Consider the following 56,574-nt stretch of genomic DNA (forward strand, 5'->3'; position numbering starts at 1 on the left):
CCCACAGGAGATTGATTTGCAGCATAGATCCTGTGTGGGAGCGAGCCTGCTCGCGAAGGGCGCAACTCGATTGCCCGCCAAGCTGCTAAACTCCCGCGCCCACATTCTCACCAGCAAGGCGCACGCATGTCTTCCTTGAATCAGGCGCTGCGCGCCGCCCTCGACCAACGCCAGGATCTGCTCGCTGAGCTGCACAGCCAGGGCACCGATTGCTATCGGCTGTTCCACGGCAGCCAGGAAGGCGCCGGTGGCCTGACGGTGGACCGCTATGGTCCGCAACTGCTGGTGCAGAGCTTTCACCAGACGCTGGAGCGTGACGACCTGCTGCAACTGCACGCCATGGTCAACCAGACCCTGGGGTTTGACACCCTGCTGGTCTACAACGACCGCTCTCGCGGCAACTCGCGGATCGACCGCGAAGACAATGTCTACAAAGCCGATGACGCCGCGCTGGCGGATCTGGTCGGTCACGAATGGGGCCTGAACTACCGCGTGCGCGGGCGGCATGCCGGCCAGGATCCGCTGCTGTTCCTCGACCTGCGCAACACTCGCGGCTGGGTCAAGGATCACGCCAAGGGTAAAAGCGTGCTCAACCTCTTTGCCTACACCTGTGGCGTCGGCCTGAGTGCCGCTGCCGGTGGTGCGCGTGAGGTGTGCAATCTGGATTTCGCCGAAGGCAATCTGGCGGTCGGCCGTGAGAACGGCCTGCTCAACCCGCAATTGCCCGAGATGCAATTTATCCAATCCGATTATTTCCCGGCGATCCGTCAGCTCGCCGGGCTGCCGATCAGCCAGCGGCGCGGGCAGAAACTGCCGAGCTATCAGCGCCTCGAACAGCGCCAATACGATCTGGTGCTGCTCGATCCTCCGGCCTGGGCCAAGAGCGCGTTCGGCACCGTCGACCTGCTGCGCGACTATCAAAGCCTGCTCAAACCGGCGCTGCTGACCACCGCCGACAACGGCGTGCTGATCTGCTGCAACAACCTGGCGAAAGTCAGCATGGACGACTGGCGTGAACAGGTGCTGCGTTGTGCCGAGAAGGCCGGGCGACCGGTCCGCGACTGGAGCGTGATGACCCCGGGCGCCGACTTCCCGTCGCTGGATCAACAGCCACCGCTGAAGACCCTGATCCTGCAGCTGTAACCCCCCTGCGGGACTGGCAACCATCCAATGTGGGAGCGAGCTTGCTCGCGAAGGCGGCGCGTCAGTCAGCATATTTCTCGACTGATCCGCAGCCTTCGCGAGCAAGCTCGCTCCCACAGTGTCTTGGTCCTACAGAACAATCTGAACAATCCTGCCCCCCACGATGTACTTCGGAACCAGAATCGCGTGCCATACTCCAAGGCACTCCGATTCAGACAGATGAAGCCGCACATGCCCAAAGGATTGATTCGCGCGATTGGCGCCTTGTTGACTGCTCTGGCCCTCTACAGCCTGCTGGGGTTTCTGATTTTGCCGGGCATTGCCCTGCGCATTGCCAACCAGCAACTGGCGAACTACGCCACGGTGCCTGCGCACATCCAGCGCATCGAGCTCAATCCGTTCAGCCTTGAAGTCACCCTGTGGGGCCTGGTCGTCGGTGAGCCGGGCAAGGAGCAGGTCGGCTTCGAGCGGCTGTACGCCAACCTGCAACTCGACAGCCTGTGGACCAAAGCACTGCACCTGGCCGATATCGAGCTGGACAAGCCCAAGACCGAAATCCTCTTCGCCAAGGACGGCCAGCTCAATCTGCTGGGCCTGTTCAAAATTCCCGCCAGCGAGCCGACCCCGGCCGATCCGAATGCCAAGCCGTTCCCGCTGCGCATCGACCGCATTCAGTTGGCCGGCGGCAACGTGCATTTCGAGGACGCGCGGCCGAGCGAGCCCATCGAGTTCCTTTACGACAAACTCGACTTCGAACTGAAAAACCTCAGCACCCTGCCCGAAGACAATGCCGACATGACCTTGGTGGCTGCCGGCCCGGCCGGTGGGCAGATCGACTGGAAAGGCAACTTCAGCCTGATCCCATTCACCTCTGAAGGCACCTTGAAAGTCACCGACGGCAAGATGAAATCCTTCTGGCCCTATGTGCGTGACGCGCTGCCGCTGGTGCTCGAAGACGGTGTGATCAACCTCAGCACCGAGTACAAACTGAATCTGTCGAAACAAACCGAACTGCTGCTGAACAACGTCGCGGTGAATATTGCGCCGTTCGCAATCAAGGCGCCGGACGGACGTCCGCTGGCCAGACTCGAACGCCTCGATGTCAGCGAAACCTCGCTGGACCTGGCCAAACAGCAAGTGGTGGTCGGCAAGATCCGCAGCAACAAACTGGAAACCTGGGCCGCGCTCGAGGCCGACGGCCAGCTCGACTGGCAGAAACTGTTCGCCAGTCAGCCGTCAAAACCTGCCGCCAAGGCCGCCGCCGAACCCAAGACCACTCCGGCCGCCGCCGACTCGCCGAAAGAGCCGGCGGCGCCGAGCAAGCCCTGGCAGGTGCTGCTCAAGGATGTGCAGTTGCGCAACTACACCGTGCATCTCGCCGACCGTTCGGCCAACCCGCCGGTGGCGCTGGATGTGACGCCGCTGAATATCGACCTGCAGGATTTTGACAGCCTCAACGGTTCGCCTTTCAAGGTCAGGCTCGACAGCGGTCTGGGCAAACAAGGCAAGATCAACGCCGACGGCGTGGTCAACCTCGCACCGGTTACCGCCCAGCTCAACGTGAAGACCCAGGACATCGACCTGCGTGTCGCGCAGTCCTACATCAATCCGTTCATTCGCCTGGAACTGCGCAGCGGCATGCTCGGCAGTGACCTCAAGGTCAACCTCAAGAGTACCGAGCCACTGGCACTCAGCGTTACCGGGCGCGCGCAGATCGATCAACTGCACACCCTCGACACCCTGAAAACCCGCGACTTCCTCAAATGGCAGCAAGTGGTGGTTGAAGGCATCAACTATCAACACGGTGACAGTGTGTCGATCGACAAGGTCAACCTGTTCCAGCCGTACGTGCGGTTCATGATCAACGATGACCGCACCACCAACATTGATGATTTGCTGATCCCGCAACCTGCCGATTCCGGGGCGAAAACGGCAGCGGCCAAACCCGCCAATCACTCGAAACCGCTGGGCATTCACATTGGCGGTATCGCGATCAATGACGGCTCGGCCAACTTCGCCGACTTCAGCCTGACCCCGAACTTCGCCACGGCAATCCAGCAACTCAACGGCCAGATCGGCACCATCGACAGCCGTCAGGCGAAACCGGCCAGCGTCGACGTCAAGGGCAAGGTCGACCGCTATGCGCCGGTGACCATCAAAGGTGCGGTCAATCCGTTCGACCCGATGGCCAGCCTCGATATCGCTACCAGTTTCAAACGCGTCGAACTGACCACGCTCACCCCGTATTCCGGCAAATTCGCCGGCTATCGCATCCGCAAGGGTCGGCTCAATCTCGACCTGCACTACCTGATCACCAAGGGCCAGTTGAAGGCTGAAAACAAAGTGGTGGTCGAGCAGCTGCAACTCGGCGAGAAAGTCGACAGCCCGGATGCCGTGAGCCTGCCGTTGAAACTGGCGATTGCCCTGCTCAAGGACGTCGATGGCAAGATTTCCATCGAACTGCCGGTCACTGGCGACCTCAACAACCCGCAATTCAGCGTAATGCCGATTGTCTGGCAGACCCTGCGCAATCTGATCGTCAAAGCCGCTGCCGCGCCGTTCAAGCTGATTGGCGGACTGGTCAGCGGTGGCGGTTCTGAAGACCTCGGCACCGTGTCCTTTGCACCCGGGTCGAGCGACCTGAGCAAAGACGCCGAATCAGCGCTGGACAAACTGTCCCAGGCGCTCAAGGAACGTCCGGCCCTGCGCCTGGAGATCGAAGGCACCGCCGCGCAAAGCAGCGACGGGCCGCTGCTGGCCGAACAGCGTCTGGAACGCGAATACCAGTACAACTACTACAAGATGCTCCAGCGCCGTGGCGACAAGGTGCCGGCCCAGGCTTCCCTGCTGCAAGTGCCGGAGAACGAGAAAGGCCCGTTGCTCGAAGGCATCTACCGCACGCGTCTGAAAACCCAGCCGCCGGCCGAATGGAAGGATCTGGGCAAGGAAGAACGCACGGCGAAAAATGCGTGACGGCGTGATCAAGTTCTGGAGTTCCAGCGATGTCCTGCTGCGCCAGTTGGGACAGGAACGCGCCAGCAGCATCAAGGACTATCTCGTCGACAAAGGCCAATTGGCGGACGACCGGGTGTACTTCATCGATGCCAATCTGGGCGAGGCTGAGAGCGATGGCCGGGTCGTGACGCAAATGCATCTGGACGCCGAATGATGAACCGCAAATGGCGGGTGGCTTTGACGCTGCTGCTCGCCGCCAGCCCTGCGCTGGCCTCCGACACGCTACGTTGTGGCAGCCAACTGGTCAGTCTCGGCGACCGTGCCAGCGAAGTGCTGCAGAAGTGCGGCGAACCGGTCAGCCGCGATGTCCTCGGCTACAAGCGCAGCGCCAACCGCCGCGAAGAATTTCAGGTCGAGGAATGGACCTACGGCCCGAGCAACGGCATGTATCAATACCTGCGCTTTGAAGGCAATCGCCTGCGGCAGATCAACAGCAAGCGCGGTAACTGAAAGATCAAAAGATCGCAGCCTCCGGCAGCTTCTACAGTGAAATGCATTCCCTGTAGGCGCTGCCGGAGGCTGCGATCTTTTGCTTCTAGCAAATAGAACAGGCCCCGACACAAGTGTCGGGGCCCGTAATGGTCACATCCGTGTGACCGTTCGCATGAACTCTAAAGTTGCGGCAGACGTATTGCTCGGCCCGTCTGTCGCGTCTTCTCCCGGTCCAGGCGAGAAGTCATGCCTTACTCGGCTTTCAGGCCGTCAGCGGAGACCGCTTTGACGCCTTTGATTTTCTTGGTGATGTTCACAGCGGTGGTTTTCTGAGCTTCGGTGACAGCGACGTCAGAAGACAGGGAAACCACACCTTTGTTGGTTTCGACTTTGATGTCGGTACCAGGAATGCCTTTTTCGGTTACCAGGTCGCTTTTGACTTTGGTAGTGATCCAGGTATCGGAAGTGGCTTCTTTAGCCTTGGTCATTTCACCAGCAGCCAGAGTCATTGGAGCCTGAGTAGCCTGGGTGGATTGTGCAAAGGCACCGGAAGCCATGGTCAGGGTCAGCGCGGTAGCAGCAGCGGCAGTGATAGCGAACTTCTTCATACGAGTAACTCCTGTTTTTCTGGAAAGTCTGCTGGTTGTCTTGTCAGCAGGGTTACTGGGTATATTGCGAACGCTGTGCCAACTTTTCGAAAGACAATAAATCGTTATAAATCAATAAGTTATGAATTAGATAAATTTTCGAAATCATGCAATTTGCATGACGCGTGGATTCTCGACATGCAAGTTGCGGTTTTTTGGAAAGTTCCTAAATGGCTGAAATTATTGAAGCTTTTTTACTGCTCTGGAAATGAAAATGCCCCGAAGATCGGGGCATTTGCCATTCAGGCCCTAGCATCAAGTGCCGCTGGCAGTGCAACCTTTTGGCGAGTAGTCAGGGTTGACGGTGGTTGCGCAGGTCCACACGCCAGAGGTGCTGCCCGTTGCAGCGCCGGAACGGGTGAGCGTGATTGTCTTGCCCAATACCGGACCCGGTGCGTTCACCAGTGTGCAAGTGATGGTGCCGGCACCGGTCGAGGCCGTCCCGGAGGCCGCCAGTGTGCAGTTCGACGTGGTCGCGGAAGCGCCGCCCGCCACCAGTGTCAGCGTCGGATCCGTACCTTGATTGATGGTGTCTTCAAACGGCACTTTGAGCGCGCTGATTTCTGCCAGACCTGCTGTCACTTTCGAACGGGCCTGGTATTTAGAGTATTGCGGCAGGGCGATGGTCGCCAGAATACCGATGATCGCCACCACGATCAGCAGCTCGATCAGAGTGAAACCTTTTTGGTTGTTCATAGACAGGCTCTCCATGCATGAGTCGGAATCTCATGATCTGCAAAGAGCTCAGCACAGGCCATGCCAACCGCCTGCAGACCCCGTGCGCTGGGCATAAACGCGCGATATCGCGCTTTCCTACAACCTGTAACCGCACTATCTGACACTTTTTGTCACCTGCACCGGGGGTGTTTGGCGCTGTCACTTGACTAGGCTATAAGTCATGAACTGTCAGCTTCCGGAATTCCCATGAATGACATCGCTCTGAGCGGTCTGGCCAAGCAGTTGGTACAGGCCGAACTGCTCACGGAAAAAAGCGCCCAGCAGGCCTGGCAACAGGCGCAGCGCAATCGGTTGTCGCTGGTCAGCTACCTGGTGCAGAACAAACTGGTGAAGAGCTCACAGGTGGCCGAGATCGCTTCCGAGCATTTCGGCATGGCCTTCATGGACCTCAATTGCCTGGACAAGGAAACCCAGCCCAAAGGCCTGGTCAGTGAAAAACTGGTGAGGCAGCACCACGCCCTGCCCTTGTGGCGCCGTGGCAACAAGCTGTTCGTGGGCATTTCCGACCCGAGCAATCATCAGGCGATCAATGACATCCAGTTCAGCACCGGGCTGAGCACCGAAGCCATTCTGGTGGAGGACGACAAGCTCACCGAGGCCATCGAGAAATTCTTCGACACCCACGCCAGCGGCCTCGAAGACATGGCCGACGTCGATCTCGACGGCGTAGACGTCGAGTCCGTCGACGACAGCCGCCAGGACGCCATCGGCGGGCTCGACGCCGATGACGCGCCGGTCGTGCGCTTCGTGCACAAGATGCTGCTCGACGCAATCAAGAGTGGCTCCTCCGACCTGCACTTCGAACCCTACGAGAAAAATTTCCGGGTGCGTGTGCGCACCGACGGCATCCTGCGCGAGGTGGCCAAACCGCCGATCCAGTTGGCCGGGCGGATCGCCGCACGCCTGAAGGTCATGGCCAGCCTGGATATCTCGGAACGCCGCAAACCGCAGGACGGGCGGATCAAAATGCGCCTGTCGAAGACCAAGTCGATCGACTTTCGGGTCAACACCCTGCCGACGCTGTGGGGCGAAAAAGTGGTGATCCGGATCCTCGATCCGTCCAGCGCACAGATCGGCATCGATGCATTGGGTTACGAGCCGGCGCAGAAAGACCTGTACATGGCGGCGCTCAAGCAGCCGCAGGGCATGATTCTGGTGACCGGGCCGACCGGTTCGGGGAAAACCGTGTCGCTGTATACCGGCCTGAATATTCTCAATACCGTCGACATCAACATTTCCACCGCCGAAGACCCGGTGGAAATCAACATGGAAGGCATTAACCAGGTCAACGTCAATCCGAAACAGGGTCTGGATTTTGCCCAGGCCCTGCGTTCGTTTCTGCGGCAGGACCCGGACGTGATCATGGTCGGCGAAATCCGCGACCTGGAAACTGCCGAGATCGCGATCAAGGCCGCCCAGACCGGCCACCTGGTGCTGTCCACGCTGCACACCAACAGTGCCGCCGAAACCCTGACCCGCCTGCACAACATGGGCATTCCCGGGTTCAACATCGCCACCTCGGTAAGCCTGATCATCGCTCAGCGCCTGGCGCGCAAGCTGTGCAACCACTGCAAGAAACCGATCGAAATCCCCCGCGAAACGCTGATCAAGGAAGGTTTCCCTCCGGAACAGATCGGCAATTTCACGATCTACGAGCCGGTCGGTTGCGATCACTGCAACGGCGGCTACAAGGGACGCGTGGGGATTTATGAAGTGGTGAAAAACACCTCCGAGCTGCAGCGGCTGATCATGGCCGAAGGCAACTCGCTGGAAATCGACAGCCAGATGCGTCGCGACGGCTTCGACGACCTGCGCACCTCGGGCCTGCACAAGGCCATGCAAAGCATCACCAGCCTGGAAGAAATCAACCGGGTCACCAAGGACTGAACATGGCGGTCAAGGCAGCGAAAATCAGCATCTACGCCTGGGAAGGCACGGATCGCAAAGGCAGCAAGGTCACGGGCGAGTTGAGCGGGCAGAACCCTGCGCTGATCAAGGCCCAGCTGCGCAAACAAGGCATCAACCCGGGCAAGGTGCGCAAGAAATCCACCTCCTTGCTCAGCCTCGGCAAACGCATCAAGGCCCAGGACATCGCCCTGTTCACCCGGCAGATGGCAACCATGATGAAGGCTGGCGTGCCGTTGTTGCAGTCGTTCGACATCATTGGCGAAGGCTTCGACAACCCGGCGATGCGCAAACTGGTGGACGAAGTGAAGCAAGAGGTGGCAGCCGGCAACAGCTTCGCCGCCGCCCTGCGCAAGAAGCCGCAGTATTTCGATGAGCTGTATTGCAACCTGGTGGATGCCGGCGAGCAATCCGGTGCACTCGATACGTTGCTCGAACGAGTCGCAACCTATAAGGAAAAAAGCGAAGCGCTCAAGGCCAAGATCAAGAAAGCCATGACTTACCCCACAGCCGTGGTGCTGGTGGCGATGGTGGTCACGGGGATTTTGCTGGTGAAAGTGGTGCCGCAGTTTCAGGCAGTATTTTCCGGTTTTGGCGCTGAACTGCCGGCCTTCACGCTGATGGTGATCAGCATCTCCGAGTTCATGCAGCAATGGTGGTGGGCGGTGCTCGGCGCCCTGATTGCAGCAGTGTTCGGCATCCGTCATGCGCTGAAGACATCCCAGGCATTGCGCGACCGCAAGGACACCTGGCTGCTGAAGCTGCCGCTGGTGGGCACGCTGATGTACAAATCGGCGGTGGCGCGATTTGCCCGCACCTTGTCGACCACCTTCGCCGCTGGCGTACCGCTGGTGGAGGCACTGGATTCGGTAGCCGGCGCTACCGGCAACGTGGTGTTCAAACGTGCAGTGCTGCGTATCCGCCAGGACGTCGCCACCGGCATGCAGCTGAATTTTTCCATGCGCAGCACCGGGGTGTTCCCGAACATGGCGGTACAGATGACCGCGATCGGTGAGGAGTCGGGCGCGCTGGATGACATGCTCGACAAGGTCGCCGGTTTTTATGAGGACGAAGTGGATAACATGGTCGACAACCTCACCAGCCTGATGGAGCCGTTCATCATGGTGGTGCTCGGGGTCATCGTCGGCGGGCTGGTCGTGGCCATGTACCTGCCGATTTTCCAGCTCGGCTCAGCGATCTGACATGCCTATCGACCAACTCTTCAGTCTGTATCCGCTGGCCTTTGTGTGCACCGCCCTGCTGCTGGGCCTGGTGGTGGGCAGTTTCCTCAACGTGCTGGTCTGGCGTCTGCCGAAAATGCTCGAGCGCGATTGGCGCCAGCAGGCGCAGGACGTCCTCGGCCTGCCGAGCGAAACGCCACTGCCGACCTACAACCTGATGCTGCCGCACTCCCAGTGTCCGCACTGCGGCCACCGGATTCGGCCGTGGGAAAACATTCCGCTGCTCAGCTACCTGCTGCTGCGTGGACGCTGTTCGGCGTGTGCCGCCCCGATCAGCAAACGTTATCCCCTGACCGAACTGGCTTGCGGCCTGCTCTCGGCATTCGTCGCCTGGCATCTGGGGTTCGGCTGGCCGGCCGCCTTGTTGATCGTCCTCACCTGGGGCCTTCTGGCGATGAGCCTGATCGACACCGAACATCAATTGCTGCCCGATGTGCTGGTGTTGCCGTTGTTGTGGCTGGGGTTGATCGTCAACAGCTTCGGGCTGTTCGTCTCGTTACACGCCGCGCTGTGGGGCGCGGTGGCCGGCTACATGGCGCTGTGGTCGGTGTTCTGGCTGTTCAAGCTGCTGACCGGCAAGGATGGCATCGGCCACGGCGATTTCAAGCTGCTGGCGCTGCTCGGGGCCTGGGGCGGCTGGCAGATTTTGCCGCTGACGATTCTGCTGTCGTCGCTGGTGGGGGCGATTGTCGGGGTGATTCTGCTGCGGCTGCGTGAGCAGAAAACCTCGACGCCGATGCCCTTCGGCCCGTATCTGGCAATTGCCGGCTGGATTGCCTTGCTCTGGGGTGGTCAAATAACCGACTTCTATTGGCAGTTTGTCGGTTTGAAATGAATACCCCTGTGGAAAAACCCTGGATTCTCGGCCTGACCGGCGGCATCGGCAGCGGTAAAAGCGCCGCGGCCCAGCACTTCATCGATCTCGGAATCCATGTGGTCGACGCCGATCATGCGGCGCGCTGGGTGGTCGAGCCGGGGCGTCCGGCACTGGCGAAGATTGCCGAACACTTTGGCCCCGGCGTCCTGCAGGCCGATGGCACGCTGGACCGTGCGGCCCTGCGCAAGTTGATCTTTGAAGTGCCGGAAGAACGCCGCTGGCTCGAAGCCCTGCTGCATCCGTTGATCGCCGAGGAAATCGCTCACCATCTGGCGCTGGCAAAATCGCCTTATGCGATTCTGGTGTCACCGCTGCTGATCGAATCCGGGCAATACGCGATGACCCAGCGCATCCTGGTGATCGACGCCCCGCAACAACTGCAGATCAAACGCACCTTGCAGCGCGACCAGACCAGCGAACAGCAGGTCCAGGCGATCCTCAAGGCCCAGTCGAGCCGCGAAGACCGCTTGAGCCGTGCCGATGATGTGGTGGTCAACGACCGCGACCTCGCCTGGCTGCACAGCGAAGTCGAGCGCCTGCATCACTTTTACCTGACTTTATCCGGAGGCCAAGCATGAGCCCGATCCCAACCGTTGACTGCCCAACCTGCGGCGCCCCCGTGGAATTCACCCCAGAGAACAAATTCCGCCCGTTCTGCTCCGATCGCTGCAAGCTGATCGACCTCGGCGCCTGGGCGTCCGAAGAGCACAAGATTCCGGTCGCTCCGGATGCCGAAGACGAAATGTTCTCCGGCGATTTCGACCCGCGTCACTGATCGCGATCAAGGCCGCATGAAGCCGTAGTCCTGATCGTCGTCGAGGTTTTCCGCGAGAAAGCGCAATTCATCGGCCAGGTCTTCGGCGTTGCGCACCGTCTTGCTCTGTTGCACCACCGCGCTGAGCAAGGCGCGCAAACTCAGGCCCGGATCGAAGCCGACCTCCAGCGCCATCTCCAGACTCTGCCGCGTTTCCTGCCTCGCCCACTCGTAAACACTCATGCCGCTGCTCCTGAAGGGATTTGATTGAGCATGAAATGCCGCGCGCGGAGCGGATTTGATGTGGATCAAGACTTGGGATCGTCGTCCTTCCACGGCGCCGAAAGGTAGCGGGTGCGGTTGAAGGTTTCCAGCCACTCGGGGCTGAACACCACGAGCGCGCTGATCACCATCCCGTTGATGAACGCTTCGGGGAAAATCAGCAGCCACAGGTAGCCGATGAAGTCTTCCAGCCATTCCGGCATGGCAAACAGGCCGTCGTACCACAGCAGGCCCAGGCTCAACGTCAGGCACAACAAGGCCGACAACGCCGCAGCAAAGAATCCGGAACAGAAGATATACACGAACGGATTTCGCGGCTGGGCACGCTCGACGATGATCGCCACGCACTCAGTGATCAACACCGGCAACAGGATCAGCAACGTACCGTTGACCCCGACCGCCAGCAGATCCTGACGCCCGAGCAACACCAACCCCATCTGCGCCACCAGCCCGCCGACAATCGCCAGCGGCCAGTCCAGCAAAAGTGTCACGGCGGTCATGCCGATGAAGTGATAAGAAACCCCGGTGTCGAAATCCCTGCGCACCATCCACAGCAAAAACACGGCGAACACGGTGCCGAACAGCAGGTGCTGACGGCGACTGTCGCTGAACAACTCGACCCACGGCGCACGACAGATCGCCCAGATAAGCACCGGCAGATAGATCAGCCAGCCGACCGTCAGGCTTTGCGATGACAGCAACTCGGCGCCGATCATGGGCGGGCCTTCTCCAGTGCCTCGTGCAGTTGGGCCGCGTCGGTGTACTCATGTTGCTCGAGCAGTCGGCCGTCCTTGAGTTGCAGCCACAGCACCGAGCCTTCGGCGCCGGGATAACGCGACGCCACCCTGCCTTCACGATCAAGCATGACCCGATAGCTGTAGTCACGCATCGCCGGAACCGCGAACATCTTCGCGATCAGCGCCGGCATGCGCTGGATGTCAGCGACGAACACGGCGTGGCGCGCCTCCAGATAGCCTTCTGGCTGGTCTTTCAACGCCTGCTTGATCAGCTTGGCGCCGTCCATGTCGCGCGCCACCAGCAGCGTCGTGGTGCGGTTATCGAGGGTGAACGGCTGATCGTATTGATCCAGCAACGTCCAGGGCGCCAGCCGCTCACCGATTTCAAGCGCCTGGGCCCACAGCGGAATCACAGCCAACACCAGCAGCCAGCGAAATTTCACGTTCATCCCCTCGATTTGGCATTAATGGACGGTTTTCCTCAGTCTACACCGCCCATTGCAACCGCCCACTGACACACATTGCCGCGTGGTGCTTTCAGCTTGTCGCAATTGAACGCTAAGCTTGGGCTTATGGATGACTCAGATTATTTACGCCTGCTCACCATCGCGGCCGAGCAAGCCAACGCGTTCCTGTCCAATGCCCGCAAATGGGAGCGTGAGCGTTGGGTCTGCCAGCGCCTGCTGCAAGGCTTGAACATTCCTTACCGCGCCGATGAGTTTGCCCCTGCTGGCGAGCCGCCGGACGTGCTGTTTCGCGATGCCAATTTCGAAGTGTTTTTTCGTGCTCGACGAAGGCCGCCGACTCAACGACGAATGGCGCGACGAACTGCAACGCCGCCGCAGTGCATTTTCCCTCAGCCAACTGGTGCGCCGTGAAGCCAAGCCACGGCGGATCCCGGCCAATGAATTCTTGCTGCGGCTGGCGCCGACCTTGCGCAAAAAAGCGCACAACTACAAGGAACGCGGCATGGATCTGGGCGAACTGGACATCATCGCCTTCGCCAGCCTCAAGCGCGAAGTGCTGGACCTCAACAGCCACTTTCCACCGCCGACCGAATACCTGCGTCAGGGCTGGCGCTCGCTGTCGCTGGTCGGGCCGACCTTCGCCCGGGTGCTGTTCGCGCATCCTGATGCACCGGATTTCCTGCGCAGCAACCTCGGTCGCAGCATCGTCTTCGATGTCGGAATCAGCCTGTGACGCCGCTGCAGCAGTTGATTGCCGACGTCCCGCAGACCGGACGCGTGCGCTGGATCGGCGTGCGCCCCGAGTCTCGCGGGCCAATGATCGAACTCGACGCGGTGGAAGCACGACTGGAGGCCGGACTGACTGGCGATCACGCCCGCCCGGGGGTGCGCAACGCGCGGCAGGTGACGTTGATCCAGTTCGAACACCTGGCCGTGATCAGCGCGTTGATGGGCCGGTCAGAGGATCATCCGGTCAAGCCTGAAGACCTGCGGCGCAATCTGGTCATCAGCGGTATCAATCTGTTTAGTCTCAAGGGTCGGCGCTTTCGCATCGGTCAGGCAATATTCGAGACCACTGGCTGGTGTCAGCCCTGCGCGCGCCTGCAAAACAACCTCGGCCCCGGCACCTTTCAAGCGGTGCGCGGGCATGGCGGAATTACCGCTCGGGTGTTACAAAGCGGGATCATCCGCCTCGACGACGGTGTTTCGGTCGAACCGGTTCCGGCCAGTGGCTATGCTGCGTTCAACCCGGGATAAAAACCGCTGTAGCGTCTCCACCTTCAGCAACGTCTACCTGACGAGGCCTTTATGACCAGCCGCCTGAACCCCGAAGACCAGAAGCATGTCGAAGAGTACCTGCAGTTGTCCCAACACCGTGTCGAGCGCCGGCCTTTCCGGCCGTGGATGCTCCTGGTGCTGGTGCTGGCAGTGACCATTGGTCTGGGCTTGCTGAGCCGACTTATCAGTTACCTGACGCTATGAGCTGCCTGGCGCTCGCTCGGGTAACCGCACCGATTTCCTTTAAAAACCTTGCGAGTTATCCCTATGTCCCATCGTATTGTCATTGTCGGCGGCGGCGCCGGCGGTCTGGAGCTGGCTACCCGTCTGGGTAAGACTCTGGGCAAGCGCGGCACGGCCAGCGTGATGCTGGTCGACGCGAACCTGACGCACATCTGGAAACCCCTGCTGCACGAAGTGGCCGCCGGATCGCTGAACTCTTCCGAAGACGAACTCAACTATGTTGCCCAGGCGAAATGGAACCACTTCGAGTTCCAGCTGGGGCGCATGAGCGGGCTTGATCGGGCGCAGAAGAAAATCCAGCTGGCCGCCACCTACGACGAGAACGGCGTGGAACTGGTACCGGCGCGTGAAGTGCCTTACGACTCGCTGGTGATCAGCGTCGGCAGCACCACCAACGATTTCGGCACCCAGGGCGCGGCGCAGCACTGCCTGTTCCTCGACACCCGCAAACAGGCCGAGCGTTTCCACCAGCAGTTGCTCAATCACTATCTGCGCGCGCACGCCGGACAGACCGATGTGGTCGAGCAGATCAGCGTGGCCATCGTCGGTGCCGGCGCCACGGGTGTCGAGCTGGCGGCAGAACTGCACAACGCGGCGCATGAACTGGCGGCTTATGGTCTGGACCGGATCAAACCGGAGAACATGCACATCACCCTGATCGAAGCCGGCCCGCGAGTGCTGCCAGCCCTGCCGGAACGCATCAGCGGCCCGGTGCACAAGACCCTGGAGAAACTCGGGGTCAATGTGATGACCAATGCGGCGGTCAGCGAAGTGACCGCCGACAGCCTGATCACCGCCGATGGCAATGTGATCAAGGCCAGCTTGAAAGTCTGGGCCGCCGGGATCCGCGCACCGGGTTTCCTCAAAGACATCGACGGTCTGGAAACCAACCGCATCAATCAGCTGCAAGTGCTGCCGACGTTGCAGACCACCCGCGACGAAAACATTTTCGCCTTCGGTGACTGTGCCGCGTGCCCGCAACCGGGTTCGGATCGCAACGTGCCGCCGCGTGCACAAGCCGCACACCAACAGGCATCGTTGCTGGCCAAGTCGCTGAAGCTGCGTATCGAGGGCAAAACCCTGCCGGAGTACAAATACACCGACTACGGCTCGCTGATCTCGCTGTCGCGTTTTTCCGCTGTGGGTAACTTGATGGGCAACCTGACCGGCAGCGTGATGCTCGAAGGCTGGCTGGCGCGGATGTTCTACGTGTCGCTGTACCGCATGCACCAGATGGCGCTGTACGGACCGTTCCGCACGGCGATGCTGATGCTGGGCAGCAAGATCGGTCGCGGTACCGAGCCACGCCTGAAGCTGCATTGATCTAAAACTGTGGGAGCGAGCCTGCTCGCGAAGAGGTCGTGTCATTCAACATTCATGTCGACTGATACACCGCTTTCGCGAGCAAGCCCGCTCCCACATTGTTTTGCGCAGCTCAAAAATCGAGCTCATTCCTGCAATCGATCACCGCTCATCAGAGCTGGAAGCGGCGCACCATGCCTTGCAGCGCGTTGGCCAGTTGCGACAGTTCGTGGCTCGACGCACGGGTCTGATCGGCACCCGTCGCCGAACGGACCGACAGGTCGCGAATGTTCACCAGATTACGATCCACTTCCCGCGCGACTTGCGCCTGCTCTTCGGCGGCACTGGCGATCACCAGATTACGCTCATGGATCTCATGCACCGAAGCGGTGATGGTTTCCAGCGCCTCCCCCGGCGCGCTCGGCCAACGCCAGTGTGGTCGTGGCCCGTGCAGCACTGGCCTGCATCGAATCCAGCGCCAGGCTTGAACCACTGCGCATGCCCTGCACCATCTGCTCGATCTCCTGCGTCGATTGCTGGGTGCGATAGGCCAGCGCCCGCACTTCGTCGGCGACCACCGCAAAACCTCGCCCACTTTCCCCTGCGCGGGCCGCCTCGATGGCGGCGTTGAGCGCAAGCAGGTTGGTCTGCTCGGCAATGGCACGGATCACATCCAGCACTTTGCCGATGTCCTGTGACTGGTTGGCCAGCGATTGCACCAACTCGCCGGTGTGCTGCACGTCGCTGGCCAGCGCATGGATGGCCGATGCGGTATCCCTGACCCGCGCCTGCCCCAATTGCGCCGACTCACTGGATTGGCGGGTGGCATCGGATGTCGACACGGCATTGCGAGCGACTTCTTCAACGGCTGTGGTCATTTCATTGACCGCCGTCGCTGCCTGTTCGATTTCGTTGTTCTGCTGCTGCAAGCCGTGTGTGCTGTCGAGCGTCACCGCGTTGAGTTCATCAGCAGCGCTCGCCAGTTGCGTGGCCGAACCGCTGATGCCTTGCAGCGTTTCCCGCAGGTTTTGCTGCATGGTCGCGAGCGCCTTGAGCAATCGGCTGACTTCATCGTTACCGTGGGTTTCGATCGGCCGGGTCAGGTTGCCCCGGGCCACGCTTTCGGCAGCGCTGACGGCGCTGCTCAGCGGACGGACGATGCTGCGGGTGAGCAACATCGCCAGCGCCACCGTGGCCAGCGCCGCCAGCGCTATGAACAGGCTGACGATGGTGCGCGAGGTCTGGTAGTGGTCAGCGGATTTCTGGCTCTCCGCAGCAACCTGTTTGGCGAACAGATCCGCCAGGTCATTGAGCTGCTTGCCGGAGCCGTCGACCACGGTTTTCATATCAACCAGCAACAATTTGGTCAGTTCGTCACGCTGGCCTTGATCGGCCAGGGTGAAGGATTGCGCGATGCCGGCGCGATACGCGGCGAAGGTTTTTTTGAACTGGTCATAGAGCTGCTGGCCTTCCGCCGTGGTGACCAGTTTGTCGTAGGCGGCGATCTTCTCGCTCAGCTCCTTGTCGCGGGTATCCATCTGGCTGCGGTAAGTCGCGATGTTCTGCGGATCCTGATCAAGTGCCATGCGTAGGGAAATCGTACGGATGCGCAACATCAGCTCGCGAATTTCGTCACCGCCGCGAATGCTCGGCAGCCACTGGCTCTCCACCGCGACCTCACTGTCACGAATGCTCGACATCTGCCCCAAGGCAAATACGCCGAGCAACGCCACCAGGACCGCAATCAGGGCAAAACCCAACGCGGCACGAGGAGCAATATTCAACTGACGAAGCAACATGACGAACGCCCTTATTCTTGTATTGGCCAGATTGAAGGGGCGAACAGTGGCAGCCCCTCTCGTTAGCGGGCTATCGGCAAGTTGTACGATGACTTGAAAGGAATTGTCTGGCGCGAGGACAAAAAAAATCCCCGTATCTTTCGATACGAGGATTTTTAATATGGTCGGGGTAAGGGGATTCGAACTCCTGACATCCTGCTCCCAAAGCAGGCGCGCTACCGGACTGCGCTATACCCCGGTAAAAAAAAGGCGACCTTTCAAAGATCGCCTTCTTCGATCAGCGCTTTTGGCCTCTGACCTTAAGATTCGATCCCAGTGTTACCTGGTTTCAAAAATGGTGGGTCGTGTGGGATTCGAACCTACGACCAATTGGTTAAAAGCCAACTGCTCTACCAACTGAGCTAACGACCCAAAAATGGTCGGGGTAAGGGGATTCGAACTCCTGACATCCTGCTCCCAAAGCAGGCGCGCTACCGGACTGCGCTATACCCCGGTTTGAAATTGGCTCCGTGACCAGGACTCGAACCTGGGACCCAATGATTAACAGTCATTTGCTCTACCGACTGAGCTATCACGGAACTACATATTTCAATTTACAACGGTGAAACTTACAGCTCTTAGACGCCGTTCGCATCGCTGCGTTCGTGTGTCTGAGGCGCGCTATTCTACAACCTAGAACACCTCTGTCAACCCCCTAAATCGCTTTCAAGTTAATGATTTGCAACTTATTTCAGATTTCAGCTCAGTGAGCTGAGATGCTGCGGGTGACTGACTGCGGGGCGCACTTTACAAGCCTTTTCCTTAGAGTTCAACAGCCTAACGAAAAAAAGGCCTCGCAAAGCGAGGCCTTCCTTATTTCATTGGCTTTACCGCTCAGTCGAAAACGATTTCGTCGCTCACGACCTTGCCGGTTGCCGTGTCGCCCGGCAGGAAATGCCCCGACAGGATCAACTGCGCCAACGGGTTTTCGATCCAGCGCTGGATTGCACGTTTGAGCGGACGTGCGCCATACACCGGGTCGTAACCGACGGCAATCAGCTTGTCCATCGCTTCCGGGCTCAGTTCCAGCTTCAGCTCGCGCTCGGCCAGACGACTGCGCAGACGGCCCAACTGGATCTCGGTAATGCCCGCGATCTGATCCCGCGCCAATGGCTCGAAGATCACCACTTCGTCGACCCGGTTGATGAACTCGGGACGGAAGTGACTGGTCAGCGCGTCCATCACCGCTGCACGCTGCGCCTCACGGTCACCGACCAGTTCCTGGATCTGCGACGAGCCGAGGTTCGAGGTCATGACAATCACGGTATTACGGAAATCCACCGTACGTCCGTGGCTGTCGGTCAGGCGTCCATCCTCCAGCACTTGCAGCAGGATGTTGAACACATCCGGGTGCGCCTTCTCGACCTCATCCAGCAGGATCACCGAGTAAGGTTTGCGGCGTACCGCTTCGGTCAGGTAACCGCCCTCCTCATAGCCAACATAGCCCGGTGGCGCACCGATCAGCCGCGCCACGGAATGTTTCTCCATGAACTCGGACATGTCGATCCGCACCATCGCCTCTTCCGTATCGAAGAGGAATTCGGCCAGCGCCTTGCACAGCTCGGTTTTACCGACCCCGGTCGGGCCGAGGAACATGAACGAACCGCTCGGACGATTCGGATCCGCCAGCCCGGCACGCGAGCGCCGTACGGCGTTGGCCACCGCGACCACCGCTTCGTCCTGACCGATCACGCGCTGGTGCAACAGGCTTTCCATCTTCATCAGCTTGTCGCGCTCGCCTTCGAGCATTTTCGACACCGGAATGCCGGTCCACTTCGAAACGACTTCGGCGATTTCCTCTTCGGTCACCTTGCTGCGCAGCAACTGGTTTTCGCTCTTGCCGTGTTGGTCGACCATTTGCAGGCTGCGTTCCAGATCCGGGATCACCCCGTACTGCAATTCGGCCATGCGGTTAAGGTCGCCTTTACGGCGCGCGGCTTCCAGTTCCTGACGCGATTGCTCGATCTTTTGCTGAATCTGCGCCGAACCCTGTACCTCGGCTTTTTCCGAGTTCCAGATTTCTTCCAGATCCGAGTACTCACGTTCGAGGCGGACAATTTCTTCCTGGAGTTTTTCCAGGCGTTTCATCGCCGCTTCATCGCTTTCTTTCTTCAGTGCCTGGGATTCAACCTTGAGCTGAATCAACCGACGCTCCAGACGATCGAGCACTTCCGGCTTGGAGTCGATCTCCATGCGGATGCGGCTGGCGGCCTCGTCGATCAGGTCGATGGCCTTGTCCGGCAACTGCCGATCAGTGATGTAGCGATGGCTGAGCTTGGCGGCCGCGATGATCGCACCGTCAGTGATCGCCACCTTATGGTGAACCTCATAACGCTCCTTGAGGCCACGCAGGATCGCGATGGTGTCTTCTTCGCTCGGCTCGTCCACCAGCACTTTCTGGAAACGCCGCTCAAGCGCCGCATCCTTCTCTATGTATTGGCGGTACTCGTTGAGCGTAGTTGCGCCGACGCAGTGCAGCTCACCGCGCGCCAGTGCCGGCTTGAGCATGTTGCCGGCATCCATCGAGCCTTCGCCCTTACCGGCGCCGACCATGGTGTGCAGCTCGTCGATGAACAGAATGATCTGCCCTTCCTGCTTCGACAGTTCGTTGAGCAGCGCTTTGAGGCGTTCTTCGAACTCACCGCGATACTTGGCACCGGCAATCAGCGCGCCCATGTCCAGCGACAACAGGCGCTTGCCCTTGAGGCCGTCCGGCACTTCGCCGTTGATGATGCGCTGGGCCAGACCTTCGGCAATCGCGGTCTTACCCACACCAGGCTCACCGATCAGCACCGGGTTGTTCTTGGTGCGACGTTGCAGCACCTGAATGGTCCGGCGGATTTCGTCGTCACGGCCGATCACCGGATCGAGCTTGCCGTCTTCGGCGCGCTTGGTCAGGTCGACGGTGTACTTGTCCAGTGCCTGACGCGACTCTTCATGGTTGGCGTCATTCACCGCCTCACCACCGCGCAGGTTGTTGATCGCGTTTTCCAGGGCTTTCTTGCTCACGCCCTGGCCGAGCAGCAGTTTGCCCAGTTTGCTGTTCTCGTCCATCGCGGCGAGCAGCACCAGTTCGCTGGAAATGAACTGGTCGCCCTTCTGCTGGGCCAGACGATCAGCCTGATTGAGCAGACGCGCCAGATCCTGCGACATGTTGACGTCGCCGGTCGGGTTCTGGATTTTCGGTAATTGATCGAGCTCTTTGGTCAGCTCTTTGCGCAGGCTGTTGACGTCGAAGCCCACTTGCATGAGCAGAGGTTTGATCGAACCACCCTGCTGTTCAAGCATGGCTTGCATCAAGTGCGCCGGCTCGATGGCCGGATGATCGTGGCCAACGGCCAGGGATTGGGCGTCGGACAACGCCAACTGTAATTTGCTGGTTAAACGGTCTATACGCATGGGGTCACCTTCCTTTTGAGCAGGTCGGACCTAAAAACCATCCTGAATAAAGAAACCTGCCAGATACCACTGTAGATGCGGTCGATTCTGGGAGATTCAAGCGTCGGGAGATTGATGTAGATCAGACAAGCTTAGCGGGTGAGCCAGACAAGGGAGGCAAAGCGCCCCGTGCGCGACGCACGGCGGTAAGAAAAGAAGCGCGGATCGGTCACCGTGCAGAAACCGCCACCATAAACCGCCGTGACACCTTTGGCCGCCAGACGCAGACGCGCCAGCAGATAGATGTCAGCCATGAACTTGCCAGCATTGTGGCTGGGCACGAAGGCGGCTGCCGCTTCCGGCAGTTGCTTGACGAAGACTTCGCGTACTTCCGGGCCGACTTCAAAGGCTTTCGGGCCGATGGCCGGGCCGAGCCAGACCAGCACGTCCGCCGCAGCGGTGTCGAGATGATCGAGGGTGGCTTCCAGTACGCCCGCCGCCAACCCGCGCCAACCGGCATGGGCCGCCGCGACGCGAGTACCGGCCCGGTTGCAGAACAATGCCGGCAGGCAATCGGCAGTCATCGCCGTGCAGGCAATCCCGGGAGTTGCCGTCCAACTGGCATCGGCGGTGGCCACCACGCCCGGATCAGCATGGGCCACGACAATGCCGTGCACTTGCTGCAACCAGGCAGGCTTTATAGAGAAATGTTCGGTCAGACGCCGACGATTCTCGGCGACTGCGTCCGGGCGATCATCGACATGATCGCCCAGATTGAGGCTGTCGAACGGCGCCTCGCTGACACCTCCCTCGCGGCTGGTGACACAGGCCCTGACGCTGGCCGGCGCAGGCCAGTCCGGCGTCAGCCAGTTCATCCGACGAAGGCCTCGCGATCCTGCTTGAGCAAGGTCAGCAGCCAGACGAAATCTTCCGGCAGCGGCGATTCCCAGCTCATGCGCTCACCGGTGGTCGGATGATCCAGCTCAAGGAAGCGCGCGTGCAGCGCCTGACGCGGGAAGTGCTTGAGCGACTCGACCATGGTCGGGTTCGCAGCAGGCGGAATGCGGAAACGACCACCGTACGCCGGGTCGCCGACCAACGGGAAGTTGATGTGCGCCATGTGCACACGGATCTGGTGGGTCCGGCCGGTTTCCAGCTTGACCCGCACGTGGGTGTGGGACCGGAAACGCTCCAGCACACGGTAGTGACTGACGGCCGGCTTGCCGCCTTCCATCACGGCCATGCGCTGGCGCTGCTGACCATGGCGACCGATCGGCGCGTTGATCTTGCCCCCGGCGGTCACCACACCGATCACGATGCACTCGTAGATCCGGCTAACACTGCGGCTTTGCAGCTGGGCAACAAGCTTGGTCTGCGCCTGGATGGTCTTGGCCACCACCATCAGACCGGTGGTGTCCTTGTCCAGGCGATGCACGATACCGGCGCGCGGGACATTGATGATGTCCGGCACGTGGTGCAGCAAGGCATTGAGCAAGGTGCCATCGGCGTGGCCGGCAGCCGGGTGCACCACCAGGCCCGCAGGCTTGTTGATCACCAGGATGTCGTCGTCTTCATAGACGATGTCGAGTTCGATGTCCTGGGCGATCCACTCGCCCTGGGCTTCCTGCTCGGCAGTCAGCTCAAGGACGGCACCGCCATGCACGATGTCGCGCGGGCGGATGACCGCCCCGTCCACAGTCAGGCGACCTTCTTTGATCCAGGCGGAAAGGCGCGAGCGTGAGTGCTCAGCGAAGAGTTGGGCGGCGACTTGATCGAGGCGTTGGCCGCCCAAATCGGACGGCACCTCTGCGCGAAGTTCAATTTTATCGGACATGCTCTGACTGGGCGTCGGCACAGCCTTTGGTTTCGGCTGCGCGCTTGTGGTTAAATACGGCGTCTTTTGCCCCGAGGCTTTTCAACGGGGCGCTCATCATAACAGGACGGCCCCGCCCAAGACAGCGGCCGTCATAGGGACGCAAGCCGCCATGCAAGTGAAACACCTGCTGCTGATCGCCATCCTCGCATTGACCGCTGCTTGCTCATCGAAGGAAGTCGTCGACGAAAACCTGAGCGAAGCCGAGCTGTACCAGCAGGCTCAGACCGACCTGGACAACAACAGCTACACCAGCGCCACGGCCAAGCTGAAGGCTCTGGAGTCGCGTTATCCGTTCGGTCGCTACGCGGATCAGGCACAGCTTGAACTGATTTATGCCAACTATAAAAACGCCGAGCCGGAAGCTGCCAAGTCCGCCGCCGAACGTTTTATCCGTTTGCACCCACAGCACCCGAACGTGGACTATGCCTATTACCTCAAGGGGCTGACCTCGTTCGACCAGGACGTCGGCCTGCTGGCGCGCTTCCTGCCGCTGGACATGACCAAGCGTGACCCGGGCGCTGCCCGCGACTCGTACAACGAGTTCGCCCAACTGACCAGCCGCTACCCGAACAGCCGCTACGCGCCGGACGCCAAGCAGCGCATGATCTACCTGCGCAACCTGCTGGCCGCCTACGAAATCCACGTAGCCGACTACTACCTGACCCGTCAGGCCTACGTCGCCGCCGCCAACCGTGGCCGTTATGTAGTGGAAAACTTCCAGGAAACCCCATCGGTCGGCGACGGCCTGGCGGTGATGACCGAGGCTTACCAGCGTCTGCACCTGGACGAACTGGCCGCTACCAGTCTGGAAACCCTGAAACTCAACTACCCGAATCACCCAAGCCTGCAGGACGGTCAGTTCGTGCCTTCGGTTGCCGAAGCCGACAACCGTTCGTGGCTGAGCAAGGCCACTCTTGGCCTGATCGAGTCGCGTCCACCGCTGCCGCCGGGAGAAACCCGCGCCAACCAGGACGTGCAGAAGCAGTTCCAGGACGCGAAAGACGCGATCCCGAACGAGCTCAAGCCTAAAGACGAAAACGGCGACGTGATCGAGGAAGAGCGTCATGAAGCCGAAGGCAACAACGAAGATCGTTCGTGGTTCAGCTACATGACCTTCGGCGTGTTCGACTGATCACATCGGGTACATAAAAAGGGAGATCTGCGGATCTCCCTTTTTTGTGGCGGCGCGTTAATAGTCTGTGCGCCTGCCGGCTCCTTGGCTAAACTGCCGAATCATTAGCCGAAAAGCCGCCCATCATGCTTCGTTTACTGTTCTGGATTGTCCTGATTTTCGCCGCGGTATGGCTGTGGCGCAAATTCAAGGCGCCCGCCTCGTCTGCTCAATCGCCCCGCGAGCAAGACGCCGCACCGATGGTGCGCTGCGCCCACTGCGGCGTGCATCTGCCCCGCGACCGTGCACTGAACCTTCAGCAACAATGGTATTGCAGCCAGGCTCATCTTGAGCAAGGCCCGGGCGCCAGTGATCGCTGAGGCCGCCAACGCCGACCGTAAACAGGCGCAGCGCCTGCTGCGCCTTTATCATCTTTACCGTTTGAGCGTCGGCATCACGCTGGTGCTGCTGATCTCCAGCAATATGGACAATCGCCTGCTGACGTCGGCCGACGACGATCTGCTGCGCAGTGGCAGCTGGTTGTATCTGGTGCTGAACATCCTGCTGGTGGTGTTTCTGGAAAATACCCGGCGGCCCTCGCAGCTGTTCAGTCTGGCGCTGGTGGATGTGCTGCTGCTGTGCGGTTTGTTCTACGCGGCGGGCGGGGTGGCCAGCGCGATCGGCAACCTGCTGATTGTCTCGGTGGCGATCAGCAACACCTTGCTGCGCCGGCGCATTGGCCTGCTGATTGCCGCCATCGGCGCACTTGGCATTGTCGGCTCAAGCTTCCTGCTGAGCCTGAGCCATCCCCTGAGCGCCAATGACTATCTGCAAGCCGGAACCTTGGGCGCCTTGTGTTTTGCCGCATCGCTGCTGGTCCAGGGCCTGATCCGGCGCCTGGAAGTCAGCGAAAATCTCGCCGAACAGCGCGCCAGCGAAGTCACCAGCCTTGAAGCCCTCAACGCTCTGATTCTGCAACGCATGCGCACCGGCATCCTGGTGCTCGACGAGCAGCGTCGGGTACAGCTGGCCAACCACAGTGCGAAGACCCTGCTGGCCCAGTCGCATCTTGAAGGCCATTTGATCAGCGACTATTCGCCGGCATTGGTCGAGCGCCTGCAACTGTGGCTGAGCAACCCGACCCTGCGCCCGCAGAGCCTGAAGATTCCCGGCAACGGCCTGGAACTGCAACCGAACTTCATCGCCCTCGATCAGAGCCCCAACCAGCAAACCCTGGTGTTCCTCGAAGATCTGGCGCAAGTTGCGCAGCAGGCCCAGCAACTCAAGCTCGCCGCGCTCGGGCGTCTGACCGCCGGCATCTCCCATGAAATCCGCAATCCACTGGGCGCCATCAGTCACGCCGCGCAGCTGCTGGGCGAGTCCGAGGAACTCGATGGTGCGGATCGGCGTCTGACGCAGATCATTCAAGACCACTCCCAGCGCATGAACCGAGTCATCGAAAACGTCCTGCAACTGTCGCGCCGCCAGCAGAGCGCCCCTCAGCGCCTGGATCTCAAGCCATGGCTGGAGCACTTCGTTGCCGAGAGCCGCGAACAGGCGAGCGAGCGGCAGTCGATTCATTTGCGGATCAATTCCGGGGACTTCATCACGTTGATGGATCCGGATCAGCTCACGCAGATTCTCGACAATCTGTTACGTAACGGCTGGCGCCACAGCGCCCTGCTACACGAGCAGGCCGAGGTCTGGCTGGCGCTGTTCATCGACCCCGAGAGCCAGCTGGCGGTGCTTGAAGTCCAGGACAATGGCCCCGGTGTGCCGCTGGATCAACAACCGCATCTGTTCGAACCCTTCTTCACCACCAGCAGCCAGGGCACCGGTCTTGGGCTTTATCTGTCCCGTGAGCTGTGCGAAAGCAATCAGGCGCGCCTAGACTTCAAACCACGCCAAGGCGGCGGCTGCTTTCGCATCACCTTTGCTCACGGACGGAAACAAAGTTGAACACGAGCCCACGGCAAAAAATCCTCATCGTCGACGACGAGCCGGATATCCGCGAACTCCTGGAAATCACCCTGGGACGGATGAAACTCGACACCTTCAGCGCACGCAACCTCGGCGAAGCCCAGGCGCTGTTGCAACGCAATGCGTTCGACCTGTGCCTGACCGACATGCGCCTGCCCGACGGCAGTGGGCTGGACCTGGTGCAGCACATTCAGCAACGTCATCCACAACTGCCAGTGGCGATGATCACCGCCTATGGCAGTCTGGAAACCGCGATCAACGCGTTGAAGGCTGGCGCCTTCGACTTCCTCACCAAGCCAGTTGATCTGACGCGCTTGCGTGAACTGGTCAGTACCGCGTTGCGCATGCCGGCGGTGGGCGGCGCCGGCACGTCGATAGACCGACGCCTGCTCGGCGACTCGCTGCCCATGCGCGATCTGCGCAAACAGATCGACAAGCTGGCGCGCAGTCAGGCGCCGGTCTACATCAGCGGAGAATCGGGCAGCGGCAAAGAACTGGTCGCACGGCTGATCCACGAACAGGGACCGCGCGCCAGCAAGCAGTTTGTGCCGGTCAATTGCGGGGCGATTCCGTCCGAGCTGATGGAAAGCGAGTTTTTCGGCCATCGCAAGGGCAGCTTTACCGGCGCGGTCGAGGACAAGCCCGGGCTGTTCCAGGCCGCGCACGGCGGCACCCTGTTTCTCGACGAGGTGGCGGACCTGCCGCTGGCGATGCAGGTCAAACTGCTGCGGGCAATTCAAGAGAAAGCCGTGCGCAGTGTCGGCGGCCAGCAGGAAGCGGTGGTCGATGTGCGCATTCTCTGTGCTACCCACAAGGATCTCGAGGCCGAGGTCGCCGCCGGGCGCTTTCGCCAGGACCTGTATTACCGCTTGAACGTGATCGAACTGCGCGTGCCGTCCCTGCGCGAACGGCGCGATGACATCCAGGTATTGGCTGCGCACATGCTCCAGCGCCTGGCGGCAGGCAGCGGTCGAGCGGCGGCCCGCCTGCATCCACAGGCGCTTGAGGCGCTGAAGAGCTACCGCTTCCCGGGGAATGTGCGAGAGCTGGAAAACGTCCTCGAACGGGCGCACACGCTGTGTGAAAACCAGTTGATCGAGGCGGCGGACTTACGGCTCAGCGAAGGTAATTGTGCGGTTGAGGGCGGCATCGCCGATCTTACCCGGATCGACAACCTTGAGGATTATCTGGAGAACGTCGAGCGCAAGCTGATCCTGCAGGCGCTGGAGGAAACCCGCTGGAATCGCACGGCAGCAGCGCAGCGCTTGAGTCTGTCATTTCGCTCGATGCGCTATCGGCTGAAGAAACTCGGGCTGGATTGATTCGTTAAAAGATCGCAGCCTGCGGCAGCTCCTACAGGAAATGCATTCCAATGCAGGAGCTGCAGCAGGCTGCGATCTTTTGCTTTTGCCTTAAATACGACCTTCAGGCGCATACGGCGCCGGATCGATAATCGGCGTACGCCCGAGCATCACATCGGCAAACAACTGACAAGACGCCGGCGCCAGCACCAGGCCGTTGCGGTAATGCCCACAGTTCAGCCACAAACCCTCAAACCCCGGTACCCGGCCGATATACGGAATCCCCTCCGGCGAACCCGGTCGCAAACCGGCCCAATGCCCCACCACTTCGGCCTCCGCCAGCGCCGGCAGCAATTCGACTGCCGAAGCCTTGAGGCTCTCCAGCGCGACCTTGGTCGGGGTCTTGTCGAAGCCTTCGTGCTCCAGCGTACTGCCGATCAGAATGTGCCCGTCGCGACGTGGAATCGCATAACGTCCCTTGGCCAGCACCATGCTCGGCAGGAAATCCGCTGCACACTTGTAGAGAATCATCTGGCCCTTGACCGGCTCCACCGGCAGCGTCAGATCCAATGTCTTGAGCAGATCACCGCTCCATGCCCCGGCCGTCAGCACGATCTGCTCGCCGCGGATCAGGCCCTTGGACGTCTCGACGCCAATCACTCGCTCGCCTTCGCGAACAAACCCGCTGACTTCGCATTGTTCGTGAATCGTCACGTTCGGCAGCCCCAGCAACGCCGCTTTCAGCGACTTCACCAGCCGTGGGTTTCTGACGTTGGCCACATCGGCCATGTAGATCGCCCGGGCGAATCCGCCACCCAGCACCGGCACCGCGTCGTGCACCGCCGAGATATCCACAGCCCGCAGCGGACGGTTTTCCCGCTCGGCCCAGGCCAGTGCTTCGGTTTCATCTTCCAGATCCAGCCAGTACAGGCCGGTGGTGTGCACTTCGGGATCAACCCCGGTATCGGCAAACAGCCGCTCGCCCAGCTGTGGATAAAAATCCTGCGACCAATGCGCCAGCGCAGTGACGGCCGGGCTGTAGCGCCACGGGTACAGCGGGGAAACGATGCCGCCACCGGCCCAAGACGATTCCTGGCCGACGTTCGAGCGATCCAGCAGCACCACGCTGCGCACTTCGGAGGCGAGGTTGTAGGCGGTCAGCAGGCCAATCACCCCGCCACCGACAATCACCACTTGCTGTTGCCTGGTCATGTTTGATCCAACCGTAATGAAGACAGCGGGCGCAAAGAGGCGCCCGTAAGAAGTTACCTCAGCGGCCCCAGCAATCCTTGGTGGTCAGCCCGGTGGTAGCGTTGTTCATGCTTCTGACGCCGGTGTTGGTCAGGGTGAAATCCCCGCACTTGTCGGTCGCCATGGTCGTACCGGCCTTGCGGGTGGCGGTCAGCAGGAAAGTCTGGTCGGCGATCGTCGGGGTGATGGTGTAAAAATCATTGCCCGTGCTCAGACCGGTGATACCGGTGTAGACGTTGTTTTTGGTGTAGAAGCGCTCGAGGATCTGCGCCTGTTCCGAAAGCAGCGACACCACTTCGGCGCGCCGGCCCTTTTTCAGGTACTCGGTGTAGCTCGGTGCGGCGATGGTGATGATGATCCCGATGATCGCAATCACGATCATGATTTCGATCAGGGTGAAGCCCCGGTTGAATCTGCGCATGCCTCAAACTCTCACTTACTGTATTTGTCGCCACATGATACGACGGCTGCCGCCACCGGATTTTTCCACCAGCGTGGTCACGGTGCCACTGGAATCGTTGACGAGCTTGCGAGTCCCGCCGTTGACGATGGCGTTCAGGGTCGGAATCCCGCCGGTGAAAACCACGCCACTGGAAATCGTGTCGTTGCTGTCGACCACGCCATCGGAATTGGTGTCGAGCACCGCGTAGTTGAGCATCTTACCGCTGAACGCATCGAGTTCGACCAGTTTGCCGGTACCGAAACTGGCACAAGGGTCCGTGGTGTCGACACTGGCGGTGGTAAACACGATGCGTCCGAGCACCAGACTGGCCTGATTGATCACCCGCTCGCCGGTCAGCACATTGTTGTACACCAAAGGCAGATACCAGCCCTTCTCCCCCGGATAGGTCGTGTCGTTCTGGCTGGTGGTGATGAACTGTCCGGTGCTGCCGGAGAACACGCCGGTCACCGCCTGCGCCTGCAGGCTGCTGACCGTCAACTGTCCGGAACCGCCGTCGGCATCCCACACTGAGTAGAACGCCTGCAAATCCTTGTTGGTCTTGTCGGCGGTCTCGTTGAATTTGCCGGTGCCGACGAAGATCTGTTTGCCCCCCAGCGAATTGTCCGCCAGCAGCGGCTGCGCGGTGATCGGCTGAGTCGCCCCGCCCGCCGTGGTGAACAGTGGTTTGCCGGAAAACGCCACGCCCCAGCTGTCGGTCGACGTCGCGCTCAGATCGAATTTCCACAGGCGCCCTTTCAAATCACCGCCGTAGGCGGCCTGCACCACGTTCGAAGAATTGACCTTGAGCTTGACCGACGACAGACCATTGGTGGTCTCGGTGCTGTCGATGACGATCTTCTTGATCAACGAACCGTCACGCACATCCAGCACATACAAAGCCGCCACTCCGGAGTTGCTGCCATAACCATTGGCAATGAACGCCGCCCAGCGACCATCGGCCAAGCGTGCCACTTCCGGGCGCGCGTAGGCATAACCCAGATCATTAAATGCGTTGGCTGTGTTCGCTGTGGCGGGTGCGCTGACTTCCCACAAGGCATTGAGCACATTGCCCGCAGACGCGTCAAACAGTTGCAGCGCGTAGAAAGTCTTGCCGCCAGCACCGGTGCCGCCGATGGCCAGGGTTTTCCAGGCGCTGTTGATTTGCGCGTCATACACACCGACCTGACCGTCCACCAGAAATTTGTGGCTGACGCCATTGATGTACGCCGGATCGGCAATCAGCCGCAGGGATGGCAACACGCTGGACGGCATGTAGGCATAACGTCGAGTGCCGTTGGCCGAGTTGATCACGTTGACGAAGCCGTCGTTGGCGTTCACCACCAGACTCGAATTCATGTTCGCTGCCTTGGTGGTCAGGTACGTGGTGTAAGTGGTGTCGCCCGACAGGTCGGAGGCGGTTTTATCACTGGGCGAAGCCAGCACCAGTGGCGAGTTGATGATGTCGCCGAGCAATACGCTGCGCACCTTGAGCCCGGTCTTGTTGGTGCCCTTGCTCCACTCCACCAGATCGCTGCCGCTGATGCCGGTGGGCAGGCTCTGGCTGAGCGCCGTCTGTTGGGACGCGGAAAAGTTGCCGTAGGCCAGCGTCACGGCGGCGTTGCTGCTGGTGTTCCACGATTGATAGGTCGGTGCGGTCGCGCCCGGGACAATGGTGGTATCGGTGGTCCACAGGGCCGTCGAGGTGTTCACCGCGCCCGCCGAAGTGAAGCCGAATGACTTGATCGTGCCGCGCCAGTCCTTGGGGTCGTAGCTGGTCTGGAAATAACTGGTGCTACTGGCCAGCGTGGTGCCGCTGGTGACTCCCGCGCCGCCGGAGCCGGCCTTGGAGGTGATATCGCTCAACGCCGAAGACAACGCGGTGTTGAGACCGGTGCTGTCGGTCGCCTGATAATAGCGGCCCTGCCCGTAGCTGGCTGCGTCCGAGAGCATGTCGTTGTCGGCGGTAAAACCTACGGTATAGGTATTCATGTTCTGCTTGGGAAAATCCACCGCGTTCCAGCTTTTGCCGGCAGCGTCGGTCCCCGTCGAACGCATGTCGATGTCGAACGCAAACTTGGCAATGTCATCCAGATACAGCGTATCACCCTCGTTATCGCCATTGGGGTTGTTGCCGTCATTGTTAACGCCGTCCCAGTTCGGCAGACGACTGCCGCCCAACGGATCGTTGCTCGGGAAGGTGCGGTCGTAAGTCGGCAGACCGTCGGTGATGACCACGCCGTAGTTTTTCTGGCAGCGGTACTGGATTGGACTGGTGTAAGTCGTCGGCGTGCTGTTGTAGTACGGCGCCATGCCGCGCATGTAGCGGGTGATTTCGTAGTAGGTTTCCGCCAGCGGCGTGTTGGCCACGGCACCTAAAGCGTTGATCGAGGAAATCAGCGCATTGTAGTTGGTGTCGGCCTGCGCCTGGGTCACGCTGCCGGACACCGGAGACAGGTCGCTGATGGCGCGGGCAATGTAGCCACCATTCCCGGGATTGTTGTTGGTGACCGGGTTGAAGGTCGACAGGCCCATGCGCAAGTTACGGTTGCTGGTGACCAGGGCGGTGGACACGTTGCGCGCGACGTTGATCCGGTAGTCGTTGGGAATCGCCCCGGTGGTGAAGTCGCGGGTGCCGTTGTTGATCGCCAGACTGACCACATAAGAAATGTAATCCCCCGTGTAGCGCGTATTGCCGCCGCCCACCGGATCAGGCAGTTTCAGGCACAGCGGTGCAATGCTGTTGTTGTAAAAGGCGAAGGCGCCGCCGGAACAGCCGGATGTCGGCAGGCTCGATAAAAACACCGGATCGCCGGTAATCGCGGGCGCATTCAATGCCGAACACAGGCCAAGGAACGCATTGCACTGCCGGGCCGGGGTGCGCGTGACGTTCGGGTCGAATCCTGCCGCGTAAATGATGCTGTTCATACTGCCGGAATCGTCGATCAGCAACATCACGTTGGGCGGCACCGCCGCTGCGCTCAAGAGTGGCGAATCGGACGGCGTGAACGCATACGCCGGCGCCGCCAGATACAAGCCCAGCAGCATGCCGGTCAACAGTGTCCGGCAGCGCTCAATACTTCGCATAGACACTCTCCACTACACTGCGCGAAGTGCCAGCGATACCGACCGCAGTGACCCGATACAGGGTCGCCGACGTGTTGCTCGGCACGTTGACCGCCGTCAGAGTGGTACCGATGTTCTGTACACCATAAAAGCCGTTACCGGCTGCGATCCACGTGACGCCGGAAGTCGAATTGAGCCCCGCCGCACTGACCACCGAGGACTCTGCTGGCGGCGCACACTGCGTGGTATTGGCACACACCGCCAGCGAGTAGCTGTCGAGTTGCACCGCACTCTCGCCGATACGCAGCGCGGCCTCGGCGGTCTGGAACGACTGATTGCGCAGGCTGACGCTGCCGGCCATTTTCTCCTGCAGGTTGGCGCTCTGCATCGAGGACAGCCCGATCAAGGTCAACAGCAACAGGAACACCAGACTGACCAGCAGCGCCATTCCGCGCTGGGTTTGCCGCTGGTTGAAGCTTGTCTTCATCGGCCCGATCCTCACTGCAAGCGGTTGCGCAATGCGGCAACCACGTTGAAGGTTTGATTGGCCACCCGATTGCTCGGGTCGGTGAGGGTCAGGCTCAGGCGCACACTGCGGATACGCGCCGGATCACTGGGGTTGGCGCTGTAAGAGGAAGCCGCGACGTCAGTGGCGGACGCGGCCAGGCCGAAGGTCACATTAAAGGCACTGACGTTATTCACCAGCACCTGTTGGGTCGGGGTGCCGCTGCCGCTGCCCATGAGAATCTGGTTGTTGCTGAAGCTGTAGATCAAGCGGCGGATCGGAAAGGCGATCTGCCCGCTCGCCGCCGCCCGCAACCCGGTATAAGCCGTGGCGCTGTTGCGGCAATCGGAGAGCACCGTCCAGGTCGGAGTGCCGCCACTGCCGCCAACATCGGCGGTGACCAGGGTCAGCTTGAGGTTGCTGTTGTCCCAGTTGATCGGCGTGACCTGCGCCGCGTAGAAATCCCCTGCCGAACTCGCGTCAGTAATCGTGCCCAGGCAGCCAAACATGCCGACCATGCGCAGTTCCTGGATCATCTTGCTCAGGACAAAACGCGCGTCTTCTTGCATCGCAGCGGCGGTGTTCTGGCTGACGTAAGTGTTTTTGGCTGCAAGGAACGTCTGCACCACCCCCAGTACGATGATCAGCCCAAGCGCCAACGCGATGAGCATTTCGATCAGGCCGAACCCTCGCTGATCATGCTTCATGGCGTGGCCACCGGGTCGACCGTGGCGCGACTGGTCAGAACGAAGCTGCGTGTGGTACCGGTGGCATTCGCGGCCCGCGAGTCATTCCAGTTGATGGTGATGGTGTACACCCGCTGATTGAGGGTGATCGTGCCCGTGGCGGTGGGCCCGCCGAAATTCACGATGTTGGTGGTGAAGTCGTAAAGATCCTGATCGCGGGCCACGCCGAGATTGCCCGAGGTCGGCGGCGTCACCGTGTAGTCGGCAGCAGCGTTGGCGCGGATGCGGTCCATCATGTCGTAGGCGATAAAGCTGGCCTGACTGGTCATCCGTGAACTGTCGGTGTATTTGAGCGCATTGAGCTGCACGGCGGCTGCGCCCAATATCCCGACCGTCAGAATCAGCAACGCGACCAGCACTTCGATCAGCGACATGCCCTCCTGTGCCTGTGTGCTCCCTGCCCTCATCCGCAACTTCCACCCGATTGAATTCGTCCGTTCAGACACACGTTCAGCGTCCTGCTTTGCGTTCCCAGCACGTAACTGATGGCCACCGCTGTCGACGGCGCCGCCAGGCCACCCAGATTATTGAAATCCAGTGCGGACACTCCTGAGGGTAGCGTCAGAGTCGCGCCGCTGCTCATCGCTGGAACAACCCGCAATACATTGGCCGCAGTGCCAGTACCGTCGTAGACCGACAATTCGCCGGTCCACACGCTGCCGCCGGCGCTCGGGCGCAAGCGTGTGGTCACGCCGCGATCAATCGCCTCCAGCCGCGCAAAATTGATGGCACGCTGCAGGTCGCCCATTTCCGTATCGGCCTTGCTGCTCTGGATCGAGCGGGTGAAACCCGGCACCGCCAGGGTGATGAGGATCACCATCACGGCGACCGCAGCCAACAACTCGGGCAGCGTGAAACCTTTTGTACGATGATCCATCGATGCCCTCCGTTGCCGTCGGCTATACCTGCTTCTACAAACTAGAACATTCAACCGGCCTGCGTCGGTTGATTTGCCCTGCCCGGCGAAAAGGATCGTGCCGGGCTTCATGCTCCAAGGAGGGAGTCGTCATGCCGCAACAGGGTTTCAGCCTGATCGAATTGCTTATGGGACTGGCGATTGGCGCAATTGTTCTGTCACTGGTCAGTCCGGCGTTCGCCGCCTTCACCGAGGCGACTCATCGCGAGCAGGCAGCGCGGTCGCTGCTCGAGGGCATTCGCAACGCCCGCACCCTGGCCATCACCCGCAATCAGAGTGTGGTAATCCATGGCATCGGTGGCGACTGGAGTCAGGGCTGGCGGATCATTCTGGATCTCAACGGCAAGGGGCCGCAGGACAGCAGCAATCCGCTGCTGGTGGAGCAGGCGAGTGACGGACGAATACCGATCGCCGGCAATTGGGCGGTGAGTCGTTATGTGCGTTTCAGCAGTCTGGGACAACCGCTGATGCCCGGGCGGGCGTTTCAGGCGGGAACGCTACATATCTGCTCGGCGCGCGAGCCGGTCAGCCAACTCCAGGTAGTGCTGGCGGCAACCGGTCGGGTGCGCCTGACCAGCGCAAAGGCTGAGCAGGCGCTGTGCCTGAAGACGAAGAACGTCAGATCGAGCGGACGCGCAGCTCTTTCGGCATCGAGAAGGTGATGTTCTCTTCGCGGCCGGCCAGCTCATCGGCCCCCGTCGCGCCCCAGGCCTGCAACTGCTGGATCACGCCGCGAACCAACACTTCAGGCGCGGAGGCTCCGGCGGTGATGCCGATGCGCTCAACGCCATCGAACCAGCTTTTCTGCAGGTCTTCAGCGCCGTCGATCAGGTAGGCCGGCGTGGCCATGCGTTCGGCCAGTTCACGCAGGCGATTGGAGTTGGAGCTGTTCGGGCTACCCACCACCAATACCACGTCGCATTCGTCAGCCAGTTGCTTGACCGCGTCCTGACGGTTTTGCGTGGCGTAGCAGATGTCGTCCTTGCGCGGACCACCGATGGCCGGGAAACGTGTGCGCAAGGCATCGATCACCCGACTGGTGTCGTCCATCGACAGGGTGGTCTGGGTCACGAACGCCAGTTTTTCCGGGTTACGCACCTGCAGTTCGGCCACGTCTTTTTTCGTCTTCGACGAGGTAGATCGCGCCGCCATTGCTGGCGTCGTACTGGCCCATGGTGCCTTCGACTTCCGGGTGGCCAGCGTGGCCGATCAGAATGCATTCACGACCATCGCGGCTGTACTTGGCGACTTCGATGTGCACCTTGGTCACCAGCGGGCATGTGGCGTCGAATACCTTCAGGCCACGGCCGGCGGCTTCATTGCGCACGGCCTGGGAAACGCCGTGGGCACTGAAGATCACGATGACGTCGTCCGGCACTTGATCCAGTTCTTCGACGAAGATCGCGCCACGGTTGCGCAGGTCTTCGACGACGAACTTGTTGTGCACCACTTCATGACGCACGTAGATCGGCGGCCCGAAGACTTCCAGGGCGCGATTGACGATTTCGATCGCCCGGTCCACGCCGGCGCAGAAGCCACGGGGGTTGGCGAGTTTGATTTGCATGCTGTGCCTCGTGTCTTGCGCGCAAGAAATAGCGAAAACGGTTGAAGACATTGTGGGAGCGAGCCTGTTGTGGCGAGGGGATTTATCCCCGATCGATTGCGAAGCAATCGTCAAAACAGTCAACGCTTTCCGGCTCTGGATCGCGGTGATCGGATTCGGGGCCGCTTCGCACCCCATCGGGGATAAATCCCCTCACCACAAAAGCCCATTCCCACAGTGGTTCTGCTGTGTACTCAGATCGCTTTGACGTTGATAATCTCGACGTCAAAGGTCAGCGTCTTGCCTGACAGCGGGTGGTTGAAGTCGATGGTCACTTGCGCGTCGTCGAACGCTTTCACCACACCCGGCAGCTCAGTATTGGCCGCATCCTTGAAGATCACCAGCAAACCCGGCGACAGTTCCATGTCGACAAACTGCGAACGCGAGATGATCTGTACGTTTTGCGGGTTCGGCTGGCCGAAGGCGTTTTCCGGCTCAACGGTCAGCGTACGCTTGTCGCCGGCCTTGAAGCCGAACAATGCCGCTTCGAAACCCGGCAGCAGGTTGCCATCGCCGACCTTGAAGGTCGCCGGGGCTTTGTCGAATGTGCTGTCGACCGTGTCGCCGTTCTCCAGGCGCAATGCAAAGTGCAAAGTGACTTCCGTGTTCTGGCCGATGCGTTGCTCAGCCAATACCTGTTCAGTCATGAACGGCTTCTCCGGTTTTCTTCGATTTGAACATGTCCAGTGCCAGCATCACCGCACCCACGGTGATAGCGCTGTCGGCGAAGTTGAATGCCGGGAAGTACCAGCGGTTCTGCCAGTGCACCAGAATGAAGTCGATCACATGGCCCAGGGCAATGCGGTCATACAGATTGCCCAGCGCACCGCCCAGCACCAGCGCCAGAGCGACGGCCAGCCAGGTATCGTTGCGGCCCAGACGCTTGAGCCAGACCACCAGCACCGCACTGACCACGATCGCGATCAAGGCGAACAGCCAGCGCTGCCAGCCGGAGCTGTCAGCCAGGAAGCTGAACGCCGCGCCGGTGTTGTAGGCCAGGGTCCAGCTGAAGTAATCGGGAATGATCACGATCTGCTGGAACATTTCGAGCTTGCCTTCGAAGTAGAACTTGCTGGCCTGGTCGATGACCAGAACCAGCAAGCTCAACCAGAGCCAGCTCAGCCGTCCGAAACGGCCAACGGCGTTAGGCATAGTGACGAACCTCGCCGGCGCCATCGATGTTGTCGACGCAACGGCCGCAGATTTCCGGATGCTCCGGGTTCACGCCAACGTCTTCGCGGCAGTGCCAGCAACGGGCGCATTTCGGGAAGGCCGATTTGACGATCTTCAGCTTCAGGCCGCTGACTTCGGTGGCTACCGCGTCCGCAGGAGCCTGAACGAAAGGTGCCACGCTGGCAGTCGAGGTGATCAGGACAAAGCGCAGCTCGTTGCTCAGCTTGGCCAGGTCGGCGCTCAGCGCGTCTTCGGCGAACAGCGTCACTTCGGCTTGCAGGTTGCCACCGACGGCTTTGGCCGCACGCTGGATTTCCATTTCTTTGTTGACCGCCACCTTCACTTCCATGATGCGATCCCAATAGGCGCGACCCAGCTCGAAGCCCTCCGGCAGTTCGGTCAGACCTTCGTACCAGGTGTTGAGCATCACCGACTCGTTGCGCTCGCCCGGCAGGTACTGCCACAGCTCGTCGGCGGTGAACGCGAGGATCGGCGCGATCCAGCGCACCAGCGCTTCGGAGATGTGGAACAGCGCGGTCTGGCACGAGCGACGGGCCTTGCTGTCGGCGCCGGTGGTGTACTGGCGGTCCTTGATGATGTCGAGGTAGAAGCCACCCAGTTCCTGCACGCAGAAGTTGTGGATCTTCGAGTAAACGTTCCAGAAACGGTATTCGCCGTAGTGTTCTTGCAATTCGCGTTGCAGCAGCAGCGTGCGATCCACCGCCCAGCGATCCAGCGCCAGCATGTCTTCAGCCGGCAGCAGGTCGGTGGCCGGGTTGAAACCGGTCAGGTTCGAAAGCAGGAAGCGAGCGGTGTTACGGATACGACGATAAGCGTCCGCGCTGCGCTGCAGGATCTGTTCGGACACCGCCATTTCGCCGGAGTAGTCGGTCGACGCGACCCACAGACGCATGATGTCGGCGCCCAGGGTGTCGTTGACTTTTCTGCGGCGCGATCACGTTGCCGAGCGATTTGGACATCTTGCGGCCGGACTCATCGACGGTGAAGCCGTGGGTCAGCAGTTCGCGGTACGGCGCGTGGTTGTCGATGGCGCAACCGGTCAGCAGCGACGAGTGGAACCAGCCGCGGTGCTGGTCGGAACCTTCCAGGTACAGGTCGGCGCGCGGGCCGTTCTCGTGACCCATCGGGTGCGAACCGCGCAGCACGTGCCAGTGGGTGGTGCCCGAGTCGAACCAGACGTCGAGGGTGTCGCTGATCTTGTCGTACAGCGGCGCTTCATCGCCCAGCAGTTCGGCAGCGTCGAGTTTGAACCAGGCTTCGATGCCTTCGACTTCAACGCGCTTGGCGACTTCTTCCATCAGTTCGACGGTGCGTGGGTGCAATTCGCCGCTTTCCTTGTTCAGGAAGAACGGGATCGGCACGCCCCAGTTGCGCTGGCGGGAGATGCACCAGTCCGGACGGTTGGCGATCATCGAGTGCAGGCGCGCCTGGCCCCAGGCCGGCACGAATTTGGTGTCTTCAATGGCTTTGAGCGAGCGCTGACGCAGGGTGTCACCGGACACAGGTTCTTTGTCCATGCCGATGAACCACTGCGCGGTGGCGCGGTAGATCAGCGGGGTCTTGTGGCGCCAGCAGTGCATGTAGCTGTGTTCGATGACGGTGGTGTGCATCAGCGCACCGACTTCGGTCAGCTTGTCGACGATGGCCGGGTTGGCCTTCCAGATGAACTGGCCGCCGAAGAATTCCAGCGACGGCACGTACACGCCGTTGCTTTGCACCGGGTTGAGGATGTCATCGTTGACCATGCCGTATTTCTTGCAGGTCACGAAGTCGTCCACACCGTAGGCCGGAGCGGAGTGAACCACACCGGTGCCAGCGCCCAGTTCGACGTAGTCGGCCAGGTACACCGGCGACAGGCGGTCGTAGAACGGGTGGCGGAAGTTGATCAGTTCCAGCGCCGAACCCGGCGCGGTGGCCAGTACGGTGCCTTCAACGCCGTAACGGGTCAGGCAGGATTCAACCAGCTCTTCAGCCAGGACCAGCAGCTTGTCGCCGATATCCACCAGCGCGTAGTTGAACTCAGGATGAACGTTCAGTGCCTGGTTGGCCGGGATGGTCCACGGGGTGGTGGTCCAGATCACGATCGAAGCAGGCTTGCCCAGCGACGGCAGACCGAACGCGGCGGCCAGTTTGGCTTCATCGGCAATCGGGAACGCCACGTCGATGGTCGAGGACTTCTTGTTCTCGTACTCGACTTCGGCTTCGGCCAGTGCCGAACCGCAATCGAAGCACCAGTTCACCGGCTTGAGGCCCTTGAACACGAAACCGCCCTTGACGATTTCGGCGAGGGCGCGGATTTCACCGGCCTCGTTCTTGAAGTCCATGGTCTTGTACGGGTTGGCGAAATCGCCGAGGACGCCGAGACGGATGAACTCGGTCTTCTGCCCTTCGATCTGCTCGGTGGCGTAGGCACGGCACAGCTCGCGGGTCTTGTCCGCGCCCAGGTTCTTGCCGTGGGTCACTTCAACCTTGTGCTCGATCGGCAGGCCATGGCAGTCCCAACCCGGAACATACGGCGCGTCGAAACCCGACAGGGTTTTCGAGCGGATGATCATGTCCTTGAGAATCTTGTTCAGTGCGTGACCGATGTGGATCGTGCCGTTGGCGTACGGAGGGCCGTCGTGCAGGACGAACTTCGGACGATCCTTGCCAATCTCGCGCAACTTTCCGTACAGGCCAATACTGTCCCAGCGCTGCAGAATCTGCGGTTCGCGCTGTGGCAGGCCGGCCTTCATTGGGAAGGCGGTGTCCGGAAGGTTTAGCGTGGCTTTATAGTCGGTCATTTAAGGCTCTTCATTAGCGATGGGCGCTAGGTGCGGCTAGTGCACGGGCGGCGGCGACATCCGCGTTGATCGCCGTTTTCAGTGCCTCCAGGGAGGCGAAACGCTGCTCTTCACGCAGCTTTTGGTGGAAAACCACCGTCAGACGCCGGTCATACAGATCGCCGGCAAAATCCAGTAGATGAACTTCAAGGTGGGCTTTGCCGTCACCTTGGACCGTGGGCCGCACGCCGATGTTGGCGACGCCTGGCCAGGTCTTGCCGTCGATGTCCACATCCACCAGGTAAACCCCGGTGAACGGCACGCGACGACGCTTGAGTTGAATGTTGGCAGTGGGCGTACCCAGTTGCCGGGCCAGTTTCTGACCATGCAGCACGCGACCGGCAATCCGGTAAGGACGGCCGAGCAAGCGTTCGGCCAAGGCAAAATCGGCGGCGGCCAACGCATTGCGCACCTGGGTGCTGCTGACGCGAATGCCATCCAGCTCGACGGTTTGCGCGGCTTCCACGGTAAAACCGTGGACCTGGCCAGCCTGCAGCAGAAAATCGAAATCGCCAAGGCGATCGCAGCCAAAGCGGAAATCGTCGCCGACTTCCAGATGCTGCACGCCAAGGCCGTCCACCAGGATGGTATCGACGAACTCACTGGCGCTGAGCTTGCTCAGGCGCTGGTTGAATGCCAGGCACAACACCCGGTCGACACCTTCGGCAGCCAGCAGCTGCAATTTGTCGCGCAAGCGGGCCAGACGTGCCGGCGCGGTCTCCGGGGCAAAGAACTCCCGGGGTTGCGGCTCGAAAATCACCACGCAGCTGGGTACGCCCAACTCAAGCGCACGCTCACGCAGCCGGGCCAGGATAGCCTGGTGACCACGGTGAACACCGTCAAAGTTGCCAATAGTGGCGACGCAGCCCCGATGCTGGGGGCGCAAGTTGTGGAGGCCTCGAACCAGCTGCATAACGCGCTTCTTGCTCATAAAGTGGTCGATTATAACCACACCCGACGGTCGACGACAGGCAACACCGTAACGCAAAGTGCTCGAGCCGACAAAACTGCCGGCCCGCGCCCGTATTTAAAGGCTGAAACCTCAGCTCAAAGCCTTGCGATTGAAGTCACGCAGGCGGAAACCGAGCAGCAGCAACATACCGAAATACGCCACCACACCAGCAACCACCAGCGCCCCCAGACGCAGGAAGCGCTCCAGCATGTGCCCCTGATCCCAGGCCGGCATGAAATGCATGCCCAGCAGCAGCACTGCCGACATCACCGCTACCGCTACCACCAGCTTGAAACCGAACATGTACCAGCCCGGTTGCGGCTGATACATCTTTTGCTTGCGCAGTTGATAGAACAGCAACCCGGCATTGAGGCAGGCTCCGGCACTGATCGCCAGCGCCAGACCGGCGTGAGCCAGCGGGCCGATCAACACCAGATTGAACAACTGCGTGCACACCAGCGTGAAGATTGCGATTTTCACCGGGGTGCGGATGTTCTGTTGCGCATAAAAGCCCGGCGCCAGCACCTTGATCACGATAATCCCCAGCAGACCGACAGAATAGGCAATCAGCGCACGCTGGGTCATGGACGCATCGAACGCGCTGAATTGCCCGTACTGGAACAGGGAAACGGTCAGAGGTTCGGCGAGAATCCCCAGCGCCAATGCACACGGCAGCACCAGCACAAAGCACAGGCGCAGGCCCCAGTCGAGGATCCGCGAATACTCGTGGCGATCCTTGCTCGCGTAGGTCTTGGCCAATGTCGGCAGCAGAATCGTGCCCAGCGCCACACCGAGCACGCCGGACGGCAGCTCCATCAAACGGTCAGCGTAATACATCCACGACACCGACCCGGCCACCAGGAACGAAGCGAAAATGGTGTTGATGATCAGCGAAATCTGACTCACCGAGACGCCAATAATCGCCGGCAACATCTGTTTCATCACTCGCCAGACACCGGTATCACGCAGGTTCAGGCGTGGCAGCACCAGCATGCCGATCTTTTTCAGGTGCGGCAGTTGATAGAGCAACTGCGCCAGACCACCGACCAGCACCGCCCAGCCGAGGGCCATCACCGGCGGATCGAAATAGGGCGTCAGGAACAGCGAAAACACGATCATGCTGACGTTAAGCAGGGTCGGCACGAAGGCCGGCACCGAAAAACGGTTCCAGGTATTGAGAATCGCCCCGGCCAGCGATGACAGGGAGATCAGCAATATATAAGGGAACGTCACCCGCAACAGATCAGAGGTGAGCTGGAATTTTTCCGGCGTGTCGGTAAAACCCGGAGCCGTGGCCCAGATTACCCACGGTGCAGCGATCATCCCCAGCGCGGTAACCAGCGCCAGCACCAGGGTCAGCAGGCCGGAAACGTAAGCGATAAAGGTGCGAGTCGCCTCTTCGCCCTTTTGGCTTTTGTATTCGGCCAGAATCGGTACGAAAGCCTGCGAGAACGCCCCCTCGGCAAAGATTCGTCGCAACAGGTTGGGCAATTTGAAGGCAATGAAAAAGGCGTCCGTCGCCATTCCGGCGCCGAAGGTGCGAGCGATGAGCGTGTCACGGACGAACCCCAGAATCCGGGAAAGCATCGTGATAGAGCTGACAGCGGCCAACGATTTGAGCAGATTCATTGAGGAAATTAGTGCCTGTCGATAAACAGCAGGCGAACAATGCGCCCACTTGTGCGATACTCCGCGCCGCAACAGCACAGAGCCAAAGCTCGCGAGTTTACAGGTCAAGCGCCGGAAATAAATATCCCGCCTCTTTATACCTACCACTTAGCGGAACGTTTCAAGCGCCCTTGACAAGACTTCTCTTCATCGGCATGATTCGCGGCCTATTTTGTTTGCTATTTCCTAAAAAGTCTTTCGAGGAGCTCGACGGTGGCCAACTCACCTTCCGCCAAAAAACGTGCAAAACAGGCTGAGAAGCGTCGCAGCCACAACGCCAGCCTGCGTTCCATGGTTCGTACCTACATCAAGAATGTAGTTAAAGCCATCGACGCAAAAGACGCTGAAAAAGCTCAAGCTGCATACGTTCTGGCTGTGCCAGTTATCGACCGTATGGCCGATAAAGGCATCATCCACAAGAACAAGGCTGCTCGTCATAAGAGCCGTCTGAATGGCCACGTCAAGGCACTGAAAGAAGCTGCTTAATCGACGTAGTCATTAAAAAACCGACCTTAGGGTCGGTTTTTTATTGCCTGCAATTTGATAAACGCAGAGCAAAAAAAATGCAGGAGCGAGCAAGCTCACCCCTGCAATTGGTTTTGCGCTGTTACTGCTGGACCGGCACCCACGGCACGATCGGAATTGCGGTTACCGCATTCTGCGGACTCCCTTCGATCACGCGATCGCTGTAAACCAGGTACACCAGCGTATTGCGCTTCTTGTCGAGGAAACGCACCACCTGCATGGTCTTGAACACCAGCGACGTGCGCTCCTTGAACACCTCGTCGCCATCTTTCAACTCACCCTTGAACTTGATCGGGCCAACCTGGCGGCAGGCAATTGACGCCTCGGCGCGGTCCTCGGCCAGACCCAGACCACCCTTCACCCCACCCGTCTTGGCGCGAGACAGGTAGCAGGTCACGCCGTCGACTTTCGGATCATCGAAAGCCTCGACTACGATTCGGTCATTCGGGCCGACGAACTTGAATACCGTCGACACCTGACCGATTTCCTCGGCCGAGGCCAGCAATGGCAACGCCATCAACAGCCCTAACAATCCTTTTGCCATGCGCATGCGTAATTTCCCTTAGACCAGAATCAGGTTGTCACGGTGAACCAGTTCCGGCTCAGCCATGTAGCCCAGCACGCCGACAATCGCATCCGACGACTGACCGATGATTTTTTGCGCCTCAAGCGCACTGTAGTTGGCCAGGCCACGGGCAATCTCGCGACCATCAGGCGCCACGCAGACCACCATTTCGCCCCGGCGAAAACTGCCCTGGACCAGCTTCACCCCGACCGGCAACAGGCTCTTGTGGCCCTGCGACAATGCCGACACCGCACCTTCGTCCAGCACCAGCGTGCCGCGAGTCTGCAGATGCCCGGCCAGCCACTGCTTGCGCGCCGCCAGCATGCCGCGCTCAGGCGACAGCAGCGTGCCGATGCGCTCGCCAGCCTTCAGGCGATCGAGCACTCGCTCCAGACGCCCACCGACGATGATGGTATGCGCCCCGGAACGCGCTGCCAGACGCGCCGCACGCAGCTTGGTCTGCATGCCGCCACGCCCCAGCGCACCGCCGGTGCCACCCGCCACCGCATCCAGGGTCGGATCATCGGCACGCGCCTCGTAAATCAGTTGCGCATCGGGGTTATTGCGCGGATCAGCATCGAACATGCCGTCGCGATCAGTGAGGATTACCAGCAGATCCGCCTCCACCAGATTGGCCACCAGCGCCGCCAGCGTGTCGTTGTCGCCGAAACGGATTTCGTCGGTGACCACGGTGTCGTTTTCGTTGATCACCGGAATGACCTTCAGCTCGACCAGCGCACGCAGGGTGCTGCGGGCATTCAGATAACGCTTGCGGTCGGACAGGTCGTCATGGGTCAAGAGAATCTGCGCCGTGTGCCGACCATGCTCGGCAAAGCTCGATTCCCAGGCCTGCACCAGACCCATCTGACCGATTGCCGCGGCAGCCTGGAGCTCGTGCATCGCACTGGGTCGCGCGGTCCATCCGAGACGGCTCATGCCGGCAGCCACAGCACCGGAAGACACCAGCACCAGCTCGACACCCGCCTCATGCAAGGCCACCATCTGCTCGACCCAGACACTCATTGCCGCGCGATCCAGCCCTTTGCCATCAGCTGTCAGCAAAGCGCTGCCGATCTTCACGACCCAACGCTGCGCACCTGTCACCTTGCTCCGCATCATCTTCAACCTTAGCTTGAGGGCAGCGCGACCCAGCGCCGCCCATGTCGTTATTTGTGACTTGCGATTTCCAGATACTAAAACGCCGCTCGATTGAGCGGCGCTTAAGTTTACTGCAACGAATCAGTCGCGCACGTAAATGATTTCCGGACCGTCTTCATCATCCACATCTTCTTCGTCCCAGTCATCGTCGCCGATGTCGTGGACCGACTTCACGCCACTGCGACGCAGGGCACGCTTGTCGTCCAGTGCCTGCAACTGTGCACGGGCTTCGTCTTCGATGCGCTGATCGAGATCGGCCAGCTCTTCCTTGTACGCCGGGTCGTTAGCCAGACGATCGGCACGGTCTTCCAGGTAACGCATGATGTCGCGCGTCAGACGCTCAGTGCCTTCTTTGGCGATGGCCGAGATCACGTAGACCGGACCTTCCCACTGCAGGCGATCAACGATTTCCTTGACGCGCTCTTCGTGCTCTTCCTCAAGGATCTGGTCGCATTTGTTCAGCACCAGCCAGCGATCACGCTCAGCCAGCGAAGGACTGAATTTGACCAGCTCATTGACGATCACTTCAGCCGCGTCCGGTGCGCTGCTGTCATCCAGCGGCGCCATGTCGACAAGGTGCAGCAACAGACGCGTACGCGCCAGGTGCTTGAGGAAGCGAATGCCCAGACCGGCACCGTCGGAAGCACCTTCGATCAGCCCCGGAATGTCGGCGATGACGAAACTTTTCCAGCGGTCGACGCTGACCACACCCAGGTTCGGCACCAGCGTGGTGAACGGGTAGTCGGCGACTTTCGGCTTGGCGGCCGACACCGAACGGATAAAGGTACTTTTACCGGCGTTCGGCAAGCCCAGCAGACCCACGTCGGCCAGCACTTTCATTTCCAGTTTCAGGTCGCGCTGCTCACCCGGCTTGCCCGGCGTGGTCTGGCGCGGCGCACGGTTGGTACTGGATTTGAAACGGGTGTTACCCAGACCGTGCCAACCGCCCTGCACCACCATCAGTTTCTGGCCGGCCTTGGTCAGGTCGCCAATCACTTCCTGGGTGGCCGAGTCGATCACGGTGGTACCGACCGGCACGCGCAGGATCAGGTCTTCACCCTTCTTGCCGGTGCAATCGGTGCTGCCGCCGTTGGAGCCACGCTCGGCATCGAAGTGCCGGGTGTAACGGTAGTCGACCAGGGTGTTGAGGTTTTCGTCGGCCATCATGTAGATGGAACCGCCGTCACCGCCATCACCGCCGTTCGGGCCGCCGTTTTCAATGAATTTTTCCCGACGGAAACTCATGCAGCCATTGCCGCCGTCGCCAGCTTTTACGCGGATCGATACTTCGTCTACAAACTTCATAACTCAACGCCTCTCGCCATACGGACGAGCCGAAAAACAATCAAGACATAAGACTCTTGCAAAAATGAGCGCAGCGACCCCAAAACACGACCTGCATCGCACGCCGACAGCCCATACAAACAGTTTTGCAAGAGACTCACCCCACAAACGAAAAAGCCCCGTCGCAAGACAGGGCTCTTCCAGCGATCTCGCGATTAAGCCGCGACAACGCTCACGTAACGACGACCGAAGGCGCCTTTTACTTCAAACTTGATCACGCCTTCGATTTTCGCGAACAGGGTGTGATCTTTACCCATGCCAACGCCGTAGCCAGCGTGGAATTGGGTGCCGCGCTGACGTACGATGATGTTGCCGGCCTTGATGACCTGGCCGCCATACATCTTCACGCCAAGGCGTTTGGCTTCTGAGTCGCGACCGTTACGGGTACTACCACCAGCTTTTTTGTGTGCCATGAGTTCAATTCTCCTAGTGAGGAATTAGGCTGTAATTAAGCCTGAATACCGGTGATTTTGATCTCGGTGAACCACTGGCGGTGGCCCATACGCTTCATGTGGTGCTTACGGCGACGGAACTTGATGATGCGGACTTTATCGTGACGACCTTGGGAGATCACTTCAGCCTTGACGGTTGCGCCAGCAACAACAGGTGCGCCGATGTTCACGTCGTCGCCATTGGCGACCAGCAGAACGCGGTCAAAAGTCACGGATTCGCCAGTAGCGACTTCCAGTTTTTCGATCTTCAGGTATTCACCTTCAGCGACCTTGTATTGCTTACCGCCGGTAACGATTACTGCGTACATGGTATTTCTCCGATAATCCTGCTCACCCAGCTCTTTATAAGAAGAGGTATTGGCTGGCATGGCTGCATGGGGCTGGAACGGCCCAAGTGCAATTGCGTAAGGCAGGTGCTGCCCAGGAAGTTCAGGGTGCGCGATTGTACGCAAGCATCGAGAGTCACGCAAGAGGCCGTCCATCGCGCCTTGACAGGCCCCGGTGGGGGTCCTAGCATGCCGCGCAACCCTTCTGGAGCAACTGTCGCTGATGCAACCCCAAGCTTTCTACCGCGCGGTGGCGGACGATTTTAGCGCCGTCGACGGCATCATCAAGAAGCAGCTGACTTCCCGAGTGCCGCTGGTATCGAAAATCGGCGATTACATCACCTCGGCCGGCGGCAAACGCCTGCGTCCTTTATTGGTGCTGCTGTGCGGCAAGGCCCTCGGTCGCGAAGGCGACGACCTGCGTCTGCTGGCCGCCACCATCGAATTCCTGCACACCGCGACCCTGTTGCATGACGACGTGGTCGACATGTCCGGCATGCGCCGTGGTCGTTCGACCGCCAACGCCATGTGGGGCAACGCGCCAAGCGTGCTGGTCGGCGATTTCCTGTACTCGCGCTCGTTCGAAATGATGGTCGAACTGGGCTCGATGCCGGTGATGAAGATCCTGTCCCAGGCCACGCGCATCATCGCCGAAGGCGAAGTGCTGCAACTGTCCAAGGTGCGCGACGCCAGCACCACCGAAGAAACCTACATGGAAGTCATCCGCGGCAAGACCGCGATGCTCTTCGAAGCCTCGACCCACAGCGCTGCCGCACTGGCCGGCGCCACCGCCGAGCAGAGCGAAGCCCTGCGCACCTTCGGCGATCACCTCGGCGTGGCGTTCCAACTGGTCGACGACTTGCTGGACTACAAGGGCGACGCCGAGACCCTGGGCAAGAACGTCGGTGACGATCTGGCCGAGGGCAAACCAACCCTGCCGCTGATCTTTACCATGCGCGAAGGCACGCCGGAACAGGCTGCCCTGGTACGCCAGGCGATCCAGAAAGGCGGAATCGAAGACCTCGAAAGCATCCGCATCGCCGTGGAGGCCTCGGGTTCGCTGGAGTACACCGCGCAACTGGCCCGTGACTACGTGGCCCGTGCGATCAAGTGCCTCGACGCGCTGCCGGCCAGCGAATACCGCGATGCACTGGTAGAACTGAGCGAGTTTGCGGTCGCCCGCACGCACTGAATTCGCCAGGCAGATCAAAAGATCGCAGCCTTCGGCAGCTCCTACATCAATCACCTGTAGGCGCTGCCGAAGGCTGCGATCTTCTGCTTTTGGCTCCATCAAAGGCTAAAACCTTATACAATGTGCGACTTTTAGCGATCCACATCCCAAGGAGCCTTAGTGAGCACGTTGCCACCCTGCCCGAAATGCAATTCCGAATACACCTACGAAGACGGTGCCCAGCTGATCTGCCCTGAGTGCGCCCACGAGTGGTCGGCCAACGGCGAAACCGAAGTGGCGTCCGATGATGCCGTGAAGAAAGATTCGGTCGGCAACGTCCTGCAGGACGGCGACACCATCACCGTGATCAAGGACCTGAAGGTCAAGGGCACCTCGCTGGTGGTCAAGGTCGGCACCAAGGTCAAGAACATCCGCCTGTGCGATGGCGACCACGACATCGACTGCAAGATCGACGGCATTGGCCCGATGAAACTCAAGTCCGAGTTCGTCAGAAAGGTCTGATCCGCTTGTCATCCATCCCGCGCCCGCCGCGGGATGGAGCTCCGCCCTCTCCCGCTTTGCTCCCGCATACTCGCGTAATAGCCAGACGCCAGCCGGTTTGACCTTACGCAATCTTTACCCGGAAAAAATCGCATTGCGCCAATAGGCACTTGCTATTTGACGAATAAGAATTATTCTCATTGAAACCTTTCAAGGAGATGAGACCCATGACTTATTTGATCGATGCCTGGCTGGATCGCCCACACCCGTACCTCAGGATCCTGCATCGGGAAACCGGCGAAGTCTGTGCGGTTCTGGAAGAAGAAGCCCTGCATGAGCTGCAGGATCAGGGCGACCTGGACGTCAGCAGCCTGAATTCCAGCGAGCCGCTGGTGCTCAAGGAGCTGGTGCGCAATCTGTTCCTGTTCTGCTATGCCCGGGCGTTGCGCCCGACCCATGAGCTGCATCACAAGATCGAAATATGAGTAGCGCGGAAAAACTGTGGGAGCCAGCCTGCTGGCGAAAGCGGTGTGTCAGGCAACGGATGATTGCCTGAAATGACGCCTTCGCGAGCAAGCCCGCTCCCACATTATTGACCTGTCACCGGGACAGGCCAGGCATTACAGAACGTCCAGCAGCTCGACGTCGAATACCAGAACGCTGTGCGGCGGGATGCTGCCAACGCCTTGAGCGCCGTAAGCCAGTTCGCTCGGCACGTACAGGCGCCATTTGCTGCCGGCGTTCATCAGTTGCAGGGCTTCGGTCCAGCCGGCAATCACGCCGCCCACCGGAAATTCTGCTGGCTGGCCACGATCGTAGGAGCTGTCGAACACGGTGCCGTCGATCAGCATGCCGTGGTAGTGAGTACGCACGGTGTCTTCACGGGATGGCTTGGCGCCTTCGCCCTGGGTCAGCACTTCGAATTGCAGACCGGAAGCCAGGGTGGTGATGCCGTCTTTCTTGGCGTTTTCAGCCAGGAACGCACGACCTTCGCCAGCAGCCGCTTCAGCTTTGGCGGCGGCTTCGGCTTGCATGATCTCGCGGATCACCTTGAAGCTGGCGGACATGGCTTCCTGATCGACACGGCTTGGCTTGCCGGCGAATGCGTCGGTCAGACCGGCCAGGATGGCGTCCAGGCTGACACCCGGTGGCGGGTTGTCGCGCAGCTGGTCGCCCAGCTGACGGCCAATGCCGTAGCTGACGCGGGTTTCGTCGGTGGACAGATTTACTTCGGACATGACACTGCTCCGCTGTGCGGACGGCCGCAAGACTTGCCGTGCGTGCACAGCGCGTCCCGGCGCGCCCGGAACCTAAAAGGGCGAGCAGACTAGCACAGATGCCCAGCGATGGCGCGCAACGCCTACAGGGCCGAGCGCCACGCCAGCGGCACTTTCAGGCTTTCATCGACGCTGCCGCCCAGGCCGCACATTTCATCGTGCACCGAGGTATGTACGAGGTTGAACGGCAGCACCGGGAAGTTATGCAGCAAATCCCGCGCGTGCTCAACCGAACGCAGCTGCAGCATCTCGCCCTTGAGATCACTCAACGGATACGCGGCGCCATGCATCCGCGCTTCGAGCAGATAAATCCCGCCCTCCATGGAGATCAGGTTCAGCTCATCGACCTTTCTGGCGATGGCAAACGCATTCAACTCTTGCAGGTTCATGAAGGCACCTCGTGCGATGGCGAGCCAGGACCTTTACAGGGATATGCCCGCGCGCACCAAAGCACAAGCCACAAACGACACCGCCCGTCTGTTTCGCAACAGGCGGGCGGTGTCGTTTGCAGCGAGCAATTAATGATCAGTGCTTGGTGAGCTTGTCCAGATAGCCCATCGCAAACGCCGAGATCACGAAGGTCATGTGGATGATCACGTACCACATCAGGTGCTCGGGATCGACGTTCTTGGCGTCCATGAAGATCCGCAGCAGGTGGATCGAGGAAATCGCCACGATCGACGCCGCCACTTTCATCTTCAGCGACGAGGAGTCCATGGTGCCCAGCCAGCTGAGCTTCTCTTTGCCTTCATCGATGTTCAGCTCGGACACGAAGTTCTCGTAGCCGGAAATCATCACCATCACCAGCAAGCCGCCCACCAGCGCCATGTCGATCAGCGACAGCAGCACCAGGATCAGATCCGATTCGGCCATGGAGAACACGTTGGGAATGACATGAAACACTTCCTGGAAGAATTTCAATGCCAGCGCCAGCAGTCCGAGGGACAGCCCGATATAGATCGGCGCCAGCAGCCAGCGCGTGGCGTACATTGCATTTTCGATAAAGCGTTCCATTGACTCTCACACAATAAGGATTGAAATCGGCGGCGAGTATACCAGCCGACCGTGACAGCCAGAAACGGCCCGGCCCGCCCCTCCAATCAGCGCAACCTGCGTGTGTGTATGATTTTTTTTCTGCTACTGTCCAAACCATTGACCGCCTAGCGAAAGTGGACAGGACGACTGGAAATGCATGTGCGATTGCCGTTGAAAACTGCCGGGATTTGCCTCGCTCTGCTGCTGGGCGGCTGCTCTCCCGGCGAAGAGAAAAAAAACCTCGGTCAGCCTCGACGCGAAGACGGCAACCTTCGAACATTCACTGGACGCCATCACCGATCCGAAGCTCAAGGATGCCGTGACCGAACTCGGCGGTTCGCTGCTGTTGCTCGAACGCGCGCAACTCAAGCTCGATAGCCCTCCCCTGAAAACCGTCTACGGCGAAGACACCCTCGGCATCCTCAAGCACTACCCTTCGCCGCAGGCGCTGGTCGATACATTCATCAACGGACTGTTCGTGCTGCACAAGGACGCCAGCTCCGACTACCTCACCGACCTGCAACCAGTGTTCCCGTTCAACCTGAACATTCCCGGTGGTTTTCTGTTTCCGCATGGCGTGGAATGGCAGTCGGTGACCCTGAGCAACAAGCGCGTGATCACCTATCAGCCGGAATGGTCGGAAACCGATCCCGGCATTCAGTTGAGCCCGTCCAGTTCCAATGTCAACAACCCCGATGACCTGACGGTGACCTACCCGTTCATCGAGGGGCTGGATGTCGACAAGAAGACACAACCGCAGCCAGTGAGCCTGCAGGGTAACGTCGAAGTCATCACGCCGCGCCGCCTGTTCACCTTCAAACTGAGCCAGAAGGATGTCGGCCAGACCCGTACCGACGACAACCTCAGCGTCACCCTGCTGAAGCTTGCAAAAAACTACGCCGAAATCGAATTCAGCAACAGCCTGCCATTGGCCCCAGAGGTCGAGGGTGCGCAGCTCAATCCGTTGATCGTTCAGGCCCGCGACACCACCGGGCAATACCTGGTGCGCGCCGGCTCAATCAATGAGAGCCCGGCACAGGTGGCTTTCTACGAGAAACAACTGGCGCAACTGCAACAGCAGAAAACCTGGAGCGAGGCACTGGAAAAACAGCTGGAGGACGAACAGCGCGCCTTCGCACAGCAACATCCGCACCGCTATAACAAGGTTTACTTCAACGGCCCCGTCGACACCCTTGAGGTCAGCGTGCTCGATTTTTCATCGGCGACCGTGACCCGCAAGGCGCTGGATCTGCCGGTGCGCACCTTCAATCAGCACACCACGGACAAAACCATCCAGCCGCTGGACCCGGACGTAGTGGTCTATGACGATCTGGCACCGAACTGGCTCAAGGGCGCGAGCCTGACCGAGGAAGCGTTGAAGGCCGGCATCCGCATCCATCAGTCCGTGGAGGATCCGAGCGCCGCGCGCATCGAGTTCTCCCACCGGCGTACCTTCAACGATGAATTGCTCGGCGATGATTTCAGCCCGGGAGAAAGCCCGGTGACGTTCTTCACCGAGAAACGCAGCGGCAAACTCGACGAGCCGATCGAACTGCCAGCCGAGGCCTATCAGGTCGATCCGCTGCAAGCGACGATCACTTACGATTTGAACCTGTTCCCGGAAACCCCGGCAATTGCTGTGGGTTCGATGCCGCTGTTTCTGGCGAGCGTCGACAAGAAAACCTACGACGCCAAGGCCCTGCCCAAAGGCCTGGAGATCAAGAACAATACACTGGTGGTGGACCTGAAACGGTTCCCGGCCAACGCCTGGCGTTTCTTCGTCAAGGACGACAGCGGCAACTACCTGAAACAGATTCTCTCGGTCAGCCACGACGCAAGTGCGCAAGGCCCGGCGCTGTTCGGCGTGCATTACTTCTATGGCCGTCCAACGCAGGTGGAGACCTATCAACGAACTGAACTCAATACCGTGCAATACGGCTTTGAGGTCAAGCTCGACAAGGCGCCGTTGCCCGACACGGCGCGGTGATTGCGCCTAATGGTCGAACACGCCGACCGGACGTCCACGGCCACCGTTGATCTGGCGCAGCTGTGCCTGCAGGTGCAGGCTCCAGATCTGCGGATCGTTGGCCAGTTCGTAGCCGTGCATCGTCAGGCTTTCCACAATGGTGTCGAGAATCGACTCGGCGGCGACCGGCCCGTGAAACGGGCCCTGGGCCTTGATGGCGGAGGGTTGTTCGCCGGCCATGCCGGCAGCGAAGAGCAAGGTCCACATGCCGTTATCGCCGGCCAGGGGTTTGATGGCGCATTCGATACGGGTCACAAGACCCAGGCATTGACGGGTGAGGCAGAGGTTGCGCGACATGGCGGCGACCCTCGGTAAAACCTGTATTCAGCCTTCACGCGAAGGCTGTTTCGATCCAGTGATACTGTCGATGTCCTTGAGCTGAGAATAGAAGAAAAGTCCGCCGCGCAAGCCGGATAGAACCAGAAGGCGCCGAATGGTCATTGTGTGAATTCTGACGCCAGAGTAGTGGCACTTTTCCCGAAGATCAGCGCAAAAATCAATCTGGAAAAACACAGTGGGAGCGAGCTTGCTCGCGAATGCGGATGTTCAGGCAACTAAATGTCGACTGGTATGCCGCCTTCGCGAGCAAGCTCGCTCCCACAGGATTTGCTCTAGACTTTTTAAGCTGGTTTGGCTTCGGCCAACGCCTCCTGCGCCAACTCCTTCTCGGCCTCTTTCAGATCCTCTTCACTGATCATCTCGGCAATCACCCGCAGACGCTCGACCACGCGCGCATTGACGCTGCCTTCAGGGAACTGACCGTCAGCATCCGGCTCACCGGCCGGCTCGCCGACCAACAGGCTCAAAGCCTCGTCAGCCTGACGCACCGCGTACACGTGGAACTGCCCGGCGCGCACGGCCGCCAGCACCTTCTCGTCGAGCATCAGCGTGGCGACGTTGGCCTGCGGAATGATCGCGCCCTGCTCGCCGGTCAGCCCACGCGCTTCGCAGAGACGGAAGAAGCCTTCGATCTTCTCGTTGACGCCACCGACCGCCTGCACTTCGCCGAACTGGTTGATCGAGCCGGTGATCGCGAAGCACTGCTTGAGCGGGGTTTTCGACAACGCCGAAATCAACGTGCAAGCCTCGCCCAGCGACGCACTGTCGCCATCGACGTAACCGTAGGATTGCTCGAGCGCAATGCTCGCGGAAATCGCCAGCGGGAATTCCTGGGCGTAACGGCTGCCCAGATACCCGGTGAGGATCATCACGCCCTTGGAGTGGATCGGCTGACCGAGATTAACCTCGCGTTCGATGTCGACGATGCCGCTGCCGCCCGGGTACACCGTGGCGGAAATCCGCGCCGGTACACCGAACGCCGAATCGCCGACTTCCAGCACGGTCAGCCCGTTGCACTTGCCGACCGCGGCGCCGTCGGTGTCGATCAGGATGATCCCGGCGAGCATGTCGTCGAGAATCCGCGCCGATACGCGGCCAGTGCGAGTGGCTTTGGCTTTCAGCGCACGCTCGATGTGCCCGGCGTCGGTCATTTCATCACCGGCCAGATGGCGAATGAAATCCGCCTCGCTGACCAGTTGGAACAGGTCGCCGATACGCGCCGACAAACGCCCCTGATGCTCTGCCAGGCGTGCGCTGTAGGTCGCCAGACGCGCCACCGCATCGGCGGTCAGCGGCGCCATGCCTTCTTCCGAAGTGCGGGTTTTCAGCAACTGGGCGAACTGCTCCAGGCTTTCGTCGACCATCGGGATGTCTTCGTCGAAGTCGACCAGCACGCGGAACATCTCCTGGAAGTCCGGATCCAGGTCCTGCAGCGTGTAATACAACTGCCGCGCACCGATGATCACCACTTTGACCTGCAACGGAATGTGCTGCGGATTCAGGGTTACGGTGGCGAAACGGCCCATCTCCCCCAGCGGCGATTCCATCTTCAGTTTGCGCGATTGCAGGGCGCGCTTGAGTGCGTCCCACACGAACGGCTCACTGAGCATTTTTTCCGCTTCAAGAATCAGGAAGCCGCCATTGGCGCGATGCAATGCGCCCGGGCGCAACTGGCGATAAGTGGTGTAAAGCGCCCCTTGATCGGTGGTGTATTCAATGCGGCCGAACAGGTTTTCGTAGGTCGGATGCGGCTCGAACACCACCGGCGCACCACCACTGTGCGGATGACCGACCACCAGGCTCGGCGCGTATTGCTCTTCCAGCAGCTTGCGCGCCACGGCGTCGGTCTTGCTGTCGTCGACCAGTTGCTCGACCACGGTTTTCAGCAGATACACCTGCATCGCTTGCAGGTAACCGCAGACCGCGGCGTTCTCCGCGTACTTTTCCGACAGCGGCGACAGCAACGGCTGCAAGGCCAGGGTGATGGTTTCTTCGTTGAGCTGACGCAGCTGATTGTTCGACTCGCGCTTCCACTGCGGCAGGCTCGCGAGCTCTTCATTCAGCCGTTCTTCGAGACCGGAAATATCCTCGTGGAAACGCTCGCGCTCGGCTTCCGGCAATTGCGAAAACTCGGCTTCATCCAGCGCCTTGCCTTCGAGCATCGGGGTGAAGGCGATGTTGCTGCTGTCGCGGTACAGGGCGACGTCTTTTTCCAGGGCCAGACGTTCGATGACGTCCAGCGCCTTGTCGTAGCGCTGGTTGAAGGCGCGGTCGATGGCGCTTTTTTTCTGCTGGTAGGACGGGTGCTCAAACACCGCCGGGAACGTCGCCAGCAGGTTGTCGATCAAGCCGTTGATGTCGCCGATGAACGCGCTCGCCGTGCCCGACGGCAGCTCCAGCGCGCGGGGCTCGCGCGGCTCATCGAAGTTGTTGACATAGACCCAGTCCGCCGGGGTCTGCAGGCGTTTGCCTTCGGCCTTCAGGTAGCGTTTGACGAACGAGAAGCGACCGGTGCCCGGTTCGCCCATGACAAAGACGTTGTAACCGGGGCGTGGCATGGCCACACCGAACTGCAAGGCTTCGACCGCACGTTCCTGGCCAAGCACACCGCGAAAGGGCTCCAGATCATTGGTGGTAGTGAAGCTGAACTGTTCAGCGGAAAACGGACGGGTCAGCGCTTCGGGCGCTAGACGCAAGCTGGCAGCAACAGGATCAGGCATCGGGCTTCCTTAACAATCAGGCGGGGCAGATAGCGGCATTCTGGCGCTGCCCGTGCCCCACTGGCAAGGCGCGCCACACGACAAAGCATAGACAACCGGGTGACCCTGCCCCGCCCCCCGGCAAATCGGGGTTATCGCCAAATCTTTTGTAAAAACTCACGGAACCCCAGGAACGTGCCTAAACTCCAAACTGCGCGGCTGGAACGAATACTGGCCCACTGGCACCGTCAGGTGTCAGAACCCTGTCCATTGGTATGCACACAAAGAGAACAAAGCTATGAAACGGATTCTTCTCGGTACTCTCTTCACCGCTGTTTCCATCAACGCCATGGCTCAGGCGCCAGGCGGTCCGGATTGCGGTTGGGGCAACATGCTGTTCGAAGGTCAGCGTGGCACCCCGGCCCACTTCCTGGCATCCACCACCAACGGCACCTCCGGTAACGCTACGTTCGGTATGACTTCCGGCACCAACGGTTGCTCGACCAACGCGTCGCTGACCTACGGCGGTAAATCCTGGTTCGCCATGAATGGCATGATGAACGAGCTGTCCGAAGACATGGCTAAAGGCAACGGCGAAGCGCTGACGACTTACGCTGTGGTACTGGGCGTGGCGCCGGAAGACCGTGCGCATTTCGCCGCTGTCACTCACGAGCACTTCCAGCAGATCTTCAGCAAGGCTGACGTGACCGCCGAAGACGTGCATACCAACACCCTGGCTGTACTGAAATCAGACCCACGTCTGGCCAAGTACGCCACTCAGGCTTAAGCTCGACCCCACCCGCTTCTTTCGGGAAGCGGGTTTTGTTTTGAGTGCAATCACTCGAATGTGACGCTGAACCTGTGGTGAGGGGATTTATCCCCGATCGGCTGCGTAGCAGTCGTGAAACCATTCAATTGGGTGTATCTGATACACCGAGTTTTGCAGGTATGAGGGCCGCTTCGCAGCCCATCGGGGATAAATCCCCTCGCCACAGGGAGTGATCGCAGCCCGATCCGGTTTTTTTCTTTTCGACTTAAGTTGCCACTTATGCTCAAACGCCTTGCCTGGCTGGCGCTCTGTGTCTGCGCCCCGCTGTCCGCCGCGCCTCACATCGACCCTCAACGTTTGCAGCAACTGGCCAACGACCGCTTCTGGATTTCCCTCGGTCATTACGAAACCGCCAAGCTCGGCGGCTGGCGCAGCTATGTCAGCGACAGGAAATTCTTTCTCGCGCCTGATGGCAACGAACACCCCGACCATGAGTTGGCCGCCACCGTGCAAGCGCTGTATGCCCCGGCCAGTCTCGGCGAGCAGCACGCGCAGTGCGTCTATCCGGCCCGCACCCGCTGGCTGAAAGCCCAGCTCAATCTCAGCGATCTGCCCGCCCCCGATTGCGCCGAATTCAAGAAATGGTTCAAGGATGTCTCGCCGCACAGCGCGGTGATGAT

The 56,574-nt window shown here is 60.2% G+C and carries 51 protein-coding genes, 4 tRNA genes and 6 pseudogenes (1 of these 61 only partly in view); 24 read left to right on the forward strand and 37 right to left on the reverse strand.

The window, feature by feature from the left end; translation table 11 throughout:
* Window positions 1-126: 126 nt before the first annotated feature.
* The 3 genes and pseudogenes from HT737_RS10750 to HT737_RS10760 all read left to right on the forward strand — a co-directional run bounded on the left by HT737_RS10750 (window position 127) and on the right by HT737_RS10760 (window position 4,608).
* Window positions 127-1,143 carry a class I SAM-dependent rRNA methyltransferase gene (locus HT737_RS10750; protein ID WP_182402517.1) on the forward strand — a complete coding sequence of 339 codons (1,017 nt, stop codon included), beginning with the start codon at window positions 127-129 and terminating at the stop codon, window positions 1,141-1,143.
* Window positions 1,144-1,374: 231 nt separating this feature from the next.
* A pseudogene (locus HT737_RS10755) lies at window positions 1,375-4,312 on the forward strand (DUF748 domain-containing protein).
* A complete protein-coding gene (locus HT737_RS10760; RefSeq protein WP_041065375.1) occupies window positions 4,312-4,608 on the forward strand; it encodes a DUF2845 domain-containing protein in 297 nt (98 codons plus the stop codon). Before HT737_RS10755 ends, HT737_RS10760 begins: the two are co-directional and overlap by 1 nt.
* 233 nt (window positions 4,609-4,841) lie before the next feature.
* Here the strand turns inward: HT737_RS10760 and HT737_RS10765 are convergent, their stop codons facing one another.
* Together HT737_RS10765 and HT737_RS10770 are read right to left on the reverse strand one after the other, a co-directional pair.
* Window positions 4,842-5,198, reverse strand: coding sequence for a BON domain-containing protein (locus HT737_RS10765; RefSeq protein ID WP_007963876.1), 357 nt, complete (start codon window positions 5,196-5,198; stop codon window positions 4,842-4,844).
* A 294-nt stretch (window positions 5,199-5,492) separates the two neighbouring features.
* The gene (locus tag HT737_RS10770; RefSeq protein WP_041065372.1) at window positions 5,493-5,933 is read right to left on the reverse strand and encodes a pilin; all 441 of its coding nucleotides are present in this window, start codon (window positions 5,931-5,933) and stop codon (window positions 5,493-5,495) included.
* Between the two features lie 228 nt (window positions 5,934-6,161).
* On the opposite strand from HT737_RS10770, the gene pilB reads away from it, so the two are divergent.
* The 5 genes from pilB to yacG are packed head-to-tail and all read left to right on the forward strand — an operon-like array spanning window position 6,162 to window position 10,773.
* Complete coding sequence (pilB, locus tag HT737_RS10775; protein ID WP_182402519.1) at window positions 6,162-7,862, forward strand: type IV-A pilus assembly ATPase PilB; 1,701 nt, start codon at window positions 6,162-6,164, stop codon at window positions 7,860-7,862.
* 2 nt (window positions 7,863-7,864) lie between these two features.
* Window positions 7,865-9,082, forward strand: a complete 1,218-nt coding sequence (locus HT737_RS10780; RefSeq protein WP_095668296.1) for a type II secretion system F family protein — start codon at window positions 7,865-7,867, stop codon at window positions 9,080-9,082.
* A gap of 1 nt (window position 9,083) precedes the next feature.
* Window positions 9,084-9,956: an A24 family peptidase gene (locus HT737_RS10785; RefSeq protein ID WP_086792844.1), complete on the forward strand. Its 873-nt coding sequence runs from the start codon at window positions 9,084-9,086 to the stop codon at window positions 9,954-9,956.
* Entirely contained in the window at window positions 9,953-10,576 is a 624-nt protein-coding gene (gene coaE / locus HT737_RS10790; protein WP_182402521.1) for a dephospho-CoA kinase, read from the forward strand. The genes HT737_RS10785 and coaE overlap by 4 nt, the downstream gene beginning before the upstream one ends.
* On the forward strand, window positions 10,573-10,773 hold the full coding sequence (yacG, locus tag HT737_RS10795) for a DNA gyrase inhibitor YacG (protein ID WP_007963861.1): 201 nt from the start codon (window positions 10,573-10,575) through the stop codon (window positions 10,771-10,773). The genes coaE and yacG overlap by 4 nt, the downstream gene beginning before the upstream one ends.
* A gap of 6 nt (window positions 10,774-10,779) precedes the next feature.
* Here the strand turns inward: yacG and HT737_RS10800 are convergent, their stop codons facing one another.
* From HT737_RS10800 to HT737_RS10810, 3 genes are all read right to left on the reverse strand, one after another.
* Window positions 10,780-10,995 (reverse strand): hypothetical protein, encoded by a 216-nt coding sequence (locus HT737_RS10800; protein ID WP_041065358.1) that lies wholly within the window; start codon window positions 10,993-10,995, stop codon window positions 10,780-10,782.
* Window positions 10,996-11,060: 65 nt separating this feature from the next.
* Complete coding sequence (locus HT737_RS10805) at window positions 11,061-11,750, reverse strand: energy-coupling factor ABC transporter permease (RefSeq protein ID WP_182402523.1); 690 nt, start codon at window positions 11,748-11,750, stop codon at window positions 11,061-11,063.
* Window positions 11,747-12,214, reverse strand: coding sequence for a hypothetical protein (locus HT737_RS10810; protein ID WP_047296911.1), 468 nt, complete (start codon window positions 12,212-12,214; stop codon window positions 11,747-11,749). The genes HT737_RS10805 and HT737_RS10810 overlap by 4 nt, the downstream gene beginning before the upstream one ends.
* A 129-nt stretch (window positions 12,215-12,343) precedes the next feature.
* On the opposite strand from HT737_RS10810, the pseudogene HT737_RS10815 reads away from it, so the two are divergent.
* From HT737_RS10815 to HT737_RS10830, 4 genes and pseudogenes are all read left to right on the forward strand, one after another.
* A pseudogene (locus tag HT737_RS10815) lies at window positions 12,344-12,971 on the forward strand (DUF1780 domain-containing protein).
* The gene (locus HT737_RS10820) at window positions 12,968-13,495 is read left to right on the forward strand and encodes an MOSC domain-containing protein (protein WP_095668292.1); all 528 of its coding nucleotides are present in this window, start codon (window positions 12,968-12,970) and stop codon (window positions 13,493-13,495) included. Before HT737_RS10815 ends, HT737_RS10820 begins: the two are co-directional and overlap by 4 nt.
* A gap of 51 nt (window positions 13,496-13,546) precedes the next feature.
* Entirely contained in the window at window positions 13,547-13,720 is a 174-nt protein-coding gene (locus HT737_RS10825) for a DUF3094 family protein (protein ID WP_003228304.1), read from the forward strand.
* Between the two features lie 63 nt (window positions 13,721-13,783).
* Window positions 13,784-15,082 carry an NAD(P)/FAD-dependent oxidoreductase gene (locus HT737_RS10830; RefSeq protein WP_047296626.1) on the forward strand — a complete coding sequence of 433 codons (1,299 nt, stop codon included), beginning with the start codon at window positions 13,784-13,786 and terminating at the stop codon, window positions 15,080-15,082.
* A 151-nt stretch (window positions 15,083-15,233) separates the two neighbouring features.
* Here HT737_RS10830 and HT737_RS32725 read toward each other — a convergent pair whose 3' ends face one another.
* From HT737_RS32725 to rluD, 9 genes are all read right to left on the reverse strand, one after another.
* Window positions 15,234-15,443, reverse strand: a complete 210-nt coding sequence (locus HT737_RS32725) for a hypothetical protein (RefSeq protein ID WP_374011154.1) — start codon at window positions 15,441-15,443, stop codon at window positions 15,234-15,236.
* On the reverse strand, window positions 15,436-16,860 hold the full coding sequence (locus HT737_RS10835; RefSeq protein ID WP_374011155.1) for a methyl-accepting chemotaxis protein: 1,425 nt from the start codon (window positions 16,858-16,860) through the stop codon (window positions 15,436-15,438). The genes HT737_RS32725 and HT737_RS10835 overlap by 8 nt, the downstream gene beginning before the upstream one ends.
* A gap of 161 nt (window positions 16,861-17,021) precedes the next feature.
* Window positions 17,022-17,098 (reverse strand) — tRNA-Pro (locus tag HT737_RS10840).
* A 97-nt stretch (window positions 17,099-17,195) separates the two neighbouring features.
* A tRNA-Lys gene (locus HT737_RS10845) sits at window positions 17,196-17,271 on the reverse strand.
* Window positions 17,272-17,276: 5 nt separating this feature from the next.
* Window positions 17,277-17,353, reverse strand: a tRNA-Pro gene (locus HT737_RS10850).
* A 9-nt stretch (window positions 17,354-17,362) separates the two neighbouring features.
* Window positions 17,363-17,438 (reverse strand) — tRNA-Asn (locus tag HT737_RS10855).
* 295 nt (window positions 17,439-17,733) lie between these two features.
* A complete protein-coding gene (clpB, locus tag HT737_RS10860) occupies window positions 17,734-20,298 on the reverse strand; it encodes an ATP-dependent chaperone ClpB (RefSeq protein WP_047296631.1) in 2,565 nt (854 codons plus the stop codon).
* A 131-nt stretch (window positions 20,299-20,429) separates the two neighbouring features.
* Entirely contained in the window at window positions 20,430-21,152 is a 723-nt protein-coding gene (gene pgeF / locus HT737_RS10865; protein WP_182402525.1) for a peptidoglycan editing factor PgeF, read from the reverse strand.
* Window positions 21,149-22,111: a 23S rRNA pseudouridine(1911/1915/1917) synthase RluD gene (gene rluD / locus HT737_RS10870; protein ID WP_047296633.1), complete on the reverse strand. Its 963-nt coding sequence runs from the start codon at window positions 22,109-22,111 to the stop codon at window positions 21,149-21,151. The genes pgeF and rluD overlap by 4 nt, the downstream gene beginning before the upstream one ends.
* 151 nt (window positions 22,112-22,262) lie before the next feature.
* Between rluD and HT737_RS10875 the strand changes: the two genes are divergently transcribed.
* The 4 genes from HT737_RS10875 (at window position 22,263) to HT737_RS10890 (ending at window position 26,566) form a co-directional block, all read left to right on the forward strand.
* Window positions 22,263-23,285 carry an outer membrane protein assembly factor BamD gene (locus HT737_RS10875; RefSeq protein ID WP_047296635.1) on the forward strand — a complete coding sequence of 341 codons (1,023 nt, stop codon included), beginning with the start codon at window positions 22,263-22,265 and terminating at the stop codon, window positions 23,283-23,285.
* 125 nt (window positions 23,286-23,410) lie between these two features.
* Window positions 23,411-23,644, forward strand: coding sequence for a PP0621 family protein (locus HT737_RS10880; RefSeq protein ID WP_027612810.1), 234 nt, complete (start codon window positions 23,411-23,413; stop codon window positions 23,642-23,644).
* On the forward strand, window positions 23,634-25,223 hold the full coding sequence (locus HT737_RS10885; RefSeq protein ID WP_047296636.1) for a PAS domain-containing sensor histidine kinase: 1,590 nt from the start codon (window positions 23,634-23,636) through the stop codon (window positions 25,221-25,223). Before HT737_RS10880 ends, HT737_RS10885 begins: the two co-directional genes overlap by 11 nt.
* Window positions 25,220-26,566: a sigma-54 dependent transcriptional regulator gene (locus tag HT737_RS10890; protein WP_131671592.1), complete on the forward strand. Its 1,347-nt coding sequence runs from the start codon at window positions 25,220-25,222 to the stop codon at window positions 26,564-26,566. Before HT737_RS10885 ends, HT737_RS10890 begins: the two co-directional genes overlap by 4 nt.
* A gap of 90 nt (window positions 26,567-26,656) precedes the next feature.
* On the opposite strand, the gene thiO is transcribed toward HT737_RS10890, so the two are convergent.
* From thiO to HT737_RS10925, 7 genes are read right to left on the reverse strand one after another with little or no spacing between them, the layout of a single operon-like run.
* Window positions 26,657-27,757, reverse strand: coding sequence for a glycine oxidase ThiO (gene thiO / locus HT737_RS10895; RefSeq protein ID WP_182402527.1), 1,101 nt, complete (start codon window positions 27,755-27,757; stop codon window positions 26,657-26,659).
* A 58-nt stretch (window positions 27,758-27,815) separates the two neighbouring features.
* On the reverse strand, window positions 27,816-28,217 hold the full coding sequence (locus HT737_RS10900) for a type IV pilin protein (protein ID WP_041065326.1): 402 nt from the start codon (window positions 28,215-28,217) through the stop codon (window positions 27,816-27,818).
* Between the two features lie 15 nt (window positions 28,218-28,232).
* Window positions 28,233-31,322, reverse strand: a complete 3,090-nt coding sequence (locus HT737_RS10905; RefSeq protein WP_182402529.1) for a pilus assembly protein — start codon at window positions 31,320-31,322, stop codon at window positions 28,233-28,235.
* Window positions 31,309-31,788 (reverse strand): PilX N-terminal domain-containing pilus assembly protein, encoded by a 480-nt coding sequence (locus HT737_RS10910; protein ID WP_182402532.1) that lies wholly within the window; start codon window positions 31,786-31,788, stop codon window positions 31,309-31,311. The genes HT737_RS10905 and HT737_RS10910 overlap by 14 nt, the downstream gene beginning before the upstream one ends.
* A gap of 11 nt (window positions 31,789-31,799) precedes the next feature.
* A complete protein-coding gene (locus HT737_RS10915; RefSeq protein WP_047296646.1) occupies window positions 31,800-32,513 on the reverse strand; it encodes a PilW family protein in 714 nt (237 codons plus the stop codon).
* Complete coding sequence (pilV, locus tag HT737_RS10920) at window positions 32,510-32,959, reverse strand: type IV pilus modification protein PilV (RefSeq protein WP_041065314.1); 450 nt, start codon at window positions 32,957-32,959, stop codon at window positions 32,510-32,512. Before pilV ends, HT737_RS10915 begins: the two co-directional genes overlap by 4 nt.
* Window positions 32,956-33,429 (reverse strand): GspH/FimT family pseudopilin, encoded by a 474-nt coding sequence (locus HT737_RS10925; RefSeq protein ID WP_095668286.1) that lies wholly within the window; start codon window positions 33,427-33,429, stop codon window positions 32,956-32,958. The genes pilV and HT737_RS10925 overlap by 4 nt, the downstream gene beginning before the upstream one ends.
* Window positions 33,430-33,560: 131 nt before the next feature.
* Between HT737_RS10925 and HT737_RS10930 the strand changes: the two genes are divergently transcribed.
* Window positions 33,561-34,130: a GspH/FimT family protein gene (locus HT737_RS10930; protein WP_182402534.1), complete on the forward strand. Its 570-nt coding sequence runs from the start codon at window positions 33,561-33,563 to the stop codon at window positions 34,128-34,130.
* Here HT737_RS10930 and ispH read toward each other — a convergent pair.
* The 6 genes and pseudogenes from ispH to murJ all read right to left on the reverse strand — a co-directional run bounded on the left by ispH (window position 34,087) and on the right by murJ (window position 41,668).
* Window positions 34,087-35,032, reverse strand: a pseudogene (gene ispH, locus HT737_RS10935) (4-hydroxy-3-methylbut-2-enyl diphosphate reductase). The gene HT737_RS10930 and the pseudogene ispH sit on opposite strands and share 44 nt — an antisense overlap.
* 233 nt (window positions 35,033-35,265) lie before the next feature.
* Window positions 35,266-35,703 (reverse strand): FKBP-type peptidyl-prolyl cis-trans isomerase, encoded by a 438-nt coding sequence (gene fkpB, locus HT737_RS10940; RefSeq protein ID WP_179295010.1) that lies wholly within the window; start codon window positions 35,701-35,703, stop codon window positions 35,266-35,268.
* 7 nt (window positions 35,704-35,710) lie between these two features.
* A complete protein-coding gene (gene lspA / locus HT737_RS10945; protein ID WP_007963824.1) occupies window positions 35,711-36,223 on the reverse strand; it encodes a signal peptidase II in 513 nt (170 codons plus the stop codon).
* Window positions 36,216-39,048, reverse strand: a pseudogene (gene ileS, locus HT737_RS10950) (isoleucine--tRNA ligase). The gene lspA and the pseudogene ileS overlap by 8 nt, the downstream one beginning before the upstream one ends.
* Window positions 39,049-39,061: 13 nt before the next feature.
* Window positions 39,062-40,000 carry a bifunctional riboflavin kinase/FAD synthetase gene (ribF, locus tag HT737_RS10955; protein WP_003228347.1) on the reverse strand — a complete coding sequence of 313 codons (939 nt, stop codon included), beginning with the start codon at window positions 39,998-40,000 and terminating at the stop codon, window positions 39,062-39,064.
* Window positions 40,001-40,129: 129 nt separating this feature from the next.
* Window positions 40,130-41,668 carry a murein biosynthesis integral membrane protein MurJ gene (gene murJ, locus HT737_RS10960; RefSeq protein ID WP_095668282.1) on the reverse strand — a complete coding sequence of 513 codons (1,539 nt, stop codon included), beginning with the start codon at window positions 41,666-41,668 and terminating at the stop codon, window positions 40,130-40,132.
* Between the two features lie 252 nt (window positions 41,669-41,920).
* On the opposite strand from murJ, the gene rpsT reads away from it, so the two are divergent.
* Window positions 41,921-42,193 (forward strand): 30S ribosomal protein S20, encoded by a 273-nt coding sequence (rpsT, locus tag HT737_RS10965; RefSeq protein WP_003228351.1) that lies wholly within the window; start codon window positions 41,921-41,923, stop codon window positions 42,191-42,193.
* 121 nt (window positions 42,194-42,314) lie between these two features.
* Here the strand turns inward: rpsT and HT737_RS10970 are convergent, their stop codons facing one another.
* From HT737_RS10970 to rplU, 5 genes are all read right to left on the reverse strand, one after another.
* Complete coding sequence (locus tag HT737_RS10970; protein WP_003228353.1) at window positions 42,315-42,782, reverse strand: CreA family protein; 468 nt, start codon at window positions 42,780-42,782, stop codon at window positions 42,315-42,317.
* Window positions 42,783-42,794: 12 nt separating this feature from the next.
* A complete protein-coding gene (gene proB, locus HT737_RS10975; protein ID WP_041065290.1) occupies window positions 42,795-43,913 on the reverse strand; it encodes a glutamate 5-kinase in 1,119 nt (372 codons plus the stop codon).
* Between the two features lie 123 nt (window positions 43,914-44,036).
* Window positions 44,037-45,260: an Obg family GTPase CgtA gene (cgtA, locus tag HT737_RS10980; protein ID WP_041065287.1), complete on the reverse strand. Its 1,224-nt coding sequence runs from the start codon at window positions 45,258-45,260 to the stop codon at window positions 44,037-44,039.
* Window positions 45,261-45,454: 194 nt separating this feature from the next.
* Window positions 45,455-45,712, reverse strand: a complete 258-nt coding sequence (gene rpmA, locus HT737_RS10985; protein ID WP_003228360.1) for a 50S ribosomal protein L27 — start codon at window positions 45,710-45,712, stop codon at window positions 45,455-45,457.
* A 35-nt stretch (window positions 45,713-45,747) separates the two neighbouring features.
* Complete coding sequence (gene rplU, locus HT737_RS10990) at window positions 45,748-46,059, reverse strand: 50S ribosomal protein L21 (protein WP_003228361.1); 312 nt, start codon at window positions 46,057-46,059, stop codon at window positions 45,748-45,750.
* Between the two features lie 241 nt (window positions 46,060-46,300).
* Between rplU and HT737_RS10995 the strand changes: the two genes are divergently transcribed.
* From HT737_RS10995 to HT737_RS11005, 3 genes are all read left to right on the forward strand, one after another.
* Window positions 46,301-47,269: a polyprenyl synthetase family protein gene (locus HT737_RS10995; protein ID WP_047296661.1), complete on the forward strand. Its 969-nt coding sequence runs from the start codon at window positions 46,301-46,303 to the stop codon at window positions 47,267-47,269.
* Window positions 47,270-47,428: 159 nt separating this feature from the next.
* Complete coding sequence (locus HT737_RS11000) at window positions 47,429-47,770, forward strand: zinc ribbon domain-containing protein YjdM (RefSeq protein WP_041065279.1); 342 nt, start codon at window positions 47,429-47,431, stop codon at window positions 47,768-47,770.
* Between the two features lie 206 nt (window positions 47,771-47,976).
* Complete coding sequence (locus HT737_RS11005; RefSeq protein ID WP_008078558.1) at window positions 47,977-48,234, forward strand: hypothetical protein; 258 nt, start codon at window positions 47,977-47,979, stop codon at window positions 48,232-48,234.
* 135 nt (window positions 48,235-48,369) lie between these two features.
* Here the strand turns inward: HT737_RS11005 and HT737_RS11010 are convergent, their stop codons facing one another.
* The 3 genes from HT737_RS11010 to HT737_RS11020 form a co-directional block, all read right to left on the reverse strand.
* Window positions 48,370-48,987, reverse strand: coding sequence for an FKBP-type peptidyl-prolyl cis-trans isomerase (locus HT737_RS11010; RefSeq protein WP_047296663.1), 618 nt, complete (start codon window positions 48,985-48,987; stop codon window positions 48,370-48,372).
* A gap of 122 nt (window positions 48,988-49,109) precedes the next feature.
* Window positions 49,110-49,415 (reverse strand): DUF6482 family protein, encoded by a 306-nt coding sequence (locus tag HT737_RS11015; protein WP_027612827.1) that lies wholly within the window; start codon window positions 49,413-49,415, stop codon window positions 49,110-49,112.
* Window positions 49,416-49,551: 136 nt separating this feature from the next.
* Complete coding sequence (locus tag HT737_RS11020; protein WP_007963798.1) at window positions 49,552-50,040, reverse strand: TIGR00645 family protein; 489 nt, start codon at window positions 50,038-50,040, stop codon at window positions 49,552-49,554.
* A 174-nt stretch (window positions 50,041-50,214) separates the two neighbouring features.
* Between HT737_RS11020 and HT737_RS11025 the strand changes: the two are divergent.
* Window positions 50,215-52,048 (forward strand): annotated as a pseudogene (locus tag HT737_RS11025) (hypothetical protein).
* A 6-nt stretch (window positions 52,049-52,054) separates the two neighbouring features.
* Here HT737_RS11025 and HT737_RS11030 read toward each other — a convergent pair.
* On the reverse strand, window positions 52,055-52,384 hold the full coding sequence (locus HT737_RS11030) for a hypothetical protein (protein WP_047296668.1): 330 nt from the start codon (window positions 52,382-52,384) through the stop codon (window positions 52,055-52,057).
* Between the two features lie 323 nt (window positions 52,385-52,707).
* Complete coding sequence (locus tag HT737_RS11035; RefSeq protein ID WP_041065264.1) at window positions 52,708-55,146, reverse strand: Lon protease family protein; 2,439 nt, start codon at window positions 55,144-55,146, stop codon at window positions 52,708-52,710.
* A 277-nt stretch (window positions 55,147-55,423) separates the two neighbouring features.
* Between HT737_RS11035 and HT737_RS11040 the strand changes: the two genes are divergently transcribed.
* A complete protein-coding gene (locus HT737_RS11040; RefSeq protein ID WP_007909797.1) occupies window positions 55,424-55,912 on the forward strand; it encodes a DUF3015 domain-containing protein in 489 nt (162 codons plus the stop codon).
* A gap of 261 nt (window positions 55,913-56,173) precedes the next feature.
* A pseudogene (locus tag HT737_RS11045) lies at window positions 56,174-56,574 on the forward strand (DUF4105 domain-containing protein); it runs 1,454 nt beyond the window's last position.

It is taken from the genome of Pseudomonas sp. MD195_PC81_125, assembly GCF_014060985.1.
Lineage (GTDB): Bacteria > Pseudomonadota > Gammaproteobacteria > Pseudomonadales > Pseudomonadaceae > Aquipseudomonas > Aquipseudomonas parakoreensis.

What these genes read in the sequence shown, in the direction of transcription:
- HT737_RS10905 (WP_182402529.1), bottom strand. Translation starts at nt 31,322, where the DNA reads ATGCGAAGTATTGAGCGCTGCCGGACACTGTTGACCGGCATGCTGCTG.
- proB (WP_041065290.1), bottom strand. Translation starts at nt 43,913, where the DNA reads ATGCGGAGCAAGGTGACAGGTGCGCAGCGTTGGGTCGTGAAGATCGGC.
- HT737_RS11015 (WP_027612827.1), bottom strand. Translation starts at nt 49,415, where the DNA reads ATGAACCTGCAAGAGTTGAATGCGTTTGCCATCGCCAGAAAGGTCGAT.
- pilB (WP_182402519.1), top strand. Translation starts at nt 6,162, where the DNA reads ATGAATGACATCGCTCTGAGCGGTCTGGCCAAGCAGTTGGTACAGGCC.
- HT737_RS10880 (WP_027612810.1), top strand. Translation starts at nt 23,411, where the DNA reads ATGCTTCGTTTACTGTTCTGGATTGTCCTGATTTTCGCCGCGGTATGG.
- pilV (WP_041065314.1), bottom strand. Translation starts at nt 32,959, where the DNA reads ATGAGGGCAGGGAGCACACAGGCACAGGAGGGCATGTCGCTGATCGAA.
- HT737_RS10900 (WP_041065326.1), bottom strand. Translation starts at nt 28,217, where the DNA reads ATGCGCAGATTCAACCGGGGCTTCACCCTGATCGAAATCATGATCGTG.
- ribF (WP_003228347.1), bottom strand. Translation starts at nt 40,000, where the DNA reads ATGCAGCTGGTTCGAGGCCTCCACAACTTGCGCCCCCAGCATCGGGGC.
- HT737_RS10760 (WP_041065375.1), top strand. Translation starts at nt 4,312, where the DNA reads ATGAACCGCAAATGGCGGGTGGCTTTGACGCTGCTGCTCGCCGCCAGC.
- HT737_RS11010 (WP_047296663.1), bottom strand. Translation starts at nt 48,987, where the DNA reads ATGTCCGAAGTAAATCTGTCCACCGACGAAACCCGCGTCAGCTACGGC.
- HT737_RS10830 (WP_047296626.1), top strand. Translation starts at nt 13,784, where the DNA reads ATGTCCCATCGTATTGTCATTGTCGGCGGCGGCGCCGGCGGTCTGGAG.
- rplU (WP_003228361.1), bottom strand. Translation starts at nt 46,059, where the DNA reads ATGTACGCAGTAATCGTTACCGGCGGTAAGCAATACAAGGTCGCTGAA.
- HT737_RS10970 (WP_003228353.1), bottom strand. Translation starts at nt 42,782, where the DNA reads ATGCGCATGGCAAAAGGATTGTTAGGGCTGTTGATGGCGTTGCCATTG.
- HT737_RS10750 (WP_182402517.1), top strand. Translation starts at nt 127, where the DNA reads ATGTCTTCCTTGAATCAGGCGCTGCGCGCCGCCCTCGACCAACGCCAG.
- lspA (WP_007963824.1), bottom strand. Translation starts at nt 36,223, where the DNA reads ATGCCTAACGCCGTTGGCCGTTTCGGACGGCTGAGCTGGCTCTGGTTG.
- HT737_RS10770 (WP_041065372.1), bottom strand. Translation starts at nt 5,933, where the DNA reads ATGAACAACCAAAAAGGTTTCACTCTGATCGAGCTGCTGATCGTGGTG.
- rpmA (WP_003228360.1), bottom strand. Translation starts at nt 45,712, where the DNA reads ATGGCACACAAAAAAGCTGGTGGTAGTACCCGTAACGGTCGCGACTCA.
- HT737_RS11005 (WP_008078558.1), top strand. Translation starts at nt 47,977, where the DNA reads ATGACTTATTTGATCGATGCCTGGCTGGATCGCCCACACCCGTACCTC.
- HT737_RS10915 (WP_047296646.1), bottom strand. Translation starts at nt 32,513, where the DNA reads ATGAAGCATGATCAGCGAGGGTTCGGCCTGATCGAAATGCTCATCGCG.
- HT737_RS11020 (WP_007963798.1), bottom strand. Translation starts at nt 50,040, where the DNA reads ATGGAACGCTTTATCGAAAATGCAATGTACGCCACGCGCTGGCTGCTG.
- HT737_RS10925 (WP_095668286.1), bottom strand. Translation starts at nt 33,429, where the DNA reads ATGGATCATCGTACAAAAGGTTTCACGCTGCCCGAGTTGTTGGCTGCG.
- HT737_RS10910 (WP_182402532.1), bottom strand. Translation starts at nt 31,788, where the DNA reads ATGAAGACAAGCTTCAACCAGCGGCAAACCCAGCGCGGAATGGCGCTG.
- HT737_RS11035 (WP_041065264.1), bottom strand. Translation starts at nt 55,146, where the DNA reads ATGCCTGATCCTGTTGCTGCCAGCTTGCGTCTAGCGCCCGAAGCGCTG.
- HT737_RS10835 (WP_374011155.1), bottom strand. Translation starts at nt 16,860, where the DNA reads ATGTTGCTTCGTCAGTTGAATATTGCTCCTCGTGCCGCGTTGGGTTTT.
- yacG (WP_007963861.1), top strand. Translation starts at nt 10,573, where the DNA reads ATGAGCCCGATCCCAACCGTTGACTGCCCAACCTGCGGCGCCCCCGTG.
- clpB (WP_047296631.1), bottom strand. Translation starts at nt 20,298, where the DNA reads ATGCGTATAGACCGTTTAACCAGCAAATTACAGTTGGCGTTGTCCGAC.
- HT737_RS10800 (WP_041065358.1), bottom strand. Translation starts at nt 10,995, where the DNA reads ATGAGTGTTTACGAGTGGGCGAGGCAGGAAACGCGGCAGAGTCTGGAG.
- HT737_RS10995 (WP_047296661.1), top strand. Translation starts at nt 46,301, where the DNA reads ATGCAACCCCAAGCTTTCTACCGCGCGGTGGCGGACGATTTTAGCGCC.
- pgeF (WP_182402525.1), bottom strand. Translation starts at nt 21,152, where the DNA reads ATGAACTGGCTGACGCCGGACTGGCCTGCGCCGGCCAGCGTCAGGGCC.
- HT737_RS10805 (WP_182402523.1), bottom strand. Translation starts at nt 11,750, where the DNA reads ATGATCGGCGCCGAGTTGCTGTCATCGCAAAGCCTGACGGTCGGCTGG.
- HT737_RS10765 (WP_007963876.1), bottom strand. Translation starts at nt 5,198, where the DNA reads ATGAAGAAGTTCGCTATCACTGCCGCTGCTGCTACCGCGCTGACCCTG.
- HT737_RS10930 (WP_182402534.1), top strand. Translation starts at nt 33,561, where the DNA reads ATGCCGCAACAGGGTTTCAGCCTGATCGAATTGCTTATGGGACTGGCG.
- coaE (WP_182402521.1), top strand. Translation starts at nt 9,953, where the DNA reads ATGAATACCCCTGTGGAAAAACCCTGGATTCTCGGCCTGACCGGCGGC.
- HT737_RS10875 (WP_047296635.1), top strand. Translation starts at nt 22,263, where the DNA reads ATGCAAGTGAAACACCTGCTGCTGATCGCCATCCTCGCATTGACCGCT.
- cgtA (WP_041065287.1), bottom strand. Translation starts at nt 45,260, where the DNA reads ATGAAGTTTGTAGACGAAGTATCGATCCGCGTAAAAGCTGGCGACGGC.
- HT737_RS10785 (WP_086792844.1), top strand. Translation starts at nt 9,084, where the DNA reads ATGCCTATCGACCAACTCTTCAGTCTGTATCCGCTGGCCTTTGTGTGC.
- rluD (WP_047296633.1), bottom strand. Translation starts at nt 22,111, where the DNA reads ATGTCCGATAAAATTGAACTTCGCGCAGAGGTGCCGTCCGATTTGGGC.
- murJ (WP_095668282.1), bottom strand. Translation starts at nt 41,668, where the DNA reads ATGAATCTGCTCAAATCGTTGGCCGCTGTCAGCTCTATCACGATGCTT.
- HT737_RS10780 (WP_095668296.1), top strand. Translation starts at nt 7,865, where the DNA reads ATGGCGGTCAAGGCAGCGAAAATCAGCATCTACGCCTGGGAAGGCACG.
- HT737_RS11040 (WP_007909797.1), top strand. Translation starts at nt 55,424, where the DNA reads ATGAAACGGATTCTTCTCGGTACTCTCTTCACCGCTGTTTCCATCAAC.
- thiO (WP_182402527.1), bottom strand. Translation starts at nt 27,757, where the DNA reads ATGACCAGGCAACAGCAAGTGGTGATTGTCGGTGGCGGGGTGATTGGC.
- HT737_RS10825 (WP_003228304.1), top strand. Translation starts at nt 13,547, where the DNA reads ATGACCAGCCGCCTGAACCCCGAAGACCAGAAGCATGTCGAAGAGTAC.
- HT737_RS11030 (WP_047296668.1), bottom strand. Translation starts at nt 52,384, where the DNA reads ATGTCGCGCAACCTCTGCCTCACCCGTCAATGCCTGGGTCTTGTGACC.